This is a genomic window from Paraburkholderia sp. CNPSo 3274, from assembly GCF_024206475.1.
Taxonomy (GTDB): domain Bacteria; phylum Pseudomonadota; class Gammaproteobacteria; order Burkholderiales; family Burkholderiaceae; genus Paraburkholderia.
Map to the genome: position 1 here is coordinate 56152 of NZ_JAMBPR010000013.1, position 56783 is coordinate 112934.

A 56783-nucleotide genomic window follows, 5' to 3' on the forward strand; every position below is an offset into this window, starting at 1 on the left:
TGCTGCTGCAGGGCCTGCGCGCGTTGCAGGACGTCGTCGGCCTTGGCCGGGTCGGTGCTCATCGTGATGCCGTTATCGGACTGCGCATGCGCAGCGCCCGCCAGTGCGGAAAGTGAAATCAGGACTGCGAGGGACACTTTTTTCATCTCTACCTCCGAAGGAGCGGTTTATGGACCCAGTCCAAGCAGCATGGACATGTCATTCTAACGATCAAATACTCGCGCCAGATGACATCGTGTAAGACGTTCGCACGGGAGTTACATCTCGTTACATCTGGCGGCGCCTAACGGTCATACTAGAACCAGCCGATCATCCGATACACATAAAACTGGGCAACTCCAATCGATTCGTGGAGCGCCGTTTCGGCGGACTTGAGATTCGCTATGCGCGGGAGCAGGCCGCGCTCGACGCGGCGCACGTTGGAAACCGCGGGCAGCGGGTTCATATCGAAGCGCTGGAAATCGAGCATCGCGCGGCGCATCTGGTACGAGGACGTCACGAGCAGGAGCGTTTCCTCGTTCCCGGCCCTGACGATGGGCGCGACGTTGCGCGCGTTCTGATACGTCGTGAGGCTCTGGTTTTCGAGCACGAGGTCGGCGCTCGGCACACCGGCGCGCAGCAGGTAGGGCGCGTAGTTGTCGGCCTCGGCGCTCGTATGGTGTTGCGGGTTGCCGCCACTCACGATCACGCGGCAGGTGCCCCCCGCGCGTACGCACTGCGCGTGCAGTTCGGCGGCAAGGGCAATGCGTGCGTAGACGTCGCGCTCGGGGACTAGTTGGCCGTCGCGGGATTCGGTGCCGCCGCCCAGCATGATGATGGCGGTGCGCGCACCGAAGTGCGCTGGGCCGATTTTCGCCTGATCGTAGGGAGTGCGATATAACTCCGGTTGGGCGATATCGAGCAGCACCCCGGTGAGCCAGCCGGCCGCGAGCAACCAGAAGACCCCGGCCGCACAGGCTGCGACACGCCAGCGCGCGCTGCGCCACAGCAGGCCGAGCGCAATAAATAGCGCAAACAAAACGATTAGAATCAATTTGGATGAGGTAACGTATTGTTTTCGGGAAAATGTGCGTCCAACCGAGTTTTGCGCCGCGAGCGTGGCGTGGCGCGGCGTTGGCCGTGCGGGAAGCGGTGAAGCCGCTTTTACGGGGGCCCGGATAACCTGCAGTCCCTGCCGCTGCACAGCGCACGGATGGGGCGCGTGGGCCCGCCAGGGCACAGACTGCGCCGTTCTCAGGTCCGCATTGCGCCGCAGCCGGCTCGCGCGAGGCTCAATGATCGCAGGACTGCATTTTAAGAAAGAAGTGAGATGAGCACGTATTCCAACGAAGCAGTACTCGAAGCGCTACGGCGGGTGCAGTATCGGCAGGTTCCGTGGGCGCGTCGTCCTGAAGTGTTCCAGTATTTGCGCGATCTCGGCATGATGGACATTGTCCGTCAGCGCACGGTTGCGCCGGCGCCGGGTTTCCATGCGCCGGTCGATATCGCCGTGCTGACCGATCGCGGCCGCGCCGAATTCGCTCGGCTCGCACGCGACGAGCGCACGGTGCAGTGGAGCGCGCATCGCGTGGCCGACTACGTCGCGGAGCGCGTGCCCCAATCCGGCCTCGAAGCCAGCCAGTAGCACTTTGTCCTCTTTGTCGCGCTAAAAAAAAGCCCGCATCGAAAGATACGGGCTTACCGGAATTACTGCTGCCACGCTGTGCTTGATGGCGTAAGAGTAGACCGCACATGAAGCGCGGTGGTTCCCCGGGGCAGGGTATATGCTGAGCCGCGACGTGCCGGACGGTCTTGGCGCCCTCCGTCATCGCTGCTCTTTCATCGGTTCGGGCAGTCCCCTCGATGGTGTTTCGCTGGCTTACCGGCGCTGCGTCGGTTCCTGCCTCTGCGGCGCGCTGCGGCGGGCATTGTCCGCAATGTCGCCGCGCAAGTCGCCGCGCGGCACCGGCGGTTTGCCGGCGTTCGGGCCAGGCGCTACGGGCGGTAGGGCGTGCGTGCCTGTGCGCGACACCGACCATGTCGGTACGGATACATGCGGCGGCTGGGCCGCGGCACTGAACGACACGAACGAGGCCGTTGGCGCAAAGAGGGCGAGAGCGGACAGCGAAACCATGATGCCCCGAATGTGCAGGTTCATGGATTTCATGGTGGTTCCCAGTCAATCCGGTTTCTTGACGTTAATGGACATGCTTCTAAGCTAACGTCGGGCGCGAAAGCGCGCTGTAAATATTAGTAAAGAGATGTATCGCACGGTGCCGATCGCCGGGTTGCGGACGCGGCAATGTCGATGCAGCCTGCATCGGCTGGACGGGGCGGCGCTATTGGCGCAGGACCGGAAAACGGTCTGCAGCAGCCACGAGGTGCGGAAGGGGTGGAAGAAAAACACGCCGGGCGCACGAGGCGCCCGGCGGAAAAGCAATTGAAGCGTGGCTCAGGCCATCTTGACCGGCGCGCGCCACGATTCCGGGTTGGTCCAGAACGCGCCGCGCAGGCGATCACGGCTGGGCGGCGCAGGCGGCTTGGTCGCCGTGGCGCCGATACGGCCGCGCAGCGAAATTTCACGCCCATTCGTGCTCAGTCGCTTGACGATCTCCGCAAGCGTGCCATCTGCCTGCCACTCGTCGAAACGCCGGCGGCAAGTCGGCGGCGAGGGGTAGCGACCCGGCAGTTTGGACCAGCCTTCACCCGTCGAAAGCACCCAGAGCACCGCGTTGACCACAGCACGCGCTTCGACGCGAGGCCGTCCGCGCCGTTCGCTCCGTGCCGGTTCAGCACAGAACAACGCCTCGACCAGCGCCCATTCGTTGTCTCTCAAATCGTCGAACAGCATCATGTTTCACCTCAGCGAAGCTATCTCCGGTGCGCTGCCCCGCGCTGCGCACTCTTCATGTACTCCCGGCCGGATGCCGGAGTACCAGGCGGGCCCGGCTGGATCGTCCCGGACTGCATGCTTCCGGTACGTCCATCGAACCTGTGCGTGCCTTAATGCGAAAACCGTGCCAGCACGTACGTTCTCGTCTTGAAGCCGCGTGGCGCCAAGCCCGCGCGGGAGATTGCCAGGGGCGTATAAGACTCGAAAACACTTGTCGAGAAAATCGGGAGAATCACCAATCTTGTGCAGACAAGCCCGTCGGACGTGCGTTTGCGCCGTATTGCTGCATTGCGGCGAACAATGGGCAGTGAGGTTCAACTACCCGTAACGGTGGGTGTCCGGCATAGAATTGCATGAAAACGGCCAATTCATGAGGTGAGTGGATGAATGTGACGCTGCGGCAATTGCGGGTATTCATCGAGGTCGCCCGGCTGCAGAGTTTTAGCCGGGCAGGGGACGAAATCGGGCTCACGCAGTCGGCGGTGAGCCGCTGCGTGCGCGAGCTCGAAGCCGAGATTGGCGTGAAGCTGGTCGACCGGACCACGCGCGAGGTGCAGCTCACCGATGTCGGCGCGAACCTGATCGCGAGCATTCCGCGCCTGCTCAACGATCTCGACGACGCCTTGCGCGAGATTCGCGAGATCGGCGAGCAGCGGCGCGGCCGCGTCGTCGTCGCGGCCAGTCCGACGGTCGCGTGCCGCTTGATGCCTCAGGTCGTTGCCGCGTGCGGTCGACAGTTTCCCTACATTACGCTTGGATTGCGCGACGACGTGCAGAGCGACGTCGTCCGCAAGATCCGCTCGGGCGAGGTGGACTTCGGCGTCATCATCGGGCCCTTGGCCGCAGAGGATCTCGAAACGGAATGTCTGACCACGGACTCGTTCTGCGTGGTCGTGCGCGGCGATCACGCGCTCGCGCTGAGCCGGGAAGTCTCGTGGAAGGAGCTGGACGGCGAGCGTCTGGTGATGCTGGACTACGCCTCGGGCAGCCGCCCGCTCATCGACGCCGTGATGAGCGAGCAGGGCGTGCGCGCACGCGTGGTGCAGGAACTGGGCCATCCGGCCACGGTCTTCGGCCTCGTCGAGGCGGGCGTGGGCATTAGCGTGTTGCCCTGGCTCGCGCTGCCTGTACCGGCGGGCGCGCCCTTGCTTGCGCGGCCGCTCGTGCCGCGCGCGGAGCGCACCGTCGAGCTCGTGCGGCGGCGCGACCGCTCGCTTTCGCCGGCCGCCGAGGCGGTCTGGTCGCTGATCCGTCAACTTGCCGGCCAGCCTGAAGCGCAGCGCTGAAACCGCTGCGCAGACCCTTGCAGGCGTGGCCCTCGTTGCGCATGGCCGCGCGCTACACTTCACGTTTTCCCACATGCTGTGTTACCCGGAACCCCGATGAGCGATTTCGAACCGTCGTCCTCCGTCAGCCTGCCGCGCGAAGCGGTGCGTGCGTTGCGCTCGTCGCAGATCCGCGAAGTGGCGAACGCCGGGTTCGGCGTTCCCGACGTACTGCCGTTCTGGTTTGGCGAGTCCGACCGCGTGACGCCGCCGTTCATCCGCGAGGCGGCCGCCGAGGCGCTGGGGCGCGGCGACACGTTCTATACGCACAACCTCGGCATCGCGCCGCTGCGCGAGTCGCTCGCGCGCTACGTGAGCGAACTGCACGGCGCGACGTCGGTGGACAACCTGGCGGTCACGAGCGCCGGCGTCAACGCGCTGATGCTGGCGGCGCAGCTCGTCGTCGGCGCGGCCGACCGGGTGGTGGCGGTGACCCCGCTGTGGCCGAACCTCGTCGAAATCCCGAAGATCCTCGGCGCCACGGTCGAGACGGTCTCGCTCAGTTACGGCGAGCGCGGCTGGACGCTCGATCTCGACCGGCTGCTGGCGGCGCTCACGCCCGATACGCGCCTGCTCATGATCAACTCGCCGAACAATCCGACCGGCTGGGTGATGACGCGCGACCAGCAGCGCGCGGTGCTCGAGCATTGCCGGCGCCTCGGCATCTGGATCGTCGCCGACGAGGTCTACGAGCGCCTTTACTACGGCGATGCGAGCGAGCGGACCGCGCCCTCGTTCCTCGACATGGCGTCGCGCGAAGAGCGGCTGATCTGCGTCAATTCGTTTTCGAAGGCCTGGCTCATGACCGGCTGGCGGCTCGGCTGGATGGTCGTGCCGCGCACCTTGACCGACGATCTCAGCAAACTGGTTGAGTACAACACCTCGTGCGCGCCCTCGTTCGTGCAGCAGGCCGGCATTGCGGCAGTTGAGCACGGCGAGCCGTTCACGCGCGCGCTGGTGGCCGACCTGCGCGCCTCGCGCGACCACCTCGCCGCAGCGTTGGCGAAGCTGCCCGGCGTCGACGTGAAAGTGCCACACGGCGCGATGTACCTCTTTTTCCGGCTGGCAGGCGCGCAGAACAGCCTCGAGCTGTGCAAGGCGCTGGTACGCGACGCGGGCCTCGGGCTCGCGCCGGGCAGCGCGTTCGGACCGCAAGGGGAAGGCTTCGTGCGCTGGTGCTATGCATGCGATCCGGCGCGGCTCGACGTGGGCGTCGAGCGACTCGCGCGCTACCTGGAGACGGTGGGAGCGGTTTGAGCCAGCGCCGAGCGCACCGAGCGCGCGCGTTGGGCCGGCACGCGCCGCGCCATGCACCGGCGTGGCGCAAGCGGGCACAAAGCGATGACGGGGCCAGTTAAAATGCGCCTGCTCATGCGGAATGGCGTCTTTACGCACCCAGCGTTTTTGCGTAATATGGCGTTCAGTCAAGCGATTCCCAGCGGGAATTTCGCGGCTCCCTCCGGCTGGGTCTGGCTCTTTGCCTGAATTTCGGCCCCCCGGTGCGTGCTCCCATCAATATGACCGATCAGAATCGGGCGAGCGCGTCTCCAGTTCCATATCGTCTTTCGTCTGTCTGATCCGGTTCCTTGAACCTGATTTACCTTACTTAGGGTCTGACCTGGCTGCATGAATACCCAAGAGGCGAAAATCGTCCTCGAGACTGCATTGATCTGCACGCAGGAGCCGTTGAAGATCGGCGAACTGCGCAAACTGTTTGCCGACGACATTTCGGCCGACACGGTCCGCAACCTGCTCGAAGACCTGCGGCATGAATGGTCCGGGCGCGGCGTCGAGCTGGTGGGGCTCGCGTCGGGCTGGCGCTTTCAGAGCAAGCCGGCCATGCGGACGTACCTTGACCGATTGCACCCCGAAAAGCCGCCGCGCTATTCGCGTGCGGTCCTCGAAACGCTCGCGATCATCGCGTACCGGCAGCCGGTCACGCGCGGCGACATCGAGGAAATTCGGGGTGTCACGGTCAACACGCAGATCGTCAAACAGCTCGAGGACCGCAACTGGATCGAAGTAATCGGTCATCGTGACGTGCCGGGCCGCCCGGCGCTCTATGCAACTACACGGGAGTTTCTCGACGATCTCGGACTGAAGTCGCTCGACGAATTGCCGCCGCTCGACGATCCGTCGAGCCAGTTCGGCGAGCAACTGCTTGCCCAGCATGCGATCGAGTTTCCCGATAGCGCCGCGGCGCAGTTCGTCGCGGAAGGCCAACCGGAGGCTGCCACCGCTGTCGCAGGCGCGGAAGATGCGCTGGCGCCGGTAGCGGAGCGCGAAACGGAAGAAGTGCACGAGGTGGCAGGCGCAAACGTTGCATACGCAGCCGACGCCTCGGGCGAAGCGGTACATGAGGAAACAAGCCTCGCGCAGCACGGGCCAGCCCCGGACGCTCACGCGCAGGACGCCGCGCACGCAGCAGATGCGGCGGGCGAAGAAGAACACGAAGACCGCCGCGACGCGGCGCAGGACGACCCCGTCTCGACGACGGACGACGAAGCCGCACGACGCGGCATCTAAAGCAACAAGCATTTTTGACGCGCCCCGCAAGCGGGCGCGCAACCTGACATTTTGAGGTTGTTTTGACTGATATCCACGACACCGATTCGACCGACGCGTCCGAATCCGCGCGCCGCGCGTCCTCCGCGCGCGACGACGACACGCGTGCTTCGCAGGTCGAAGGCGAAGCACAGGGCGGCGAGGGCGACGAGCGTCCGCGCCGCGGCCTGCGCCGCGGGCCGCGCAGCCTGATCGCGCGCCGCCGCGCGGGCGCGAAGGCAAAGGCCGCCGAAGGCGCAGAGGGCACCGACGTGTCCGCAGCCCCCGCTGCCGCGCCGGAAGCAGCGCCTGAGCGCGCTCCCTCCGGGCGCGCACCGCGCAAGGACGCAGGCGCGAAGAAGCCGGGCCGCCGCCAGAACGCGGGCGCCGCCGCTCAGGGTGAGCGTCAAGGCGAACGTCAGGGCGAACGTCAGCAGGGCGCGGGCAAACGCCAGAAGGGTCAGGGCCAGGGCCGAGGCGAAGGCCAGCCGGCAGCCGCTGCGGGCGAGTCCACGCCGGACGACCTGTTCCTCTACGTGACTTCGCCGGCGTTCGACGCCGACAACGGCGCCGGCTCGGGCGTGCGCGCACCGATGCTGCGCGGCGGCCGTGCCCAGCAGCCCAAGCGCGTGCTGAGCCCGGACGACGACGCGCCTAAGCTGCACAAGGTGCTGGCGGATGCGGGCATGGGCTCGCGCCGCGACATGGAAGAGCTGATCATCGCCGGGCGTGTCTCGGTGAACGGCGAGCCCGCGCACATCGGTCAGCGCATTCTGCCGACCGACCAGGTCCGCATCAATGGCAAGCCTATCAAGCGCAAGCTGCAGAACAAGCCGCCGCGCGTGCTGATCTATCACAAGCCGACCGGCGAAATCGTGAGCCACGCCGATCCGGAAGGTCGCCCCTCGGTGTTCGACCGACTGCCGCCGATGAAAACGGCGAAGTGGCTGGCCGTCGGCCGTCTCGACTTCAACACTGAAGGTCTGCTGATGCTGACCACCTCGGGTGATCTGGCCAACCGTTTCATGCACCCGCGCTACAGCGTGGAGCGCGAATATGCCGTGCGCGTGGTGGGCGAGCTGAGCGAGGGTAATCGCCAGAAGCTGCTCAAGGGCGTCGAGCTCGAGGACGGCCCCGCGAGTTTCCTGCGCATCCGCGACGGCGGCGGCGAAGGCACGAACCACTGGTATCACGTCGCGCTGGCCGAAGGCCGTAACCGCGAAGTGCGCCGTATGTTCGAGGCGGCGGGCCTGATGGTGAGCCGCCTGATCCGCACGCGCCACGGTCCGATCGCGCTGCCCAAGGGCCTCAAGCGCGGCCGCTGGGAAGAGCTCGAAGACAACGAGGTGCGCGCGCTGATGGCAGCGGTCGGCCTGAAAGCGCCGAGCGAAGAGAAGGGCGGTCGTGGTGGCAAGGAGCAGGAGCGTCGCCAGCCCGATCCGATGCAGACGTCGATGGGCTTCATCAACCGCGAGCCGGTGCTGAGCTCGCACGGTACGATGGGTCAGCCGCGTCAGGGCCAGGGACGGCGTGGCGCGGCGGGCGGCTTCGGCGGCGGCGCGGGCGCCGGTCACGGCAATTTCGGCGCGGGCTCCGGCTTCGGCGGCCGTGGCAGCAACCGTGCAGGCGGTCGCGAGGTCGACGGCAACCGTGCGCCGGGTGCGCAGGGCAACCGTGCGCCGGGTGCGCAGGGCAACCGTGCGCCAGGTGCGCAGGGCAAGCGTGCGGGCGGCAATGCCGACGGGAATCGCCGCAGCGGTCCCGGCAACGGCGGCAATGGCAATCCCAATGGCAACCGCGCGGGCGGCAACAGCCGTGGCGGCCAGCGTGGCACGCCTCGCAACCGCACTCGCGGGCATTGACCCCGAGGCGCGCGACGCCCGGCCGCGCCATGCGGCGGGCGTCGCGGCCATGCAACGACGGCGATGCGCGTGGTTAGCGCGCAAAACACCGGAAAATCCCCCTTGCGAGCCCATAAATAACGGCAAAAGGCTGCTGGGGCTTGACCGGTGATTTGCGTTAATGTGCAAAAAAGGCTAGAATCACAAAGTCGCTGGGCGTGCGGCTGTTTTTCTGCGCTGTAATACGCGCCCCAGGTGCGACCACCTGGCTAAGTGAGAAGATGGGCGTTTCGCCCATTTTTTTTTGGTTCGCCCCAAATTGGATACCAACAGATGCCGACGTTTCACGTTCGGCATTGTCAATTTGGGGCCCTCCAATCATCCAGGTCGTTCGTCATCGTGGGGCAGGTAGGTGAGAAGCGCGCGCGCTCACCTGGCGCGCGGCCCGCGAATCCCTAGCGAAGCAAGAACTAGAGCGAAGGAAGTTGCTGGCCCGCAGCGCAGAACATCTGGAGTGGGCATTGTGCAACTGACGGAACTGATTGAAACCACGGTCACCGGGCTCGGTTACGAGCTGGTCGACCTCGAGCGCACCGGGCGCGGCATGCTGACCATCTTCATCGATCAGCCCGCGGGGATCGCGATCGAGGACTGCGAGAAGGTCACGCGTCAGCTGCAGCACGTTCTGACGGTCGAGAACATCGACTACGAGCGACTCGAGGTTTCGTCGCCCGGTCTCGACCGTCCGCTGAAAAAACTGGCGGACTTCGAACGCTTCGCAGGCTGCGAAGCGGTAATCACGTTGAAAAAGCCATTGGACGGACGGAAATCGTACCGGGGCATCGTGCATGCTCCCGAAGGCGAATCCATCGGTCTGGAATTCGAAGGGAAGGCGGGTCCTGCGATGCTCGATTTCACGCTCGCGGACATCGACAAAGCACGCCTTGTCCCCAAAGTTGACTTTAGGAGCCGCAAAGAATGAGTCGCGAAGTGTTGATGCTGGTGGATGCGCTGGCACGCGAGAAGAATGTCGACAAGGACGTGGTGTTCGCCGCCCTTGAAGCGGCGCTTGCGTCGGCCTCCAAGAAGCTCTTCGACGAGGATGCGGATATCCGCGTGCATATCGATCGCGAAAGCGGCGAACACGAAACGTTCCGCCGCTGGCGCGTCGTGCCGGACGAGGCGGGTTTGCAGGAGCCGGACCAGGAAATCCTGCTGTTCGAAGCGCGCGAGCAAGACCCTGAAGTGCAGATCGACGGCTTTGTCGAGCAGCCGGTGCCTTCGGTTGAGTTCGGCCGTATCGGCGCGCAGGCCGCCAAGCAGGTCATCCTGCAGAAGGTGCGCGACGCCGAGCGCGAGCAGATCCTGAACGACTTCCTCGAGCGCGGCGAAAGCATCATGACCGGTACGGTCAAGCGCATGGACAAGGGCAACTTCATCGTCGAATCCGGCCGTGTGGAAGCGCTGCTGCGTCGCGACCAGCTGATTCCGAAGGAAAACCTGCGCGTGGGCGACCGCGTGCGCGCCTGGATCGGCAAGGTCGACCGCACCGCGCGCGGCCCGCAGATCGAACTCTCGCGCACGGCGCCCGAGTTCCTGATGAAGCTGTTCGAGATGGAAGTGCCTGAAATCGAACAGGGCCTCCTCGAGATCAAGGCGGCGGCGCGTGATCCGGGCGTTCGCGCCAAGATCGGCGTGGTGGCTTATGACAAGCGCATCGATCCGATCGGCACCTGTGTGGGCATCCGCGGTTCGCGCGTGCAGGCCGTGCGCAACGAGCTCGGTGGCGAAAACGTCGACATCGTGCTATGGTCGGAGGATCCCGCCCAGTTCGTGATCGGCGCGCTCGCGCCGGCTGCCGTGCAGTCGATCGTCGTCGACGAGGAAAAGCACTCGATGGACGTTGTGGTCGACGAGAGCGAACTCGCGGTCGCGATCGGCCGTAGTGGCCAGAACGTGCGTCTCGCCAGCGAACTGACCGGCTGGCAAATCAATATCATGACGCCGGACGAATCCGCGCAAAAGCAGAATCAGGAGCGCACGGTGCTGCGCGACCTGTTCATGGCGCGTCTCGACGTGGATGAAGAAGTCGCCGACATCCTGATCGACGAAGGCTTCACGAGCCTCGAAGAGATCGCCTACGTGCCGCTCAACGAAATGCTGGAAATCGAGGCGTTCGACGAGGACACCGTGCACGAGCTGCGCAACCGTGCACGCGACGCGCTGCTCACACAGGCGATCGCGAACGAGGAGAAGGTGGAAAGCGCCGCCCTGGACCTGAAGAGCCTGGACGGTATCGACCCGGACCTGCTCGCGAAACTGGCGCAGCATGAAGTTCACACCCGCGACGAGCTCGCCGAGCTGGCCGTGGACGAGCTGGTCGAAATGACGGGAATGGAAGAGGACGCCGCCAAGGCGTTGATCATGAAGGCACGTGAGCACTGGTTCCAGTAACCCGCCATCGGGAAACTGCATCAGGGCGCGACGAGCAGGAAGCGACCATGACCCACTGAACTGAACGCGGCGGAGCCTTGCAGAACGCGAGGCACCTAAGGCCGCATGACCCGATGTCAACCGCAAGGAATCGGTCCTTGCATTAAGAGGAATGAATGGCGAGTAACAACGTAGCCCAATTTGCCGCGGAACTGAAAATGCCTGCCGGCGTGCTGCTCGAGCAGCTGCAGGCGGCGGGCGTCACGAAAGCGAGCGAGAGCGATGTTTTGTCGGAGACCGACAAGGCGCGTCTGCTCGATCACTTGCGCAAGTCTCACGGCTCGACTGATGCAGACAAGCGCAAGATCACGCTGACGAAACGGCATACGTCGGAGATCAAGCAGTCCGATTCGACGGGTAAGGCACGCACCATTCAGGTCGAGGTGCGCAAGAAGCGCACGTTCGTCCGCCGCGACGAGTCCGCCGGTGAGGCGGGGGCATCGAATCATGCAGCCGACGCAGCCGCTGCCGCCGAAGAGGCGGAGCTGCAGCGCCGCGAGGAAGAAGCGCGCCGCGAGGCAGAACTGCTCGAGCATCAGGCTCAGGAGCTCAAGGAGCGCCAGGAACTGCTCGCGCGTGAAGAGTCGGAGCGCCGTTCGCGCGAAGAGGCCGCCGAGGCCGAGCGCCGCCGGGCCGAAGAGGAAGCTGCAAAGAAAAAGGCATCGGCCGATGCCGCCGCTCGCGAGCTGGCCGCTCAGGCCGTGGCTGCGCAGCGCAATGCCGAAGCGGAAGCGAAAGAAGTGAAGCAAGCGCAGGATCAGCAGGAAGAACAGCGCGCCGCAGCCGAGCGCGCCGCGCAGCGCGAAGCGGCCCAGAAGGCCGAAGCCGCCGCACGCGAAGCCGCCGAAAAGGCACAGAAGGAACAGGACGAGATCGCTCGCCGCCGCGCGGCTGCCGAAGCCGAAGCGCGCGCGATCCGCGAAATGATGAACACGCCGCGCAAGGCGCAGGTGAAGGCGCCCGAGCCGCCCAAGCCCGTCGAGCCGGCCAAGCCCGCCGAAGCCAAGGGCACGCTGCACAAGCCGGCCCGTCCGGAAGGTGCTCCGGCCCGTCCGGCCGGTGCAGGCGCCGCGGCGAAGAAGCCGGCCACGACGGCCGCGCCTTCGACGAGCGCGCCGGGTGCCGGCGCGGGCGACCGCAACAAGAAGCCGGGCGCAGGCAAGGGCGGCTGGCAGGACGACGCGGCCAAGCGCCGCGGCATCAAGACGCGCGGCGACTCGTCGGGCGGCGTGGACCGCGGCTGGCGCGGTGGCCCGAAGGGCCGTGGCCGTCACCAGGACGCTTCGACGTTCCAGGCGCCGACCGAGCCGATCGTGCGTGAGGTGCACGTGCCGGAAACCATCACGGTGGCCGACCTCGCGCACAAGATGTCCGTGAAGGCATCGGAAGTCATCAAGGTGATGATGAAGATGGGCCAGATGGTCACCATCAACCAGATGCTCGACCAGGAAACGGCGATGATCATCGTCGAGGAACTCGGCCACCGTGCGGTTGCCGCGAAGCTCGACGATCCGGAAGCGCTGCTGGTCGAAGGTCAGGGCACGGCTACGGACGCCGAGCAACTGCCGCGTCCGCCGGTCGTCACGGTCATGGGTCACGTCGACCACGGCAAGACCTCGCTGCTCGACTACATCCGCCGCGCCAAGGTTGCCGCGGGCGAAGCGGGCGGCATTACGCAGCACATCGGCGCTTACCACGTCGAAACGCCGCGTGGCGTCATCACGTTCCTCGACACGCCGGGTCACGAGGCCTTTACGGCCATGCGTGCTCGCGGTGCGAAGGCAACCGACATCGTCATTCTGGTGGTCGCAGCCGACGACGGCGTGATGCCGCAAACGAAGGAAGCGATCTCGCACGCCAAGGCTGCGGGTGTGCCGCTCGTCGTGGCGATCAACAAGATCGACAAGCCGGACGCGAATCTCGAGCGCGTGAAGCAGGAACTCGTCGCAGAAGGCGTCGTGCCGGAAGAGTACGGCGGCGACTCGCCGTTCGTGCCAGTGTCGGCGAAAACCGGCGCGGGCATCGACGATCTGCTCGAAAACGTGCTGCTGCAGGCCGAAGTGCTGGAACTGACCGCACCGGTCACAGCGCCGGCCAAGGGTCTCGTGATCGAAGCGAAGCTCGACAAGGGTAAGGGTCCGGTTGCAACGATCCTCGTCCAGTCCGGCACGCTGAACCGTGGCGACGTCGTGCTCGCTGGCAGCGCCTACGGCCGCGTGCGCGCGATGCTCGACGAAACCGGCAAGCCCACGAAGGAAGCGGGCCCGTCGATTCCGGTCGAGATCCAGGGTCTTTCGGAAGTGCCGGGCGCGGGCGAAGAAGTCATCGTGCTGCCGGACGATCGCAAGGCGCGTGAAATCGCCATGTTCCGTCAAGGCAAGTTCCGCGACGTCAAGCTGGCGAAGCAGCAGGCCGCGAAGCTCGAAAACATGCTCGAGCAGATGGGCGAAGGCGAAGTGCAGAACCTGCCGCTCATCGTCAAGGCGGACGTGCAGGGTTCGCAGGAAGCGCTGGTGCAATCGCTGCTCAAACTGTCGACCAGCGAAGTGCGCGTGCAGATCGTGCACAGCGCGGTCGGTGCGATCAGCGAGTCGGACGTCAACCTGGCAACGGCTTCGAAGGCGGTCATCATCGGCTTCAATACGCGTGCAGATGCGCAGGCGCGTAAGGTTGCCGAGGCGAATGGCATCGACATCCGCTACTACAACATCATCTATGACGCAGTGGATGAGGTGAAGGCGGCGATGTCGGGCATGCTGGCGCCGGAGAAGCGCGAGACGGTCACGGGCATGGCCGAGGTGCGTCAGGTGATTCGCGTGCCGAAGGTCGGCCTGATTGCGGGTTGTATGGTCACGGACGGTTTCGTCAAGCGTTCGTCGTCGGTGCGCGTGATCCGCAACAACGTCGTCATCCATACCGGCGAACTCGACTCGCTCAAGCGCTTCAAGGACGACGTCAAGGAAGTCAAGCAAGGCTTCGAGTGCGGTATGTCGATCAAGAACTTCAGCGACATCGTCGAAGGCGATCAGTTCGAAGTGTTCGAGATCACCGAAGTCGCGCGTACGCTGTAATACAGCGGCGCCCGCGGGCAGACCTTCAGGTCGCCCGCTTGGCCGCGGGTTTGCCGCGGGTTTGCCGATAACGGGCGGGGCAGGCGCTGGCCAGCCCCGCCCGTTTTGTTTTTTGCGCGGCCGTGTGCGCCTTCATGGACGCAACGCCGCCTGAATGCCTCGCAGATAAAGAGGTGGAACCATCATGCCGAAAAAACGTACTTCCCCAAATCGCAATGTGCAGATCGCGGATCAGATCCAGCGCGATCTGTCTGAGCTGTTGCGCGAAGTGAAGGACCCGCGAATTGGGCTCGTGACGATCCAGAGCGTCGAACTCACGCCCGACTACGCGCACGCCAAGGTCTACTTCACGACCCTCACGGGCGACCCGAAGACCACGCAGGAAGCGCTCAATCACGCCGCAGGCCATCTGCACAACCAGCTCTTCAAGCGCCTGCACATTCACACGGTGCCGACGCTGCATTTCCACTATGACCAGTCGGTCGAGAAGGGTGTCGAGATGTCGCGCCTGATCGACGAGGCGAACTCGACGCGCGCGAAGGACGACTGACGCGGGCAATGACTGCATCATCGAAACAGAATCATGGCGGGCAGCGATCTGACGCGGCGCGACCAAAGGTCCCGCGCCGCCTGCTCGACGGCGTGCTGCTGCTCGACAAGCCCGTTGGCCTGTCCAGCAACGACGCGTTGATTCGCGCGAAGCGCTTATACCGTGTGAAGAAGGCCGGCCACACCGGCACGCTCGACCCGCTCGCGTCGGGTCTGCTGCCGCTGTGCTTTGGCGAGGCGACCAAGTTTTCGCAGGATCTGCTCGAAGCCGACAAGACCTATGAGGCGACCATGCGCCTCGGCATTCGCACGGCCACCGGCGACGCCGAAGGCGAGGCGATCGAAACGCGCGAGGTCACCTGCGACGAAGCCGCTGTGCACGAGGCGATGATGCGCTTCCTCGGCGACATCGTGCAGGTGCCGCCGATGTATTCGGCGCTCAAGCGCGACGGCAAGCCGCTCTACGAATATGCACGTGCGGGCCAGACGGTCGAGCGCGAAGGGCGCGAGGTGAAGATCCTTGCGCTGGAGATGATCGCCTGTGCGCTTCCCGAGGTTCCTGAGGTGACGTTTCGCGTGACCTGCAGCAAGGGCACGTACATCCGCACACTCGCCGAGGATATTGGCGAGGCGCTTGGCTGCGGCGCGCATCTCGTGATGCTGCGGCGTACGGGTGTGGGCGCGCTTACGCTCGAGCATGCGGTGACGCTTGACGCACTCACGGCCGCCGACGAGCCCGTGCGCGACACCTGGCTGCGACCCGTCGATGCGCTGCTCTCCACGTTCCCCGCCTTGACGCTCGATGCAGACGCTGCGCGCCGGTTCACGCATGGCCAGCGTCTGCCGCTCAACGAGCTGGTGCTCGATCGCGTGGCTTGCGAAGCGGCCGAGCGCGTGCGTGTGTATGCGGAAGATGGGCGATTGCTCGGCGTCGCGAAGGCCGCGAACGGCGTGCTTGCGCCGGAGCGGCTGGTGGTCAGCGGCGCAGCCTGAGCACACGCGTATCGCGCCCGGAGCGCACAAACAAAAACGGCACGCCGGTGAACAACCGGACGTGCCGTTTTGCTATGGACAGCCGCAAGCGCTAGCGCATCAACCTCAATGCGCAGCAGAAGCCGCTGCACCCGCGTCCGCACCGCCGGCACGCTCGGGCCGCGTGATCCAGATGAGTGCGATCAGCACGATGAAGATCATCGAGGAAATCCAGAACAGGTCGTTCACGCCGAGTTGCGCGGCCTGCTGCGAGAGCATCCGGTCGAAGAGCCCGTGCGCCTGGGAAGGATCGAGACCCGCGCCCTGGAACTGCTGCATCGACTGGTTGAAGACCGGGTTGGTCGGCGTGGCCACTTCGTTCAGGCGCGCGTGGTGAAACGTCGTGCGGTGATCCCACGCCGTCTCGAAGATCGAGGTGCCGATACCGCCGCACATGATCCGCACGAAGTTCGACAGGCCGGACGCCGCAGGGATACGGCTGCCCGGCAGCCCCGAAAGCGTGATGGACACGAGTGGAATGAACAGACCCGCCATGCCGATGCCCTGGATGAGCGTAGGCAGCGTAAGCGCCCACGTGTCGACGCCCGTCGTGTATTGCGAGCGCATCCAGAAGCATAGTGCGAACACGATGAAGGCTGTCGTCGCGATATAGCGCGGGTCGGTGCGCGGCAAGATCTTGCCCGTGATCGGCGAGAGCAGGATGGCAAAGAAGCCCACGGGCGCCATCACGAGGCCTGCGTCCGTTGCGGTGTAGCCCAGCGTGGTTTGCAGCCACAGCGGCAGCAGCACGAGATTGCCGAAGTACAGCCCGTAGCCCACCGAGAGCGCGATCGTACCGCCCGTGAAATTGCGCCGCGCGAACAGCGACAGATCGACAACCGGGTGAGTGGCGGTCAGCTCCCACACCACGAAGAACGCGAATGCGATCACGGCGGTGAGCGCGAGCACGACGACCGTGGTGGACGAGAACCAGTCGAGGTCCTTGCCCTTGTCGAGCATCACCTGCAGCGAGCCCACCCAGATGATGAGGAGCGCAAGGCCCACGCCGTCGATCGGCGCCTTCTTCACGACCGAATCGCGATTGCGGAAGATCGCCCACGTGGCGAGCGCTGCGATGATGCCAACGGGGATGTTCACGTAGAAGATCCACGGCCACGAGATATTGTCGGAGATCCAGCCGCCAAGAATCGGGCCGGCTACCGGCGCGATCAGTGTGGTCATCGACCACATCGAGAGCGCCATGGGCGCCTTCGCGCGCGGATAGCTCGCAAGCAGCAGCGTTTGCGAAAGCGGGATCATCGGGCCGGCCACGGCGCCTTGCAGCACGCGCGAGGCGAGCAGGATGGGCAGCGTGGGCGCGAGGCCGCACATCCACGACGAGATCACGAACAGGATGATCGACGCCATGAAGAGGCGCACCTGGCCGATGCGGTCAGTGAGCCAGCCCGTGAGCGGCACCGAAATCGCGTTGGCCACCGCGAACGAGGTGATGACCCACGTGCCCTGGTCCGACGACACGCCGAGGTCGCCCGAGATCGACGGGATCGACACGTTCGCGATCGAGGTGTCGAGCACGTTCATGAACACCGCGAGCGACACCGCGATAGTGCCGATCACGAGTTGCGCGCCCTGTAGCGGCGGATGCGCGACGGGTTGTTGTGCTGCTGCCATTGCGTCCTTTCTTGTTGACCTGTTCGAGGCAACACGAAGCAAAGCGGCGCGGGCTGAGGATCAGCCCGCGCCGGCGTTTGCGAGTGCTTTTATCAGGGCTTCGATCAGCCTTACGCGCCCGGCTTCGCCGCGTGAGCGGACGACACCTGCGCCCTGGCGGCTGCGTTGCCGGTCGCGCTGCTGGCGTTGTTAGCCGCCTTGTGCGCATTCGGACCGGCGTTTTCGGCGATGATGCGCGCGATTTCCGCGTCGGCTTCTGCGCCGTACTTGGCGAACACATCGGTCTCGTAGACGGTGTTCTGCGCATTGCCGAGCTGCGTGCCCGAATCGTTGCGGATGTTCACGTCCACCTGCATCGAGAGGCCGATACGCAGAGGGTGCTTCAGCAGGTCTTCCGGATCGAGCGAGATACGCACCGGCAGGCGCTGCACCACCTTGATCCAGTTACCCGTCGCGTTCTGCGCGGGCAGCAGCGAGAAGGCCGAGCCCGTGCCCGCCGAGAAGCCCACCACCTTGCCGTGATAGACGACCGACGAGCCATACACGTCGGCCGTCATCTCGACCGGCTGGCCGATGCGCATGTGCTTGAGCTGCACTTCCTTGAAGTTGGCGTCGATCCACAGCGAGTTCAGCGGCACCACCGACATGAGCGGATTGCCCGGCGAGACGCGCTGGCCCACCTGCACCGAGCGCTTGGCCACGTAGCCGGTAACCGGCGCGGGCAGCGTGTTGCGCGCATTCGCCAGATAGGCGTCGCGCACCTTGGCTGCGGCGGCCTCCACGTTCGGGTGATTGGCGATGGTCGTGTTCGCGGTCAGCGCGCGGTTCGCGGCGAGCTGCTGCTGTGCGGCTTCGAGCGCGGCTTCGGCGCTGCGCACGGCGTCGCGGGCGTGCGAGATCTCTTCCTGCGAGACGGCGCCCGTCTGCGCGACCTGCATGCGGCGGTGCAGGTCGTCTTGCGCACGCGAGAGGTCGGACTGACGCTGGGCGACTTGCGCTTCGTACTGGCTGTCGTCGGCGAAGAGGCCGCGCACCTGGCGCACCGTCTGCGCGAGTTGCGCTTCAGTTTGCTCGAGCGAGACGCGCGCGTCGGCCGGGTCGAGCAGTACGAGCGGGTCGCCGACATTCACGGTTTGCGTGTCGTCCGCTTTCAATGCGATGACCGTGCCGGTAACCTGCGGCGTGATCTGCACGACGTTGCCGTTCACGTAGGCATCGTCCGTGCTTTCGGTAAAGCGCGCGACGAGGAAGTAGTAGAGGCCGTAGGCAACGGCTGCAATCACGATCACGAGGACAAGCAGCGTCATCATGCGCTTGCGCTTGCCGCTGTTCGCGTTCGGCTGCGGATTGGCCGCCGGCTGCTGGGGGGTGCTCATGGAAGGATCTCCGGATGCTTGCGTGCTGTTCGTTCAGTTTTTGATGTTCGTGTGCTGCTCGGCGCTCAATTCGACGCAGGCGTAGCGTTGGCCGCGTTCGTCGCTGCCGCCGCGTTCTGCGGCGAGCGCGTACCGCGCCACGGGGCACCGTTCACGTCGCTCTGGCCCCGCGCTTCGCTGCCGACTTCGGCGGGCGGCGTGAGACCCGCGCCTTGCGCTTCAAAGCCGCCGCCAAGCGACTTGATGAGCGCCATCTGCTGGTCGCGGCGCTGCGCCTTCAGGTTCGACACCGTCTGCTCCGCGGCTAGGCGGTTCTGGTCGGCGTTGAGCACCTGAAGCTGCTCGGAGAGCCCCGCCTTGTAGCGGATCACCGCGAGCTGCCAGGCCTTGGTCGACGCGTCGAGCGCGCGATCGGCGTCCACGAGCTGCTTGTCCGCCGAGCGGATCGTCGATACGTTGGTCGCCACGTCCTGGAACGCGCCGATGAGCGTCTGGTTGTAGTTCGCCACGTCGAGCTCGAAGTCGGCGTAGCGGCCCTTCAACTGCGCACGCAACGCGCCCGCGTCGAAGAGCGGCAAATGCACGGCCGGCCCGATGTTCGCCTGGCGGCTCGTGAAGTTCAGGAATTTGCCCCAGCCGAACGCGTCGAAGCCGAAGCCGGCCGCGAGGTTCACGTCGGGATAGAACTCGGCCTTGGCTTCCTTTACGTCGTGCATCGCGGCTTCCACCTGCCAGCGCGCGGCGACGATGTCGGGGCGGCGCGCGAGCAGGTCGGCGGGCAGATTGTCAGGCAGGGCGACGTTGGCGACCGGGTTGAGCACCGGTTGCGCGATTTGCAGGCCACGGTCGGGGCCCTTGCCGAGCAGCGCGCCGAGCTGATAGCGCACGGATTCGATCTGGCCGTCGATCTGCGAGAGGTTCGCCTGGCTCGTCGCGATGTTGCCGTTCGCGGTCTGTTTCTCGACGTTGGTGTCGAGGCCCGCCACCACGCGGCCGTTCGTGATCGTGCCGATGGTCTTGCGGTTGTCGATCTCGTGCACGGCGATGTCGCGCAGCTCGTAGAGCTGGGCGAGCTGGTTGTACGTGCGCGCAACCGAAGAGGCGAGCGCGACGCGCGCCTGCTGCATGTCCGCCTCGGCGGCACGTTGTGCGGAAACGGCTTGCGCGAGGCGCTGGCGGTTCTTGCCCCAGAGGTCCAGATCCCACGAGGCGCTGGCGAGCACGTTGTTCTCGCTATACCACGTGCCGCCGTACGGGGGCGGAAAAAGGGCGTTGGCCGAGTACAGCTCGCGGGTCCATGAATAGCTCAGGTTGGCCTTCGGGAAGAGCGCCGAGCGCGAGGTTTCGATGTACGACGACGCCTTGGCAATGCGCGCCTGCGCTTGAGCGATGGTCGGGCTGCCTTCGAGCGCCTCATCGATCAGCTTCGGCAACTGCGGGTCGCCGAACTGGTTCGCCCAGTCGAGCGTGGGCCACTGGCCGCCTTGCGCCGGAATGCTCTGCGAGCTTTCGAACTGTTGCGGCTGATCGATGGTCTTGTCGCTCTTGATGCCGATATAGTTCGCGCAACCCGCAAGGGCGAGCGCCGCGACCGCGGCGGCGACCGCCGCCCGGCAGGACTGTGCCCGCACGGCCGGAGCTGGCGCAAACTCGGTTTGGGATTTCATTGCTCGTCTCGATGCGTGAGAGTGTGTGGTGATACTGGACGATGCAGTTATTTTCTTGTTCGGCGATTTCAAATTTGCTTGCCCCGTCATCAATTCTCGGGCGGATTTGGGTTCGAACTCTGGCTAGCTTCGCAGCTATTCGAAAGAATCCGCCTCAACATGCTCTTCAGGAAGCCGACTTCCTCAGGCGTAAATCCGGCAGAGACATGCTCCGTGACGCTGCGGAATATCGCCGGCATGCGCGCGGCGATGGCAAGGCCCTCGGGCGTGAGCGCGAGGCGTACCGCGCGGCGGTCTTCGGAACTGCGCACGCGCTTCAGGAGCCCGCGCTTCTCCAGCCGGTCGACCAGGCGTGTGACGGCGCTCGCGTCGATGCCGTACTCGCGGGCGAGTTCGGCCGCGAGCAGACATTTGCCGCTCGCTACCATGAAGAGGATGCTGGCCTGCTGGCTCGTTACGCCGAGTTCGGCAACGGCGCGCTGGGTGACCATGTTCGACATGGTCGATTTCACCCGCGAGATCAGGTAGCCGACGCTCTCGCCGAGATCGTAATCGCGGACTTCGGGCGGGGGCGTGGGAGTCGGATCCGTCATGATTCTGCTGCGAGTGCAATGGTTGACCAGGCAGGGATTATAGGGGCGGTTAGTTGACGCGGCAAGGTTTATTCTGCCTTTGCCGAGAAACCTTTGCAGGACAGGGGCTTAATCCGGCCCCGCGGGCATGGGACAATGCGGCATGAGCGGCGCGCCGGTGCGCCCATCGGATCTTGCCCGCGTTGCGCGATTGCGACGCCGGCCACCCCAATCCAGGGTGCTCCCCGATATGCGCAAGATCAATTCATCTGCGCGTGCTATAATTTCAGGTTCCCAAAAGTGCGTCATCGCAGCGATGCTGAATTGACCCGCCGGCAGTAGTCCGGGTGGATCGAAGCGGCGGCCGCGCGCCCTCGCCGGGCCTGCCAGCAGGGCATGCGCGGCGCACTCAACTGTACCCAGGTTCCTATGTCCCGCGCTCTTCGCAACATCGCCATCATTGCCCACGTCGACCACGGCAAGACCACGCTCGTCGACCAACTGCTGCGCCAGTCCGGCACCTTCCGCGACAACCAGCAGATCGCCGAACGCGTCATGGACTCGAACGACATCGAAAAAGAGCGCGGGATCACGATTCTCGCCAAGAACTGCGCGGTCGAGTACGAAGGCACCCACATCAACATCGTCGACACCCCGGGCCACGCCGACTTCGGCGGCGAAGTGGAGCGCGTGCTCTCGATGGTCGACTCGGTGCTGCTGCTCGTCGACGCCGTGGAAGGCCCGATGCCGCAAACGCGCTTCGTCACGAAGAAGGCGCTCGCGCTCGGCCTGAAGCCGATCGTCGTCGTCAACAAGATCGACCGTCCGGGCGCCCGTATCGACTGGGTGATCAACCAGACCTTCGACCTGTTCGACAAGCTCGGCGCGACCGAAGAGCAGCTCGACTTCCCGGTCGTGTACGCCTCGGGCCTGAACGGCTACGCGTCGCTCACCGACGACGCGCGCGAAGGCGACATGCGGCCCCTGTTCGAGGCGATCCTCGAACACGTGCCGGTGCGCGACGCCGACCCGGAAGGTCCGCTTCAGCTGCAGATCACGTCGCTCGACTACTCGACCTACGTCGGCCGTATCGGCGTGGGCCGTATCAAGCGCGGCCGCATCAAGCCGGGTCAGCCGGTGGCGCTGCGCTTCGGTCCGGACGGCGAGGTGATGAACCGCAAGATCAACCAGGTGCTGTCGTTCAGCGGCCTCGAGCGCGTGCAGGTCGAATCGGCTGAAGCCGGCGACATCGTGCTGATCAACGGCATCGAAGACATCGGCATTGGCGCGACGATCTGCGCGGTCGACACCCCCGAAGCACTGCCGATGATCACGGTGGACGAGCCGACGCTCACGATGAACTTCCTCGTGAACTCGTCGCCGCTCGCAGGCCGCGAAGGCAAGTTCGTGACGAGCCGCCAGATCCGCGACCGTCTCACGAAGGAGCTGAACCACAACGTCGCGCTGCGCGTGAAGGACACCGGCGACGAAACCACGTTTGAAGTGTCGGGCCGTGGCGAACTGCACCTCACGATCCTGATCGAAAACATGCGCCGCGAAGGCTACGAGCTGGCCGTGTCGCGTCCGCGCGTGGTGCTGCACGAAGTCGACGGCGTGAAGCAGGAGCCGTACGAAATGCTGACCGTGGACGTCGAAGACGGCCACCAGGGCGGCGTGATGGAAGAGCTGGGTCGCCGCAAGGGCGAAATGCTCGACATGGCGTCGGACAGCCGCGGCCGCACGCGTCTTGAGTACCGCATTCCGGCCCGCGGCCTGATCGGCTTCCAGGGCGAGTTCATGACGCTCACGCGCGGCACGGGTCTCATGAGCCACGTGTTCGACGCCTACGGCCCGATCAAGGAAGGCACGCTCGGCGAGCGCCGCAACGGCGTGCTGATCTCGCAGGACGACGGCGCCGCTGTCGCCTACGCGCTGTGGAAGCTGCAGGACCGCGGCCGCATGTTCGTGAAGCCGGGCGACGCGCTGTACGAAGGCATGATCATCGGTATCCACAGCCGCGACAACGACCTCGTCGTGAACCCGATCAAGGGCAAGCAGCTCACCAACGTGCGCGCCTCGGGCACCGACGAAGCCGTGCGCCTCGTGCCGCCGATCCAGATGTCGCTCGAATACGCAGTGGAATTCATCGACGACGACGAGCTCGTGGAAGTCACGCCGCAGTCGATCCGTCTGCGCAAGCGTCACCTGAAAGAGCACGAGCGTCGCCGCGCGAGCCGCGAAGGCGCTGCCGAGTAATTTGCAGTTTTATCGCTTTTTTCCGCACTGCAATGCATACAGACTCACAGAAAAGCCGCCGCTTGATGGGCGGCTTTTTTGCGTCTGGCGGAGATTGCATTGCGGTGCGGGAAGAGAGCGTTGCGAATGCCGCAAGGGCCCATATAAAAAGGGTTCCCGGGTGGTGTTCGGTCGCATTGCATCCTGTGGAGAGATGCGCATATGCGCTATACTCCGCGGATGCATGATTTAGGTCCTTCCAAGCAGACTTGATTCGCAATCCGCTAAACGGTCAGGCCGTGGCGCGGAAGGTTGAGTAACCCGCTATTTCTCGAGAAACTCGAAGAAAGGTGAGCGTAAATGTCGGAAACGATGAAGCAATTCCAGCTGAACTCCTATTTGTTCGGCGGCAATGCTCCGTATGTCGAAGAGCTATACGAAGCATATCTTGACAACCCTGCGTCCGTTCCGGACACCTGGCGTGAATACTTCGACGCACTGCAAAACGTGCCGTCGTCGAGTGGCACGGCCGACAACGACATCGCCCACGGGCCGATCGTCGAATCCTTCGCTCAACGCGCGAAGGCCAACGCATTTGTTCCGCGCGGTGCCGGCGAAGATCTCGCCACGGCGCGCAAGCAAGTCTACGTTCAGTCCCTGATTGGTGCTTATCGATTCCTCGGCTCGCAATGGGCCAATCTCGATCCGCTCAAGCGCCGCGAACGTCCGAACATTCCCGAACTCGAGCCTGCGTTCTACGACTTCACCGAAGCCGACATGGACCAGACGTTCAGCGCCACGAACCTCTATTTCGGGTTCGAGCGCGCGACGCTGCGCGAGATCGTCAAGGCGCTGCGCGATACGTACTGCGGTACGCTCGGCGCCGAGTACATGTACATCAGCGATCCTGAACAGAAGCGCTGGTGGAAGGAGCGTCTCGAGTCGATCCGCTCGACGCCGAACTTCTCGAACGACAAGAAGAAACACATCCTGCAGCGCCTGACGGCCTCCGAAGGTCTCGAGCGCTTCCTGCACACCAAGTACGTCGGCCAGAAGCGCTTCTCGCTCGAAGGCGGCGAGTCCTTCATCGCCGCGATGGACGAAACCGTCCGTCACGCAGGCGCGAAGGGCGTGCAGGAAATCGTCATCGGCATGGCTCACCGTGGCCGTCTGAACGTGCTGGTCAACACGCTGGGCAAGATGCCGGCTGACCTCTTCGCCGAATTCGAAGGCAAGCACGTCGACGACCTGCCGGCAGGCGACGTGAAGTACCACAAGGGCTTCTCGTCGGACGTCTCGACCGAAGGCGGTCCGGTTCACCTGTCGCTCGCGTTCAACCCGTCGCACCTCGAAATCGTCAACCCGGTGGTTGAAGGTTCGGCCAAGGCCCGTATGGACCGACGCGGCGACGCGGACGGCCTGCAGGTGCTGCCGGTGCAGATCCACGGCGACGCGGCCTTCGCAGGCCAGGGCGTCGTGATGGAAACGCTGAACCTCGCGCAAACGCGCGGTTACGGCACGCACGGCACGCTGCACATCGTCATCAACAACCAGATCGGTTTCACGACGTCCGACCCGCGCGATGCGCGTTCGACGCTCTACTGTACCGACGTGGTCAAGATGATCGAAGCGCCGGTGCTGCACGTGAATGGCGACGATCCGGAAGCGGTCGTGCTGGCTATCCAACTCGCGATCGATTTCCGTATGCAGTTCCACAAGGATGTCGTCGTCGACATCATCTGCTTCCGCAAGCTCGGCCACAACGAGCAGGACACCCCGGCTGTCACGCAGCCGCTGATGTACAAGACGATCGCGAAGCACCCGGGCACCCGTGCGCTGTACGCCGAGAAGCTCGTGCAGCAAGGTGTGATCACGGCTGAAGACGCAGACAACTACGTCAAGGCTTACCGCGCCGCGATGGACGAAGGCCACCACACGGTCGACCCCGTGCTCTCGAACTACAAGAGCAAGTACGCGGTGGACTGGGTTCCGTTCCTGAACCGCAAGTGGACCGACGCAGCAGATACGGCAGTGCCGCTCGCCGAACTCAAGCGTCTGGCTGAGCGCATCACCACGATCCCCGAGAACTTCAAGGTTCACCCGCTGGTCGAGCGCGTCATCAACGACCGCCGCGCGATGGGCAAGGGCGAAGCGAAGCTCGACTGGGGTATGGGCGAGCACCTCGCGTTCGCGTCGCTGGTCGCTTCGGGCTACGCAGTTCGCCTGACGGGCCAGGACTCGGGCCGCGGCACGTTCACGCACCGCCACGCCGTTCTGCACGACCAGAACCGCGAACGCTGGGACGACGGCACGTACGTGCCGCTGCAGAACATCGGCGAGAACCAGGCGCAGTTCACGGTGATCGACTCGGTGCTGTCGGAAGAGGCCGTGCTGGGCTTCGAATACGGCTATTCGACCGCCGAGCCGAACACGCTCGTCGCGTGGGAAGGCCAGTTCGGCGACTTCGTCAACGGTGCGCAGGTCGTAATCGACCAGTTCATCTCGTCGGGCGAAGTGAAGTGGGGCCGTGTTTCGGGTCTCACGATGCTGCTGCCGCACGGCTACGAAGGCCAGGGTCCGGAGCACTCGTCGGCACGTATCGAACGTTTCCTGCAGCTGTGCGCCGAGCACAACATGCAGGTCGTTCAGCCGACCACGCCGGCCCAGATCTTCCACGTGCTGCGCCGTCAGATGATCCGCCTGTTCCGCAAGCCGCTCATCATCTTCACGCCGAAGTCGCTGCTGCGTCACAAGGAAGCCGTCTCGGACCTGTCCGAACTCGCGAAGGGCACGTTCCAGCCGGTCATCGGCGAAGTGGACGAAAGCATCGACGCGAAGAAGGTCAAGCGTGTGGTCGCCTGCTCGGGCCGCGTGTACTTCGACCTCGTCGCGCATCGCCGTGAAGCCAAGGCGAACGACGTCGCGATCATCCGTATCGAACAGCTCTATCCGTTCGCACACAAGCAGTTCGAAGCGGAACTGAAGAAGTACGACAACGCGACCGAAGTGGTCTGGGTGCAGGACGAGCCGCAGAATCAAGGCCCGTGGTTCTACATCGAGCACCACCTGAAGGAAGGCATGAAGGAAGGCATGAAGCTCGCGTACAGCGGCCGTCCTGCTTCCGCCTCGCCGGCTGTTGGCTACTACGCGAAGCACTACGAGCAGCAGAAGGCGCTGATCGAAGGTGCATTCGGCCGCCTGAAGGGCGCGCAGGTCGCGAAGTAAGCACTAGAGCAACCGAACCGGGAAAGCCTCGCGCTTTCCCGCGCTCATGTGCGCGACCGGTTCGTCATACGGGGATGTCCCCGATAAAGTATTCAGGAAAATCACATGGCTATCGTAGAAGTGAAGGTCCCGCAGTTTTCGGAGTCGGTGTCGGAAGGCACGATGCTGCAGTGGAAGAAGAAGCCGGGCGAAGCTGTTGCCCAGGACGAAGTCGTCATCGAGATCGAAACCGATAAGGTCGTGCTCGAAGTGCCCGCGCCATCAGCCGGCGTGCTGGCCGAGATCCTGATCGGCGACGGCGCAACCGTCGAGAGCGAACAGGTGATCGCAAAGATCGACACGGAAGCCAAGGCCGGCGCCGCCGCTGCTCCCGCAGCCGCCGCCGCACCGGCTGCTGCTGCCCCGGCAGCCGCACCGGCCGCTGCCGCATCGACGGCAAGCAGCACCGTGGCCTCGCCCGCAGCGACCAAGCTGATGGCAGAGAAGGGTCTCGCAGGCGGCGACGTCGCCGGCACGGGCCGTGACGGCCGCATCACGAAGCAGGACGTGCTCGGTGCTGGCGCACCGAAGGCCGCTCCGGCAGCAGCACCGGCTGGCAAGCCTGCCGCCGCCAAGCCGTCGCTGCCGCAAGTCAGCGCACCGGCATCGGCTGCGAACTGGCTCACCGATCGTCCGGAACAGCGCGTGCCGATGTCGCGTCTGCGTGCGCGTATCGCAGAGCGTCTGCTCGAGTCGCAGCAAACCAACGCCATCCTCACGACGTTCAACGAAGTGAACATGGCGCCGGTCATGGACCTGCGCAACAAGTACAAGGACAAGTTCGAGAAGGAACACGGCGTGAAGCTCGGCTTCATGTCGTTCTTCGTGAAGGCCGCGGTGCACGCCCTCAAGAAGTTCCCGCTCGTCAACGCGTCGATCGACGGCAACGACATCGTCTACCACGGCTACTTCGACATCGGTATCGCGGTCGGCTCGCCGCGCGGTCTGGTGGTGCCCATCCTGCGCAACGCAGACCAGATGAGCCTCGCCGACATCGAGAAGAAGATCGCCGAATTCGGCCAGAAGGCCAAGGACGGCAAGCTCTCGATCGAAGAAATGACGGGTGGTACGTTCTCGATCTCGAATGGCGGTGTGTTCGGCTCGATGCTCTCGACCCCGATCATCAACCCGCCGCAGTCGGCGATCCTCGGCGTGCACGCCACGAAGGAACGCGCCGTGGTGGAGAACGGCCAGATCGTGATCCGCCCGATGAACTACCTCGCGATGTCGTATGACCACCGCATCATCGACGGCCGCGAAGCCGTCCTGTCGCTGGTCGCGATGAAGGACGCGCTGGAAGATCCGGCTCGTCTGCTGCTCGACCTGTAAAGATCGGCCTCATCAAGCATCAAGTCTCACACTGAGCGCCGTGCGCGCGGATTCCGGAAACCGGGCTCCGCGCGCCGCGCTCACGTCTCGAAAGGATGAACATGTCCAAAGAATTTGACGTCGTCGTGATCGGCGCCGGCCCCGGCGGCTATATCGCGGCGATCCGCGCCGCACAGCTCGGCAAGTCGGTTGCGTGTATCGAAAAGTGGAAGAACCCGGCCGGCACGCTGAAGCTCGGCGGCACCTGCCTGAACGTGGGCTGCATTCCGTCGAAGGCGCTGCTCGCCTCGTCGGAAGAGTTCGAGAACGCCGCGCATCATCTCGTTGACCACGGCATCAGCGTGGGCGACGTAAAGATCGACGTCGCGAAGATGATCGAGCGCAAGGAAGGCATCGTCGAGAAGATGACGAAGGGGATCGAGTTCCTGTTCCGCAAAAACAAGATCACGTGGCTCAAGGGTCACGGCAAGTTCACCGGCAAGAACGACGCCGGCGTGCAGATCGAAGTGAGCGGCGAAGGCGAAACCGAAGTCGTCACGGCGAAGAACGTGATCATCGCGACGGGCTCGAAGGCGCGCCATCTTCCGGGTATTCCGGTCGACAACAAGATCATCTCCGACAACGAAGGCGCGCTCACGTTCGACAGCGTGCCGAAGAAGCTGGCTGTGATCGGCGCAGGCGTGATCGGTCTGGAGCTGGGCTCGGTGTGGCGCCGTCTCGGTGCCGACGTCACGATCCTCGAAGCGCTGCCGGAATTCCTCGGTGCGACTGACCAGGCGCTCGCGAAGGAAGCGGCGAAGCTCTTCAAGAAGCAGGGTCTCGACATTCACGTTGGCGTGAAGGTCGGCGAAGTGAAGGCGACCGACAAGAACGTCACGATCAACTACACGGACAAGGACGGCAACGCGCAAGTGTTCGAAGCCGACCGCCTGATCGTGTCGGTTGGCCGCGTGCCGAATACCGACAACCTCGGTCTCGAAGCGATCGGCCTGAAGGCCAACGAGCGTGGCTTCATCGACGTGGACAACCACTGCGCAACGTCGGTGCCGAACGTGTACGCGATCGGCGACGTGGTGCGTGGCCCGATGCTCGCGCACAAGGCAGAAGACGAAGGCGTGCTGGTGGCCGAGATCATCGACGGCCAGAAGCCGCACATCGACTACAACTGCATTCCGTGGGTGATCTACACCGAGCCGGAAATCGCATGGGTCGGCAAGACGGAGCAGCAGCTCAAGGCAGAAGGCCGTGACATCAAGACGGGCCAGTTCCCGTTCATGGCGAACGGCCGCGCGCTTGGCATCAACAAGTCGGACGGCTTCGTGAAGATGATCGCCGACGCCAAGACCGACGAACTGCTCGGCGTGCACATCATCTCGGCCAACGCATCGGACCTGATCGCGGAAGCCGTGGTGGCGATGGAATTCAAGGCTGCCGCCGAAGACATCGGCCGCATCTGCCATCCGCACCCGTCGCTGTCCGAAGTCATGCGCGAAGCTGCACTCGCCACTGACAAGCGCGCTCTCAACATGTAAGCGCCAAGGGCAGGGCGGCCGAATTTTTTGGCCGCTCTGCTCCGCAATACCCAGCATCACGTACGGAGGCGGGTGGGCTTTTGCTCTCCCGCCTTTCCTCATTTGCGGCCCAGAAAATGAACGTCACCGAATACTACGAAAACGAACTGCAGAAGCGGGGATACCAGCCCGATACGGCGCAACGCGCCGCGATCGACCGGCTGCAGCGGTGCTACGACGAGTGGGCTGCATACAAGTCGCGGCGTTCGAACGCGCTCAAGAAGTTTCTCGTTCACCCTGACCTGCCGCGCGGCGTGTACATGTGGGGCGGTGTCGGGCGCGGCAAGAGCTTTCTGATGGACAGCTTCTATGCAGTCGTGCCGCTGCAACGCAAGACGCGTCTGCACTTTCACGAATTCATGCGCGAGGTGCACCGCGAACTCGAAGAGCTCAAGGGCCAGGCCGATCCGCTCGACGAACTCGCGCGCCGGATTGCGAGGCGTTATCGCCTGATCTGCTTCGACGAATTCCACGTCTCGGACATCGCCGACGCGATGATCCTCTATCGTCTGCTCGACCGCCTCTTCGAGAACGGCGTGCAGTTCGTGATGACGTCCAACTACGATCCCGATCTGCTCTATCCCGATGGCCTGCATCGCGACCGCATGCTGCCTGCGATCGAGTTGATCAAGAGTAAGCTCGACGTGCTCAACGTCGATGCGGGCGTCGACTATCGCCAGCGCACGCTTGCGCAGGTCGAGGTCTATCACACGCCGCTCGGCGCCGCCGCCGACAAGGCGTTGCGCCACTCGTTCGCGGAGCTCGCCGCCGTCCCCGACGAAAGCCCGCTGCTGCGCATCGAAAAGCGCGAACTGAAGGCGTTGCGCAAGGCCGACGGCGTGGTGTGGTTCGATTTCGCGACGCTGTGCGGCGGTCCGCGCTCGCAGAACGACTATCTGGAACTGGCGAGCCGCTTTCACGCCGTGATCCTGTCCGACGTGCCGCAGATGACGCCTCGTATGCAGTCCGAAGCGCGCCGCTTCACCTGGCTCATCGACGTGTTCTACGACCACAAGGTCAAGCTGCTGATGTCGGCCGCGGTGCCGCCCGAAGAACTCTACGTGGAAGGACCGATGGCCAACGAGTTCACGCGTACGGTGTCGCGTATCGTCGAAATGCAGTCGAAGGAATATCTCGAAACGCCGCGCCGCATTGTCGATACGTCGCTGACCTGATCGCACGGCGCCCACACCGCAACTGCGGGCGGTGGGCGCATCCGCGGCGACACACCGAAGCTGGTGCCACGCTGGTGGCAAGCCAGTCTCAAAATAGCGCGGCGGCACCTATTTCAAGATTCGGACTCGTCTGATATGGGCGGCCGGAGCGAGTGGATATCGTTTGTCAGTACACCTTCTGACAAAGGACCGTCCATGACCCCGCATCGCGATATTACCGACGAAGAATGGCAGCGCGTGATGGTGCTCCTGCCCGAACTGCGCCCGCGCACCGAGTTGCGCGGCCGGCCGCTCGCCAATACGCGCTCCGTGCTCAACGGCGTGGTGTGGGTCATGTATAGCGGTGCGACCTGGTCGGCCATGCCGCGCCGCTACCCTTCGTATCAAACCTGCCATCGCCGCTTCAAGACCTGGCACTACAACGGCGTGCTCAAGCGCGTGATGGGCGAGTTGTTCGGCGAAGACGGTGCGGCGTTGTGCGACACCATCGAAACGCGCATGCGCAAGCACATGAGCCGCGCAGAAAAAGCGGCGCGCAACATGCCGCGCAATTCGCCGTTCGTGCCGGCAGCGTCCGCGTCGTCGCAGCCTTTCAACTATCGCTCGGTGTATCGTCACCCGGCGTAATACCGGCGCTTACGAAGTCCGGCCGAAGCGGCTCATGCGTGCGCTTCGGCCGGTTTCGTCTCTCAGGTTCCCTTGCCGGTTTGCGCACCGGTCCTCAGGTCGATCCACTCACTCATCCACTCACTGCTGACGCACCCACGTCTGCGAGCGGCCAAGCAGCGAAATGCCCATATAGCCGCGCACGACGAGTTTCTGGCCGCCGTCTTCCGTATGCATCTTGCAGCGGTACACCTTGCCGTTCTCAGGGTCGAGAATGTGGCCGCCGTCGTACTCCTCACCGGTTTTCTTCATGCTGTCGATGATCGTCATGCCAAGGATCGGCTGATCCTTGCGTGAGTCGGTGCAGGCCGTGCAGCGCCGGTCGGGCTGGTCATTCGCGCTGAGTCCCTTGATGACCTTGCCGCTCAGGTCGCCGTTCGCGTCTGCACTGATCTGCACGAGCGCCTTCGGCTGGCCGGTGTGGTCGTCAATGGTCTGCCAGACGCCAACTGGCGTGTCGGTTTGAGCGTGCGCGGCGACGGCGCCGCACAGCAGTGCACTCGCAAGCGCGACATGGCGCGCCGCGCGTCCCATGACTCGGTTCATGTCTTCCTCCACTGATGTTGTTTGTCGTGTCGATGCTGACCGTGCGTCGGGCCGGGCACGCCGCAAGGTCAGGGCAGGATACTGGAAAGCACCGCGCGCGTTTGAGAGAAGGAACTCTAGTTTGAGCGGGCCTGCTCGCCGCGCTGGACCAAAACGGCTGGCAACGCAAGGGCACCGCGCAATTCCTGGGAATTTCTCGCTAAGTGTTGTGGGAATAGATACGTAATCGGTAAATTTTCTACGAGGGGCCCGAAACACGTGAAAGTGAGTAATAATTGTGCCGATTTGTAAAAATTAGAACTGTTCAAAGCAGGTACTACATGGACTACAAGTGGAGAGTTCGTCGCACCGCCTGGGCGGCGCTGGTATTAATCGGGGGAATCGGTACGGGCTGCGCACAGACGCCGCCTGACAATTCAGCAGCAAATGCAGCAGCAGCGGCGCCCGTAGCACAGACCACCGCCGCACCCGCAGTGCAGGACGAGCAGGCCGCAACCCCTGCGCTGCCTTTGGCAGCGAGCCAGCCGAGCGTACTTACGCCGGATGAAGCGAAGCAGAACGCCGCGGGTAACGTCGCCGAGCTGCAGCAGATGCTGCGAGGCTCGGAACTCGCCGAGCTGCGCACGACCTACAACGGCTCGTATGGCGCGAGCTTGCTGTTTTACGGCAAGGAAATGACGTACTACGTCACGCTGTTCCAGAACAAGACGTTCTGGCGCGTGATCAAGACGAGCGACGAGACGCGCGCTGAGGCAATCTACCGCGACTTCGCGATGAAGTCGGGGCAGCTCGCCGAAGTGGAAATCCGCCGCACGCGCCTCGAAGCGCAGAAGGCGTTCACGGACCGCATGATCGCGCTCACGCAGGACCATGCGAACCGGCTCCAGGCAGATCTGGCCATCGCGCGCGAGCAGCAGGCGCTTGTCGCGGACCAGCAGAAGCAGGGCCACGATCAGGCGAACGCTTTGCAGGCGCAGAAGACAGCCGCCCAGGCGCAACTGCGCACGGTTCAGCGTCAGGTGCGCGAACTGCAGCAACAAGTGGAAGGCGGTCTGCCGATCCGCTGATCGCCGGTACGCGGTGTGGCCAGGTCGCTTGCCCGGGGCCTCGCCGTGCGACGGGTTGTGCGACGGATCGTGCGGAACACGCAGATGCGGCACGCAAAAGGCGGAGCGTCATGGACGTTCCGCCTTTCTTCATGGTGCGATCGCTCAGGGCGCGCTCAGTGCTTGCCGTGGCGATGCGTGTCGCGGCCCTTGTGGGTTTCGTCTGCGGAATGGGGCTTCGGTTGAGAGCCGGTGGGCGAGGGGGCCACGGCGATCGGATCGCTCGCGGGGAAGGTCTCGTCGAGCGCTTCGTCGAGCGGGTCTTCCTGCGAGGGTTGCGGGGCTTTCGGCTTGGATGCGCTCATGGCGGTCTCCGTGGCGATATGCGTGACGCTCAGAATAACGCAAAGCCAAAATCGTGACCGCGAGCCACGACTGTCAGACCGCTTCGGAAGACAGTGGAACGAAACTGAACTCGACTGCACGCAACGCGCGCGCAAACGCACGGGCGCGCCTTGGCGCGCCCGTGTACTGAAGATCGGCGTGACTGGCGGAACGCGCAGCGAGTACGTCAGTCAGCAGCGGCTTAGCTGTTGCCCGAGCCTTCGCCGCCGTTGCTGCCGTTGCCGCCGTTGTTCACCGCGCCGTAGAGGCGGCGGCGGCGTGTGACGACGACTGGGCCGTCCTGGGAGCCACGGTCGTTGCCGGGGGCGCCCGATGCGCCGGACGGCGCCGACCAGTTCTCGCGCGGCTCGCGCGATTCACGCGGTTCTCGTTGTTCACGCGGGCCATGACCGCCGTGACTGCCGTGCGGGCCGCGGCTCGTATGCTCGCCGTGCGAGCTGCGAGCGCCGCCCGGGCGCGGACCCGGGCGGGTGCCTGTGTCGAGCTGGATGGTCGAAATGGCGCGCTTGTAGATGCCTTGCAGGCCGACGGGCGTGCGCAGCATCACCAGGTACTGATCGAACGACTCGATGCATCCGGTCAGGCGAATGCCGTTGACCAGATAGATTTCGACGCGCTTTCTTTCCTTACGCGCGGCGTTCATGAAGTCGTTTTGCGGGTGCGATTCTGCGGAAGGCATGGACTAGATTTGGCCAGGCGGCGCAATGCCGCAATCAGTTGAAAACGTTTGCTCGCCGCGATTCTACCTTGTGTCGGCGAAGCGCGCGTGCGGGGAAGTAAGCTTACTGCAGAACTATACCGGCTCGCGGCCGCAACCGCAGATTGACGAAAAATGCATCGCTGCGTCCCTTGTGGTCGGCTGCAGGGAGGCGGGCGCGTCCGGATGACAGGTTGCGATGTGCAGCGACAACGGTTTTCGGAAAGTGGCCTGCTTGCGATACGCCCGCGGGCTGTCACACCCGTGACCTTTCGACGCGCATGCGCTCACACACACAGCGTAGTCCATGACAGCGCGCCATGCTCGACCGATTCGAGGCCGGCTTGGGCCGGTTTGGGCCCGGTTTGAGCCTGGCTCGAGTCGGGTATCGTGCCGAATCCCACGCTTACACGATGTATTTCGATCCGCTTGCGACGATTCTCGCGGTGCCCGAGGGCTTCGTTCCGTGCGGCGGCGCACGAGAAAGGCGAAATCGCCGCTTGCGCGGAATAAGCGCACCGGCTGCAACGTTTAACGCGATATCGGCGATGAACTTCAATGGAGGGGATCATGAAGCGGTTTCGCATAGTTCTCGCATGTCTCGTTTGCGCGGCGCTTGCCGGCGTTGCGGGTGCAGGCCTCACGGCTTGCGGCGACATGAATTCGGGCGGGGCGTCGTCGACCAGTTCGGGCGGCTCGTCGGGCGGTGGCTACTGAGCGGCGTGCAGCGTGTTGCGTCATCCGTCGCCGGAGTTCGAAGCGCAGGTCGTGGCGCAGCTCGGGCCGATGCGCCGCTATGCGCGCGCCTTGACCGGCGACGCCGCCTGGGCTGACGACCTCGTGCAGGACGCCGCGGAGCGTGCGCTCTCGCGCTGGGCTTCGTTTCGCCCGCAGAGCAATTTGCGCGCGTGGCTGCTCACGATCCTGCGCCATCTGTACATCGATCAGCTACGCGGCCGGCGCGAGATTGCCGTCGACGACGAAGCTGCGCCGTGGCGCACGCTCGAAGCGCCGCACGGCGAGGTGGACGGTCTCGTGCTGCGCGATCTGCAGCGCGCGCTCTATGCGCTGCCGGCGGCGCAGCGCGAGGTGCTGCTGCTCGTGTGCGTGGAGGAGTTGAGCTACAGCGCGGCGTCGGCGGTGCTCGGGGTGCCAGCTGGCACGGTGATGTCGCGGCTCTCGCGGGCGCGCGAGCATCTGCGAGCGTTGCTCGACACGGGACCGGTGCAGGATCCGGGGCGCGATGCTGCGCAACGCACCGCGTCGCTGAGGGTGGTGGGGACGCTACGATGAACGACAACGATCTCGGCCACGAACGCGAAGGCGAAGGCGCGCCGCCTGGTTCCCCTGAGGAGGACCTTTCGGTGCTGGGCGCTTTTGTCGACGGCGAACTGCCGGCCGGCGAGCGCGAGGCGCTGCAGGCGCGCCTCGCGGACGATCCGCGCGCGTCGGCGCGTGTCGCGGCCTATCGCGCGCAGAAGGCCGCGCTGCAGGCGTTGTGCGAAGGCGCGCGCGTGCCGGGCGAGGGTGTACCGCCCGACGGCGCAGAAGCAGCAGGCACCGCGCCCGCCGTGCTCGTCCTGCGTCCGGGCGTGCCGTGGTGGTGGCGCGCGGGCATCGCGGCGGCGTGGGTGGCCGTGGGTGCGGGGCTCGCGGTGGCGGCCACGGCGCTCGTGCCGCGGCTCGCGCCTGGCTTCGCGCCGGAACTGGCGGCCGGCTTGGCGCCGGCGGCCGTGCGCAACGAAACGTCCGAAGCGTTCGCGCGCCGCGCCGACATCGCCTACGCGGTGTATTCGCCGGAGCAGCGGCATCCCGTGGAAGTGGGCGCGGCCGACGAGGCGCATCTCGTCGCGTGGCTCTCCAAGCGGCTCGGCAAGCCGCTCTCCGTGCCGTCGCTTGCCGAGTACGGCTATATGCTCGTGGGTGGACGTCTCTTGCCCGGCAACACGGGGCCGGCCGCGCAATTCATGTACGAGAACGATGCGGGCGAGCGCCTCACGCTCTACGTGGGCAGTTCGGCCACGGAGCGGGATCCCGTGCGCCTCTTGCGCGACGGCAACCGTCGCACGTTCTACTGGAGCACCGAACGCACGGGCTACGCGCTCTCCGGGCCGCAGACAGAACCGAAGCTGCGCGAGATCGCGCTAGATGTATGCGGCGCGCTGGGTGGCAAGCCCGGGCAGTGGTGATGAGCGCCGCCGGCAGAGCTAGCCGATGAGCGACGCCGCGCGCCATGTCGCGCCCATCTTGCCTCCCGGCATCGACGAGGCCCGTTTCGCGCGTGCGCTCGCCGCGTTCGAAGGGATCGTAGGCGCGCCGAACGTCTGCCGTGGCGGCGCATCGCTCGATCCGTATTCCGATCCATTCGTGCCACTTGCCGATGCGCATGCGTTCGCGCCTTCGGCGGCGATCCTCCCTGCGAGTGTCGATGAGATCCGCGCGATCCTCCGAGTCGCGAACGAAACGCGCGTGCCGCTGTGGACCGTTTCCACGGGACGCAACTTCGCTTACGGCGGCGCCGCGCCGCGTCTGGCGGGTTCGGTCGTGCTCGACCTGCAACGCCTGAACCGCATCCTCGAGGTGGACGAGCGCCTGGCATGGGCGCGCGTCGAGCCAGGCGTGAGCTACTTCGATTTGCACGCGCATCTGCGCGAGCAGCATCTGCGCCTGTGGGTCGATCCACCCGCGGCAGGCTGGGGCAGCGTGGTCGGCAACACGCTCGAGCGCGGCTTCGGCACGACCGCCTACGGTGACCACGCCGCGTCGCAGTGCGGCTTGGAGGTCGTGCTCGCCAACGGCGACGTGGTGCGCACCGGCATGGGCGCGATCGAAAACGGCACGGCGTGGCAACTCTACAGGCCGGGCTATGGGCCTTCGTTCGATGCGCTCTTTACGCAGTCGAACTACGGCGTCGTCACGAAGATGGGGCTCTGGCTGATGCCGGCGCCACAGGCATTCGTGATCGGCGAGATCCAGTTCGCGCGCGAGGACGATCTCGGCGTGCTCGTCGATACGCTGCGCGCGCTACAACTCGGCGGCACGATACGCCAGCACGCGGTGATCGAAGGTGCGATCCGGCGCGCCGCGAGCCTCGCGCCGCGCGCTCGCTGGTACGAAGGCGAGGGCGCGATGCCCGAGGCCGCCGTCGCCGCGATGCAGCGCGATCTGGGTGTAGGCCGCTGGAATCTGCACTATGCGCTCTATGGCGCGCCCGAGGTGATCGACGTGGAGCGGCGCATCGTCGAGCGTGCGTTTGCCGGCGTGCCTGGTGTGCGTTTCTCTGCCCGGCGCTACGCCGAAGGCGATGAACCGCAGGGCGGCGCTGACCGCAATCTCGCCGGCATTCCGGCGATGAGCGCGTTTCGTATGCTCGACTGGCGCGGCGGCGAGGGCGCGCACGTGGACTTCTCGCCGCTCTGTCCCGCCGACGGCCGCGACGCGCTGCGCCAGTACGCGCTCGTCAAGGCGCGCGCCACCGAGTACGGTTTCGATTACTACGGCGGTTTCACCGCGGCGGGGCGCTATCTGCATCATGTATTCGCAGCGATCTTCGCGCGTGAGCACCGAGACGATGCAGAGCGCGCGGGGGATCTGCTGCGCGCGCTGATGAGCGACGCGGGCGCGGCCGGCTATGGCGTCTACCGCTCGCATCTGCTCTACATGGATTACGCCGCGGCGCAGTACGCCTTCAACGACGGCGCGCTGTTGCGTCTCGCGCAAACCGTGAAAGACGCACTCGATCCGCAGGGCGTGCTCTCGCCGGGCAAGCAGGGCATCTGGCCAGAGGCGTGGCGTGCGGAGCGCGGCTATACGTGATCGGTTTAAGTAAGATTGCGTAGCGATTGGCAGGAAGGCGCATGGAGGAATATCGATGGACAGGCGGGCTTTTCTCTGCGATGCCGGTGCCGTGGTGCTAGGCGCTGCATGTCAGGCGCATCCGCTCAGGGTTGCGTTTGCCGAATGTGCGCCTCGTGCGAGCGTTGCATTGAATGCGCCAGCCGCGGCAGTGTTCGACCCGGCGCTCGCGCAGGGCCGCGTGCTCGAACGCGCAGCGGCGCGCGCGGGATGCATTGCATGGGCCATCGGCGATGGTTGTGCCGAGATGGCCGATAGCGACATCGGCACTCTGTGGCACACGCGGATCGCGCGGCGGCTCGAGCCAGGCGCGGCCTTGATTGGCGCGTTGCGTCCCTCTGACCGTTTCGTGCTCGCGCGGCTCGCAAGCGCGCGCGGGGTAACGTTGCGCGACTTCGCTTAGTTAAGCTTAGCGATAGTGCGTCGACGTCTCACGTCTGCGGCTTCTTCGCGGCTTTCGCGATTTCTTCGTCGCGCAGCTGGCGGCGCAGGATCTTGCCGACGGTCGATTGCGGCAGGGACTCGCGGAACTCCACGAGGCGCGGCACCTTGTAGCCCGTGAGCTGCTGGCGGCAGAACTGGATCAGTGCGTCTTCGGTCAGCGCGGGATCGCGCTTCACGATGAACACCTTCACGCGCTCGCGCTGCACCGGATCGGGCACGCCGATCGCCGCCACCTCGCGCACGCCGGGGTGCGTTGCCACCACGTCCTCGATCTCGTTCGGATACACGTTGAATCCCGACACGAGAATCATGTCCTTCTTGCGGTCGACGAGACGGATATAGCCGTGCGCATCCATCACGCCGATGTCGCCGGTCGTGAGCCAGCCATCGGCAAACACCTTTGCCGTTTCGTCCGGGCGGTTCCAGTAGCCCTTCATCACTTGCGGGCCCTTGACACAGAGCTCGCCGGCTTCGCCGATGCCGGCCCACGTGCCGTCGTCCTTGCGAAAGCGCACCTGCGTGGAAGGCGCGGGCAGCCCGATCGAGCCTTCCGGATGCGCGTGGCCCGGGTCCTCATGCGCGACGTCGACGGGATTCATCGAAACGATCGGTGAGCATTCGGTGAGACCGTAGCCTTCCACGACGGACTTGCCCGTCACAGCCCGGAAGCGGTCGGCGACGGCCTTCTGCATGGCCATGCCGCCCGCCATCGCGAGCTTGAGGCCCGAGAAGTCGCGATGGCGGAACTCCGCGTTATCGAGCAGCGCGCTATAGAGCGTGTTGACCGCGCTGATGCAACTGAACGTCTCGTGCCGCAGCACCTTCATCACGCGCTTCATGTCGCGCGGATTGGCGATCAGGATGTTGCGTCCGCCGAGTGCCAGGAAGATCAGCGCATTGATGGTGAGCGAATAGATGTGATAGAGCGGCAACGGCGTGAGCACCGTCTCGGCCCGGGCGTCGAGCTGGTTGCCAACCCAGGCCTTTGCCTGCTGCACATTCGCGAGCACGTTGCAGTGCGTGAGCATCGCGCCCTTCGCGACACCCGTGGTGCCGCCCGTGTACTGGAGGAACGCGAGATCATCGGCGTGGGTCGCGACCGGCGCGTGTGGGGCGCGCGCGCCTTGCGCGAGTGCATCGAGAAGGCTCACCGCCTGCGGCAGGTGGTAGCGCGGCACCATCTTCTTCACGTGGCGCAGCATGACGTTGACGAAGCGGCCCTTGAGGTTCAGTCCTTCGCCCAGCAAGTCGCCGAGCGCCGTCACGACGATGCGTCGCACCTGCGTGCCGGGCAGCGCCGCTTCGAGCGTGGCTGCGAAATTCTCGAACACGACGACGGTCTGCGCGCCGCTGTCCTGCAACTGATGCGCAAGCTCGCGCACGGTATAGAGCGGGTTGACGTTGACGACCACGGCGCCTGCCTTGAGCGCTCCGAAGAGGGCAACCGGATACTGCAAGGTGTTGGGCAGCATGATCGCGACGCGTTCGCCTGGCTGCACGCTCGCGCCTTGCAGCCAGGACGCGAACGCCGTGGCCTTGCGGGCGAGCGCGGCATAGGTCATCGGCGAGCCGGCGCTCACGTAGGCGACGCGCTCGCTAAAGCGTGCCGTGCAGTCGTCGAAGAAATGGGTGAGCGAGGCGTACTGGCTTGCGGGGATTTCGCGCGGTACGCCGGGAGGGTATGAGGCGTACCAGATGCCGTCGGTGTCGGGAGAGGTCGTCTGAGGTGCGGAAGCTGCCACGGGACTCGCCGGATCAGGCTGGGGCGTTTCGCTCATAGTGGATCTCCGGACGGTAGGGCAACCGAGTGCGAATGCGTGTGCGCTTTCATCATGCAACGCCGCGCGCCGTGCGGCCAGGAGGTCTTACCCGGTATGCGAGCGTGCGCACGATAGATAGCAAAAAGGCCGTGCGGGGGAACCCGGCACGGCCTCTCATTGTGTTGCTGCGGTGCGGCGTTACGGGGCCGCCGCGTGCGGAACGTCAGACGCCCGACACCTCTTTCGCCGTCTGCGTCATGTCGATGCCTCGACGTTCGCGGCTGAACGGGATCAGCACCGCGATCACCACAGCCACTGTGCCGGCGACGATCGCCATGGCCATCGAGTAGTTCTGGTTGTGCGTTTCGGCGAGCGACGCCTGCAGCGTGGCGTTCACCGAAGCGAACAGGTTACCGAGCTGATAGACGAGGCCCGGGAAGGTCGCACGCACTTCGTCAGGCGAAATTTCGTTGAGGTGAACCGGGATCACACCCCAGGCGCCTTGCACCGAAATCTGCATGAGGAACGCGCCGAGCGCGAGCAGTACGGGCCCTTGCGAGAATGCCCACAGCGGCAGCACGGGCAGCGCGATCAGCGCGGCGATGAAGATTGCCTTGCGGCGGCCGATCTTTTCGGAAATCTGACCGAAGAAGAGGCCGCCCACGATCGCGCCGATATTGAGCACGATGGTGATGATCGAGACCGTGTGCGGGTCGAAGTGATGTTGTTCGCGCAGGAAGGTCGGATACAGATCCTGCGTGCCGTGTGAGAAGAAGTTGAACGCGGTCATCAGCACGATCGCGTACAGGGAAAGCTTCCAGTTGTGCTTGAGCGTAGTGAGCAGCGTCGGACGCGCGCGCTTTTGCATCTCCTTGAAGGCCGGCGACTCGGGCACGTGCATACGCACATAAACCACCAGCAGCGCGGGCAGCACGCCGACGAAGAACATGCCACGCCAGCCAATGTACTGATACAGCACGCCGAACACGATCGAGGCGAGCAGAAAACCGCTCGGATAGCCCGCCTGCAGCAGGCCGGACACGATGCCGCGCGACTTGGGCGGAATGGTTTCCATCGTGAGCGCAGAGCCCACGCCCCATTCGCCGCCCATCGCGACGCCGAAGAGCGCGCGCAGGACGATGAAGGTCGCGAGGTTGGGCGAGAAGCCCGTGAGCAGTTCGAGTATCGAGTAGCACGCGATGTTGATCATCAGCGTGGGACGGCGGCCGTATTTGTCGGCGAGTCGGCCGAATATCAGCGCGCCGAGCGGGCGCATGGCCAGTGTTAGCGTAATGGCGAAAGCCACTGCCGGGATTTTGGTATTGAATTCGGTGGCGATGTCTTTCAGAACGAAAACCATTAGAAAGAAATCGAATGCATCGAGCGTCCATCCCAGGTACGCCGCGATCGTGACGTTCTTCTGTTCACGCGTCCAGCTCATGTTGATTGTTCTCCTGTGAAACTGGGGCAATGCCATGTCTCCTGTCGATCGCAATTGGCGCTTGTGCGCCTCGCGCGATCACATGCACGTGTCGGCATTGCCTTGTGTGGCTTGGTTGTGTGGCTTGGAGCGGCCCCCCCGCAACGGGCCACGCGCCAGCAGTGTACGCCCGGCATTAAACATTTGCATGCATCTTGACTGGAACCCGTAGTAATCCCTGGGGAATTCGGCTAGAGGCGAAAGCTATTTGTTTTATTCGTAATTTAAATGTAATTAAAGTGAAGGTCACTCAATGGCGAGTTAGTTAATCGATGTGCACGAACGAATGCAAACGAGCGGGCATTTGCCCGCTCGTTTGCATGGAAAAGCCGCGCCGCCGTTGAGCCGGTCGTCAGACCCGGCGATGCAGGCCGCTCTTAGAAGATGTTGCGAAAGCCGACGGCGACGCCGGTCTGGTTGTTGCGACCCGGGAAGTCGGCCGTTGCCGAGCCGTTGCCGCGCATGAAGTCGACCGTGCCGTACACTTCGGTGCGCTTGGACAACGAGTATTCGGCCAGCAGCACTGCCGAGTAGCGCACGCCGGTGCTGAGCGTCACGCCGTCTTCGTTCAGGCCGTTCTTTGCGTGGTCGTAGTAGTACGCTGCGGTCAGCAACAGCGGCGAGCTAACCTGCCACGTTGCGCCGGCATAGAGACCGTTGTCGATACGGTTGGTTTTCGTCACGGGCGTCGCGAAGTTGATCGCCGCGGGTGAGTTCGCGGCTGCCATGTACTGGTCCACCACGCCCGTATTGTCCTGGCCCCACAGCCAGCCGCCGTACAGGTGGACCGCACCGAGCGCATAGACTGCGCCGAGGTTGGCCACGCGGTACTTGTTGTTGTGGGCATCGCTATTCTGCTGGTAGCCCGCGAGCAGCGAAATCGGGCCGGCTGCGTAAGTGGCCGTGAAGCCGTACATGTTGCTCGCGCCGACGCTGCCCGCCACGCCCCCGAAACTGTACATGCCTTCGACTTCGAGGCCGCCGAACTTGCCGTCGTACTTGACCGAGTTGTTCTCACGCAGACCGTAGCCGAGTGCGCCCGGCAGCCAGCCGTCCTGGTCGAAGTTGCCAACGGTCAGCGGGTCGAAGGTGTTGCCCAGCTGATCGAACAGGGGCGTGTTCTGACGGCCCATCGTGACCGTGCCGTACTTGTCGCTGGATACCCCAACGTACGCCATCCGATTGAACAGCGTATTCGAGCTCGCCAGTTGGCCGTTCCAGAGGTTGAACCCGTTCTCGAGGCGGAACACGGCTGAGAGGCCGCCGCCCAGATCCTCGGTGCCCTTCAGGCCCCAGCGGCTGCCGGTGATCGGGCCTTGCGTCATCTGCAGCTCGTTGTCGTTGCTCGCGTTGGCGTTCGTGAGGTAGCGGATGCTGGTGTCGACGATGCCGTACAGCGTGACCGAGCTTTGCGCGAAGCTGTGCTGGCAGGCCAGTGCGAGGGCGAGGCCGCCGATGGCCGATGCGATCTGGGTGTGTCTCACGGTGAGATCCTTTTTCCTTTGCTGCGTGTTGTAAGTTCGTCGGACCGCCGGGGTGCCGGGGCCGTATTTCTTGTATGCCGAGCCAGTGGGTGCTGGCCGGGGGCCGATCATAGACGCTCGATAAAGAGCTGAAAACGCTGGCTGTCGCGCGATTGCAACGGTTGCGCGCGCAATTAACTCCCCACGTGTTTCCTTTTCAGACTACCCAGCCCGCATACGGCCAGCGGCAAAAGCACCAATGCCGTTTAATGAACGGTCGTGCTTTTCCCTGGTTGCGTGGCTGGCGGGCCTCGCTAGAATCGTTGGCATCTCATTGCGTTCCGCAATGCGGAACTTCGGCCGGTCGACAGACATCAAGGAGACGAAAGCATGCGGGTCAGGGAAATGTTCGAGCTGGGCGGTCAGGTCGCACTCATCACCGGCGGCTCGCGCGGGCTGGGTTTGCAGATGGCGCAGGCGCTCGGCGAGATGGGCTGCCACGTGGTGATCACGGCGCGCAAGGCCGATGAGCTGGCCCAGGCGCTGAGCCATCTAGAGGCACTCGGCATCAAGGCGACCACGATCGTGAGCGACCTGCAGCGCGCCGAGGCCGCGAAGCCGCTCGTGGACGAGACGCTGGCGGCCTGCGGTCAGATCGACATTCTCGTGAACAATGCGGGCGCCACGTGGGGTGCCCCCGCGGAGGATTATCCCGACGAGGCGTGGCACAAGGTCATGAACCTGAACGTGAACGCGCCGTTCTTCCTCGCGCGCGAAGTGGGCAAGCGCAGCATGATCCCTCGCCAGCGTGGCAAGATCATCAACGTGGCTTCCATCGCCGGCCTGAAAGGATCGCTTGGGCCCATGCAGACCATCGCGTACAACACCTCGAAGGCGGCTGCCATCAATTTCACGCGGGCGCTGGCTGCCGAATGGGGCAAGTACAACATCAATGTGAACGCGATCTGCCCGGGCTTCTTCCCCTCGAAGATGTCGGCCGGGCTGCTCGACAAGCTGGGGCAAGTGGTGATCGACCATACGCCGCTGCACCGGCTCGGCGACGACGACGATCTCAAGGGCGCCGTGGTGTTTCTCGCGAGTCAGGCGTCGCGCCATATGACGGGCCAGTATCTCGCCGTGGATGGCGGCGCAAGCATCGTCTGAGTACGTATGGTGCGTGGCGCCAGCGCTCAGCGAGCGGTTGGCGGCCGCGTTCTTCACAAGTCTTGCCTGACGGAGCCCGCCATGTCCACGTCCGCCCCGACGCTTTCCGCAGATTCGCCGTCATCGCCGCAGTTGGCTTCGCCACATTGGCCCGCGCATCTTTCGCCGCATCTGAGCATTCCGCAAACGAACCTCTTCTATAACGCAGAGGTCTCGGCGGCGCGCTATCCAGACAAGCCGTTCATCGTCTTCTACGACACGCCCGTTACGTTCGCGCAGTTCAAGGACGAGGCCGAGCGCGTAGCCGGCTATCTACAGCAGGAATGTGGCGTGAAGGCCGGCGACCGCGTGCTGCTCTACATGCAGAACAGTCCGCAGTGGGTCATCGCTTACTACGGCATCCTGCGCGCCAACGCCGTGGTCGTGCCGGTCAACCCAATGAACCTCACCGAGGAACTCGCGCATTACGTGGAAGACAGTGGCGCGACCACGGCTTTCGTCGCGCAGGATCTCTACCCGCGTATTGCGCCGCTCGTGCAGGAAAGCGAAGGCCTGCAGCATCTGCTCGTTGCGACGTATAGCGACTATCTGAAGTGCGAGCCGTTTTCGCCGCCGCCCGAATTCGTGAGCGCGCCGCGCTCCGTGAGCGGCCCGGGCGTTGCGCACTGGGCCGAGGTGCTCGAGGCGCGCTGCGTACCCGGTGTGCTAACCGCCGGCCCCGACGACCTCTGCGTGATGCCGTACACCTCGGGCACGACGGGCAAGCCCAAAGGCTGCATGCACACGCATCGCAGCGTGATGGCGACGGCCGTGGGCGGTTGCAACTGGTTCGGAAGTAATCAGGATGCCGTACAACTTTCGGTGCTGCCGCTCTTTCACGTAACAGGCATGCAGGGCGGCATGAACAGCCCGATCTACAACGGCTCGACCGTGGTGTTGCTGCCGCGCTGGGATCGCGACGCCGCGGCGCGTGCAATCGAGCATTACCGTATCAACGGCTGGCAGGCGATCTCGACGATGGTGGTGGACTTCATCTCGAACCCGCGCATTCACGAGTACGACTTGTCGAGCCTCGCCTGGATGCGCGGCGGCGGCGCGACGATGCCCGACGCGGTGGTGAAGAAGCTCAAGGATCTCACCGGGCTCGACTTCGTCGAGGGCTACGGCATGTCGGAAACCATGGCGGGCACCCATATCAATCCGCCGCAGCGTCCCAAGCCTCAATGTCTCGGCATTCCGGTATTCGACGTTGACTCGCGTGTGGTCGATCCGATCACACTGGATGAGGTGCCGCCAGGCGATTCGGGCGAACTGATCATGCATGCGCCGCAGGTGATGCAGGGCTACTGGCGCAACCCCAAGGCGACGAGCGAAGCGTTCATCGAACGCGACGGCAAGCGCTTCCTGCGCACGGGCGACCTCGTGCGGCGCGACGAAGAAGGCTATTACTTCATGACCGACCGCCTCAAACGCATGATCAACGCGTCGGGCTACAAGGTCTGGCCGGCCGAGGTCGAGGCGCTGATGTACCGGCACCCGGCGATCAACGAGGTGTGCATCATCGGTACACAGGACGCGCGCCGCGGCGAGACCGTGAAGGCCGTGGTCGTGCTCGATCCGAAGCAGGTCGGCAGCGTGAACGAAGACGACATCGTCGCGTGGGCGCACGACAACATGGCCGCGTACAAAGCGCCGCGCATCGTGCAGTTCGTCGACGCGCTGCCGAAGTCGGGCAGCGGCAAAATTCTGTGGCGCAAGCTGCAGGAAGAAGAGGCCGAGGCGCGCGGCAACGCATGAGCGCGTAGACCTGCGCAGTTCCCCTTCGTTTTGCTTCAATATCGAGCCCGTCTGGATAGCGCGCTGTGCGCGCCAATCCAGCCGGGCTCCGTCTTTATGCGGGCCGCACTTTCGTGCGTACGCCTCAGGCGCCTGCAAGCGCGGGTAAACCGCCTTCGCGCCAATCCTGCTCCATGGCGGCTGCCATGCCCCGTTCCTGTGAACCGCGTTGAGCGGGCGCGGTCAGCGGCCATTCCCCCGGCGCCTGCGCGTTCTTGCGAGCCAGGATCGCCTCGCACAGAAATTCCATGCTGTACGCCTTCAGCAGATGCGGGTGATTCGTTTCGATATAGGCAGCGACGCGCGCATGTTCACCGGCAATCGATGCGAGCGAGTTGAGCGTGCGCGCATCCCAGCGAAAACGCAGGCCCAGTTCGGCAAATGCGGTATTGAATGCACACAGTTGCGCTTCCAGATGACGATCGTGGCGGGTGTCCAGGTGGCTCATGGCTGTCTCCTCATGTCGAGTGGCGTGAAGCAAGAGTAGAAGCGCCAATGAATAAACGATAGTTAAAGTTTTTTTAGAAAAATATAAGTAAAAATGTATGGATAGAGGGTAAGCCCGCGAATCGAGCGAGACGCGGGCCCGGTACGCGTAAACCCCGCTTAGCCACGAGTGGATTGCTGATATATTGTATTGGAAATATGAAATTCCCCAGCAGCGCCGGCTAAACAGAACGTTGGAGACACACGACCGATGTCCGCCGAAAGAGAACTCGTCACCGGAATGCCCCCGGTCACCTTGACGCTGGAGCCGATCAACGCAAGCGCTTCGCTGCGCGATCAGGCTTACGCGAAGCTCAAGCAGGCCATTGCCGAAACCGACATCTACCGGTCGCGAGACGAGATCCGGCTAGACGAGAAGGACTTGACCGAGAAGCTCGGCGTGAGCCGAACGCCTGTTCGCGAAGCCATGACGCTGCTGGAACAGGAAGGCTTTCTGCGCACGGTGCCGCGACGCGGTGTTTACATCTTGCGCAAGACGCGCAAGGAGATCGTGGAGATGATCTATATGTGGGCCGCGCTCGAAAGCATCGCCGCGCGCCTCGCCACGCAGCGCGCCTCGGACGACGACATCGCAGGCCTGCGGCGCATGTTCGCGACCTTCGGCGATTCGACACCCTCGGACCATATCGAGGAGTACTCGGAAGCGAACATCATGTTTCACCAGTCACTGGTGGAGCTTTCGAAGTCGCCCATCATCGTCGACACCATCAAGAACATCTTCATGCATGTGCGCGCGATCCGGCGTATGACGATCGCGCAGAGCGATCGCGCGTCGCGCTCCATCGTGGAGCACATGCGCATTATCGAAGCGCTCGAGGCGCGCGACACTGGGCGCGTCGAGCAGCTCGTACGGCAGCACTCGATCGAACTCGCGCTGTTCGTGGAAGCCAACTGCGATTTCCTGGACTGAAGCGTTGGGCGCGCCGCGTCGAGCCGCCGGTTCATATCGGCTCGACGCATGGGTAAGCGGCATCGATGCGCAGATCGTCTGAATGAGCGCAGCGATGCTGAAAGAAAGGTATGGAGTCCGTAACAAGTTCGTCAGGACGTTTGGGCCGATTGAAGGGACTTGCTCATGGTGTGCCGCATCAAAGTTTGCCGCTTTGCGAGCGATCGCATGAGACGGCAACGGTACAGCGCGGCGCGACGCGGTGCAGCAAACGCGGCGTGGGTAAAAAAACGTCTTGACTAATATTGTGTGTGGAATATTGTATATCACGAATCACGCAACGCCCCGCCAAAGAGGAGACGTCATGGCAGAAGCAGGCATCAATGAGGCACAGCAGAACCCTGTGCCCGAAGCGCAGCAAACGACCGACGGTTTTCATCTCGTCATCGACGCGCTGAAACTCAACGATATCGACACGATCTTCGGTCTCGTCGGTATTCCAATTACCGATCTCGCCCGTCTCGCGCAGGCCGAGGGCATGCGCTTCATCGGCTTCCGGCATGAGCAGAACGCCGGCAACGCCGCGGCCGTGGCGGGCTACATGACGAAAAAGCCGGGCATCTGCCTGACTGTCTCCGCGCCGGGTTTCCTGAACGGCCTCACGGCACTGGCCAACGCGACCACGAACTGCTTCCCGATGATCCTCATCAGCGGTTCGAGCGAACGCGAGATCGTTGACCTGCAGCAAGGCGACTACGAAGAGATGGACCAGCTCAACGCCGCGAAGCCTTATGCCAAGGCTGCTTATCGCGTGCTGCACGCTGAGGACATCGGCGTTGGCGTGGCGCGCGCGATTCGCGCGGCCGTTTCGGGCCGCCCCGGTGGCGTGTATCTCGACCTGCCGGCCAAGCTGCTTGCGCAGACCGTCGACGCGGTGAAGGGCCAGCAGTCGCTCATCAAGGTAGTCGACGCGGCGCCACGCCAGATTCCCGCTCCGGATGCGGTGCAACGCGCTCTTGACGTGCTCAGGAATGCGAAGCGTCCGCTGATCCTGCTGGGCAAGGGCGCGGCCTACGCCCAGGCCGATGCGCAAATCCGCGAACTGGTCGAGAAGAGCGGCATTCCGTATCTGCCGATGTCGATGGCCAAGGGTCTCTTGCCCGACACGCACGAGCAGTCGGCATCAGCCGCGCGCTCGTTCGTGCTGGCCGAGTCGGACGCTGTGGTGCTGATCGGCGCGCGCTTGAACTGGCTGCTCTCGCATGGCAAGGGCAAGACTTGGGGCGCGGCCGCCGGACCGAAGCAGTTCGTGCAGATCGACATTGCGCCGACGGAAATCGATAGCAACGTCGCCATCGAAGCGCCTGTGATCGGCGACATCGGTTCATGCGTGGAAGCGCTCGTTGCAGGCCTCGGCAATGACTTCCCGAAGCCGCCGGCAGAGTGGCTCGATGCCGTGGCCGAACGCAAGAACAAGAACCTGGAAAAGATGGCCGCGACGCTCGCGAAGAACCCGTCGCCGATGAATTTCCACAGCGCGCTGCGCGCCATCCGCGACGTGCTCAAGACGCGCCCCGACATCAACGTGGTCAACGAAGGCGCGAACACGCTCGACTACGCGCGCAGCATCATCGACATGTACCAGCCGCGCAAGCGCTTCGACTCGGGCACGTGGGGGATCATGGGCATCGGCATGGGCTTCGCGATCGGCGCCGCCGTGACGAGCGGCACGCAGGTCGTGGCGATCGAGGGTGACAGCGCGTTCGGCTTCTCGGGCATGGAACTCGAGACGATCTGCCGCTACAACCTGCCGGTCTGCACCATCGTGTTCAACAACAACGGCGTGTATCGCGGTACGGACGTCAATCCGAGCGGCGGCTGCGACGTCGCGCCGACGGTGTTCGTGAAGAACGCGCGCTACGACAAGATGATCGAGGCCTTCGGCGGCATCGGCCATCAGGCGACTACGCCCGAAGAACTCACGAGCGCGCTGCTCGAAGCGATCGCATCGGGCAAGCCCACGTTGATCAACGCAGTCATCGACGAATCGGCCGGGACCGAAAGCGGCCGTCTCACGAATCTGAATCCGCAAAGCGCGGCCATGAAGAAATAAGCCCCCATAGATCAGGTAGACCAGGAGATACGAGAAATGAGCAAACCCCTTGACGGTATCAAGATCATCGACTTCACACACGTACAGGCCGGTCCCGCTTGCACGCAGATGCTCGCGTGGTTCGGTGCGGACGTGATCAAGGTGGAACGCCCGGGTGCTGGCGACGTGACGCGCTCGCAACTGCGCGACATTCCCGAAGTCGACGCGCTGTACTTCACCATGCTCAACAGCAACAAGCGCTCGCTCACGCTCGACACGAAGAAGCCCGAAGGCAAGGAAGTGCTGGAAAAGCTGATTCGCGAGTCGGACGTGATGGTCGAAAACTTCGGCCCCGGCGCGCTGGACCGCATGGGCTTCACGTGGGAGCGCATCAAGGAACTCAATCCGAAGATGATCGTCGCTTCGGTGAAGGGTTTTAGCGAAGGCCACCACTACGACGACCTCAAGGTCTATGAGAACGTCGCACAGTGCGCGGGCGGCGCGGCCTCGACCACGGGCTTCTGGGATGGTCCGCCCACGGTGAGCGCGGCGGCGCTCGGCGACAGCAACACGGGCATGCACCTCGCCATCGGCATTCTCACGGCGCTGATCGGCCGCGACAAAACCGGTAAAGGCCAGAAGGTGGCCGTGTCGATGCAGGACAGCGTGGTCAACCTGTGCCGCGTGAAGTTGCGCGACCAGCAGCGCCTGGACCGCCAGGGTTTCCTCGAGGAATACCCGCAGTATCCGCACGGCACGTTCAGCGACGTCGTGCCGCGCGGCGGCAACGCGGGCGGTGGCGGCCAGCCGGGCTGGGTGCTCAAGTGCAAGGGCTGGGAGACGGACCCGAACGCATACATCTACTTCACGGTGCAGGGCCACGCGTGGGAGCCGATCTGCCACGCTCTGGGCAAACCCGAATGGATCAACGACCCGAACTACGCGACGGCGCAGGCGCGTCAGCCGCATATCTTCGACATTTTCGCGACGATCGAAGCGTGGCTGGCCGACAAGACCAAGTTTGAAGCGGTCGACATCCTGCGCAAGTTCGACATTCCATGCGCACCGGTGCTCAGCATGAAGGAAATTGCCAATGACCCGTCGCTGCGCGCTAGCGGTACTATCGTCGAAGTGCCGCACAAGGAGCGCGGCGCGTACCTCACGGTGGGCAGCCCGATCAAGTTCTCGGACTTGAAGCCGGAGATCACGGGCTCGCCGCTGCTCGGCGAGCACACCGACCAGGTGCTGGCCGACCTCGGCTACACGCCGCAGCAGATCGCGGCGCTGCACGAGGTGCGCGCGGTTTGAGTTCCGCATCGAGTTCCACAAGCTGAACGCAGGAAGCGTGCGCGGCCAACGCTACGCCCGCGCAGCACCGCAATACCAGACCGGCAGGCAGGACGCCGCGCGGCACGTGCAATGCGTGCCGCGCGACGACGATAAACGACTCACCTCACATAGTCATCGCCATGCAATCCGCCATCGATTTCGAGCAGCTCGCAAACGCCATTGGAGACGCCATCGTCATCTTCGAGCAGCTCGCAAACGCCATTGGAGACGCCATCGTCATCTCCGACGCAGCCGGCGACATCACGTTCTGGAATCCGGCGGCCACGCGCATGTTCGGCTATACGCAAGAAGAAGCGCTCGGCGAGACGCTCGACCTGATCATTCCCGAGCGGCTGCGCGGCCGCCACTGGGAGGGCTATCACAAGACGATGGCGACCGGCCAGACGCGCTACGGCAACGACGTGCTGCGCGTGCCGGCCGTGGACAAGGCGGGCAAGGCGCTTTCCATTGCCTTCACCGTGGCGTTGCTGCACTCGCCGCAGGGCGAGCTCGACGGCATCGTCGCCGTGATCCGCGACGAAACGGCGCGCTTCCAGGAGGAGCGCGCGCTCAAGAAACGCATTACCGAACTCGAAGCACAGGCCCAGCAATCCTGAAACCTCCGGAGCTCTTCGATGCACACCGAAAGACTCGGACATTTCGAGGTCGAACTCTCGGCCCGTCAAATGATTCATAACGGCGGCTGGGCCGCGTTCGCCGCGATCCACGCGGTCGAGGCCGCTGCCGACGAACCGGCGGCCGCGGTATTGCCCCGTCAATGGGTGGTCGACGAAACCGTATTCGAAAGCGAGGCCGCCGCCATCGCCGGTGCGCGCGCGGCGGCGCTCGCTTTTCTCAAGAGCGGCAATTCGCCGAGCCTGGGCGTGTCATAGGGCAAAGCCCTCATCGAGCCGCGGCACACAAAGCATTCCAACATGGGGCCGGAGTAAGGCACTAAAGCGCCAACTCCGGCCGACACAGGAGACGTTTCATGAAGTCGTGGCCACGCTTTCGGCGCGCCAGATGCATTGGCGCGCCGCCGATTCCGTTCGTTCTCGCCGCAGCGCACGCTTGTGTCAAGCAGGGAGCGGCACCATGGCGATGACGATTGCGGTTCCCCGCGAGACACACGATGGCGAACGACGCGTTGCGGCGACGCCAGAAAGTGTGGCACAACTGATTAAACTCGGCTATGCGGTCGAAGTCGAAACGACGGCGGGCGTGAGTGCTTCCTACCCGGACGACGCCTACCGCGCGGCAGGCGCGCGCGTCGTGGACGATGCGCAAGCGCTCTTGAGCGGCGCGGATATCGTCGTCAAGGTGCGTCCGCCTTCGAGCGAAGAAGTGCAGCGCCTCAAGCCGGGCGCGACGCTGATCGGCTTCATCTGGCCTGCGCAAAACGCTGCGCTGCTCGAACGACTCGCGGCACGCGAGGTAACGGTGCTCGCGATGGACTGCGTGCCGCGCATCTCGCGCGCCCAGAAGCTCGACGCGTTGAGTTCGATGGCGAACATGGCCGGCTATCGCGCGGTCGTTGAGGCGGCCCAGCATTTTGGCCGAGTTTTCACGGGGCAGATCACGGCGGCCGGCAAGATGCCGCCCGCCAAGGTGCTCGTGATCGGCGCGGGCGTGGCCGGGCTTGCGGCGATCGGCGCCGCGCGCGGTCTTGGCGCCATCGTGCGCGCGTTCGATACGCGCCCCGAAGTCGGCCAGCAGGTCGAGAGCATGGGCGCGGAGTTCTTGAGCATCGACATCGAGGAGGAGGGCGGCGGCTCGGGCGGCTACGCCAAACAGATGAGCGAGAAGTTCATCGAAGCGGAGATGGCGCTTTTCGAGGCCCAGGCGCGCGAGGTCGACATCATCATCACGACGGCGCTGATTCCTGGCAAACCGGCGCCGCGCCTCATCGACGCGAAGACGGTGGCGTGCATGCGCGCGGGCAGCGTGATCGTCGACATGGCGGCCGAGCAGGGCGGCAACTGCGAACTCACTCGCCCGGGTGAAGTCGTGAATGCGAACGGCGTGACCGTGATCGGCTATACAGATCTGCCAAGCCGCATGGCGAACCAGTCGAGCCAGCTCTACGCGACCAACATCCGCCATCTGCTGACCGATCTCACGCCCGCGAAAGACGGCGAGCTCTTACTCGACACGGACGACGTCGTGCAGCGCGGCACCACTGTCATGCAGCGCGGCCAGATCTGCTGGCCGCCGCCGCCAGTGCAGGTCTCCGCAACGCCGCAAACGTCTGCACAGGCGAAGCCCGTTGCGCTCGCGCATGGCAATGCGAAAGAAGAAACCGTGCGGGCCGCGCGCCGCAATGGCGTCGGGTCGCTGGCGGCGCTCGTCGTTGTCGCGTTGCTGCTGCTCGCGCTCGGCGCGGTCGCGCCGCCTGCGTTCGTCGCGCACTTCACCGTGTTCGTGTTGGCCGTGTTCGTCGGCTATCAGGTGGTCTGGAACGTCACGCCCTCGTTGCATACGCCGCTCATGAGCGTGACGAATGCAATCAGCGGGATCATCGTGATCGGCGCGTTGCTGCATCCGGGCAACGCCAGCACGATCGTGACCGCGCTGGCGGGCATAGCGCTCGTCGTCGCGACCATCAACATCGCGGGCGGCTTTCTCGTCACCCAGCGCATGCTGAAGATGTTCCAACGGACCTGAGGAGACGTCATGCTCAACGGAATCGGCAACATGGCGTGGCTCGGCGCGGCGACGCTCTTCATCCTCAGCCTGCGCGGGCTGAGTCATCCCGCAAGTGCGCGGCGCGGCAACCTTTATGGCGTGAGCGGCATGGTGATTGCCGTGCTCGCCACGCTGCTCGTCACGGGCGGTGCGGGCCTGCAAATCGCGCTCATCGCCGCGCTGGTGGGCGGCGGGCTCGGCGCGATTCTCGCGCGCCGCGTGGAGATGACGCAGATGCCGCAACTCGTCGCGGTGCTGCACAGCTTCGTCGGCCTTGCGGCCACGCTCATCGCCTTTGCGAACTTTCTCTCGCCAAAGGCCCCGATGAGCGGCGTCGAGCGAGCGATTCACGACACCGAGATCTATGTCGGCGCCTTCATCGGCACGGTCACGTTCAGCGGTTCGATTGTCGCGTTCCTGAAGCTGCAGGGCACGGTGAGCGGCAAGCCGCTCGTGCTGCCCGCGCGACATCTGCTCAACGCGGTCGTGCTGGGCGCGTGCATCGTGCTCGGCTATCGCTTCGTCAGTGCTCCTGATGGTGGCGGCGCACTCTACGCGCTCATCGTGATGTGCGTGCTGGCGGCGGCGCTCGGCGTGCACCTCGTGATGGCGATCGGCGGCGCGGACATGCCCGTGGTGGTCTCGATGCTCAACAGCTATTCGGGCTGGGCTGCAGCGGCGACAGGCTTCATGCTCGACAACGATCTGCTCGTCACGACGGGGGCGCTGGTTGGATCGAGCGGCGCGATTCTTAGCTACATCATGTGCCGGGCGATGAATCGCAGCTTCGCTTCGGTGATCCTCGGCGGCTTCGGCGCGGTGAGCGCCACGGCGAGCGAGGCCCCGCAAGGCGAAGTCGTGGCGACCAGCGTGGACGAAGTGGGCTCGCTCTTGCGCGACGCGCAAGAGGTCGTGATCGTGCCGGGCTACGGCATGGCCGTCGCGCAGGCGCAAGGCACCATCAGCGAGATCACGCGGCGGCTGCGCGCGTTAGGCATTCGCGTGCGCTTCGGCATTCACCCCGTTGCGGGGCGCTTGCCTGGCCATATGAACGTGCTGCTCGCGGAAGCGAAAGTGCCCTACGACATCGTGCTCGAAATGGACGAAATCAACGAAGACTTCACGAGCACCGACGTCGTGCTCGTGATCGGCGCGAACGATATCGTCAATCCGGGCGCGCAGGAGGATGCGGGCAGCCCGATCGCCGGCATGCCGGTGCTGGAGGTGTGGAAGGCGCGCACTGTGGTCGTCTCCAAGCGCAGCATGGCGACGGGCTATGCGGGCGTGGACAATCCACTCTTCTATAAGGACAACACACGAATGCTGTTTGGTGATGCGAAGGGCAGCGTCGATGCGCTGCTGCGGCAACTCGAAGCGGCTTGACGTTTGAGGCAAGGCGCGGCGGACTCATGTCTGCCGTGCTGGCTGTAACGCGGGAAATCGCGCGCGCACCGGCGTCGAAGCGATGCGAGGAAAACCCGCGCGCAATCACAACGGACGGAGACAGACAACGTGGCATATACCGATCGTATCGATGGCGGCTACACGGCCTGGCGGCACAACCGCTGGGTGCAGCTCGTGGCGGGCATTCTCTGCATGGGGCTCGTGGCGAACCTGCAGTACGCGTGGACGCTTTTCGTCGTGCCGATGGACGCACGGCATCACTGGGGGCAGGCTGCAATCCAGCTCGCCTTCTCGATTTTCATCGTGACGGAAACCTGGCTCGTGCCCGTGGAAGGCTGGCTGGTAGACCGCTTCGGCCCGCGGCCCGTGGTCATGGGCGGAGCGTGCTGCGTGGCGCTCGGCTGGGTGCTGGACGCGTGGGCGCCCACGCTGCCGGTGCTCTACGTCGCGGCAGTCATTTCGGGCATCGGTGCGGGGTGCGTGTACGGCACGTGCGTCGGCACCGCGCTCAAATGGTTTCCCGACCGGCGCGGTCTCGCCGCCGGCATGACGGCGGCAGGCTTCGGCGCAGGTGCGGCGCTCACGGTCATTCCGATCTCGAACATGATCCAGCAGTCGGGCTATGAGCGCGCGTTCGTGTTCTTCGGACTCCTGCAGGGTGCCTGCATTATGGCGCTCGCGCTGGTGATGGTTCGGCCGAAGCCTCCCGCACGCACGGCAGGCATGAAGCGCATCGTGGCGACGAAGACCGACTATACGACGAGGCAAATGGTTCGCGCGCCCGTATTCTGGGTGATGTACGCGATGTTCGTATGCGTGGCGGCGGGCGGCATCATCGCGACGGCGCAGATCGGCCCGATCGCGAAAAGCTACGGCTTCGCCTCGATGCCGGTCACGCTCGTAGCGGCGACGCTGCCGCTGCTCACTATGACGCTCTCGATCAACAATCTGTGCAACGGCTTTACGCGGCCGCTGTGCGGGCTCATTTCGGATCGCATTGGCCGCGAGAATACGATGTTCATCACGTTTCTCGGCGAGGGGCTCGCGCTGTTAGGCTTGCGCGCGTTCGGCCACGACCCGTATCTCTTCATGCTGTTCTCGGGGCTCGTGTTCCTGTTCTACGGCGATATCTTTTCGAATTTTCCGGCAACCTGCGCCGATACGTTCGGAGCGAAATACGCAGCCGGCAACGCGGGCACGCTCTATACCGCGAAGGGGACCGCGGCGATGCTCGTGCCTGTCGCCACGCTGCTTGCGATCCACGGTGGCTGGAACATGGTGTTCGACATGGTCGCCTGCGTGGCGATGATGGCGGGCGTGAGCGCAAAGGTGATCTTGCAGCCCATGCGCCGGCGCTGGATCTTTCAGTCGGGTGAGGAGGCGAGGATTGCCGATTCGGCGTTCGTACCTTCGCCGCTGGGGTCGCATGAGTGAGCGCGTTTGATGGGCGCCCCTGAGCGTTACGGGCGGGCGGTGCGGTCCTGATCGCGGCGAGTGGTCGCGGGCCGTAACGCCCGCATCATCTGCGCGGCGCTCTGTAGTCTCGCGCGCACGCGTGAGCGCCGTACGCGCCGCGTATCGATGCGGGCCTGCTCGCGACGCGGGTCCGCTTCGGCGGCGCGCTCGTCTTCGAGCCCGAGATGGGCATAACGGCCCTCGCTGGCGCTCGTGTCGAGCCAGCGTTCGGGCAGGCGGGTTGCGAGCAGCCAGGTCGCGGCGGCGCCAAAGCTGACGGCGACGATCGCTGCGACGACAACGAATTCCATTCGCTCTTCCTCAATCGACTGGTCGTGGGTTAGCACGCACGCGCCGTGCCGTGTGCCTGTGGCGCGAAACGGCAACGCCCAGTACGCTCCCGCAAGGCGTCATGCAATGTATACCATGAAACATAACGGGTTGAGGGCGCAGGCGCAGAGAAACTAGCGGATACGGGCCGCAAAACAAAAAAGCCCGCTAATTTGCGGGCT

At 64.4% G+C, this 56783-nt stretch carries 48 protein-coding genes and 1 pseudogene (1 of these 49 running past the window's edge); 33 read left to right on the forward strand and 16 right to left on the reverse strand.

Annotation, left to right across the window (positions count from 1 at the left end; all coding sequences use genetic code 11):
* Both M3I54_RS11435 and M3I54_RS11440 read right to left on the reverse strand, forming a co-directional pair.
* Positions 1 to 146: the 5' portion of a hypothetical protein gene (locus M3I54_RS11435; RefSeq protein ID WP_254335873.1), read on the reverse strand. The gene continues 82 nt to the left of window position 1, outside the view; only the first 146 of its 228 coding nucleotides appear in the window; it begins with the start codon at positions 144 to 146; the stop codon falls past the left edge of the window.
* Between the two features lie 149 nt (positions 147 to 295).
* Positions 296 to 1033: a YdcF family protein gene (locus M3I54_RS11440; protein WP_375542128.1), complete on the reverse strand. Its 738-nt coding sequence runs from the start codon at positions 1031 to 1033 to the stop codon at positions 296 to 298.
* 276 nt (positions 1034 to 1309) lie between these two features.
* On the opposite strand from M3I54_RS11440, the gene M3I54_RS11445 reads away from it, so the two are divergent.
* A complete protein-coding gene (locus M3I54_RS11445; protein ID WP_254335875.1) occupies positions 1310 to 1624 on the forward strand; it encodes a hypothetical protein in 315 nt (104 codons plus the stop codon).
* 234 nt (positions 1625 to 1858) lie between these two features.
* Here the strand turns inward: M3I54_RS11445 and M3I54_RS11450 are convergent, their stop codons facing one another.
* Both M3I54_RS11450 and M3I54_RS11455 read right to left on the reverse strand, forming a co-directional pair.
* Positions 1859 to 2146, reverse strand: coding sequence for a hypothetical protein (locus M3I54_RS11450; protein ID WP_254335877.1), 288 nt, complete (start codon positions 2144 to 2146; stop codon positions 1859 to 1861).
* Positions 2147 to 2434: 288 nt separating this feature from the next.
* Positions 2435 to 2830 (reverse strand): annotated as a pseudogene (locus M3I54_RS11455) (transposase); the annotation flags it as partial.
* A gap of 425 nt (positions 2831 to 3255) precedes the next feature.
* On the opposite strand from M3I54_RS11455, the gene M3I54_RS11460 reads away from it, so the two are divergent.
* From M3I54_RS11460 to truB, 9 genes are all read left to right on the forward strand, one after another.
* Positions 3256 to 4158, forward strand: a complete 903-nt coding sequence (locus M3I54_RS11460) for a LysR family transcriptional regulator (RefSeq protein ID WP_254335878.1) — start codon at positions 3256 to 3258, stop codon at positions 4156 to 4158.
* 96 nt (positions 4159 to 4254) lie between these two features.
* Positions 4255 to 5454 carry a pyridoxal phosphate-dependent aminotransferase gene (locus tag M3I54_RS11465; protein WP_254335879.1) on the forward strand — a complete coding sequence of 400 codons (1200 nt, stop codon included), beginning with the start codon at positions 4255 to 4257 and terminating at the stop codon, positions 5452 to 5454.
* Between the two features lie 369 nt (positions 5455 to 5823).
* Positions 5824 to 6723: an SMC-Scp complex subunit ScpB gene (scpB, locus tag M3I54_RS11470; protein WP_254335880.1), complete on the forward strand. Its 900-nt coding sequence runs from the start codon at positions 5824 to 5826 to the stop codon at positions 6721 to 6723.
* Positions 6724 to 6785: 62 nt separating this feature from the next.
* Positions 6786 to 8603: a 23S rRNA pseudouridine(2605) synthase RluB gene (gene rluB, locus M3I54_RS11475; RefSeq protein WP_254335881.1), complete on the forward strand. Its 1818-nt coding sequence runs from the start codon at positions 6786 to 6788 to the stop codon at positions 8601 to 8603.
* Between the two features lie 502 nt (positions 8604 to 9105).
* Positions 9106 to 9564 carry a ribosome maturation factor RimP gene (gene rimP / locus M3I54_RS11480; RefSeq protein ID WP_254335882.1) on the forward strand — a complete coding sequence of 153 codons (459 nt, stop codon included), beginning with the start codon at positions 9106 to 9108 and terminating at the stop codon, positions 9562 to 9564.
* Positions 9561 to 11036: a transcription termination factor NusA gene (gene nusA, locus M3I54_RS11485; RefSeq protein WP_254335883.1), complete on the forward strand. Its 1476-nt coding sequence runs from the start codon at positions 9561 to 9563 to the stop codon at positions 11034 to 11036. The genes rimP and nusA overlap by 4 nt, the downstream gene beginning before the upstream one ends.
* Positions 11037 to 11191: 155 nt before the next feature.
* Complete coding sequence (gene infB / locus M3I54_RS11490; RefSeq protein ID WP_254335885.1) at positions 11192 to 14146, forward strand: translation initiation factor IF-2; 2955 nt, start codon at positions 11192 to 11194, stop codon at positions 14144 to 14146.
* Between the two features lie 184 nt (positions 14147 to 14330).
* Complete coding sequence (gene rbfA, locus M3I54_RS11495) at positions 14331 to 14696, forward strand: 30S ribosome-binding factor RbfA (RefSeq protein ID WP_254335888.1); 366 nt, start codon at positions 14331 to 14333, stop codon at positions 14694 to 14696.
* 8 nt (positions 14697 to 14704) lie between these two features.
* The gene (gene truB, locus M3I54_RS11500) at positions 14705 to 15688 is read left to right on the forward strand and encodes a tRNA pseudouridine(55) synthase TruB (protein ID WP_254335890.1); all 984 of its coding nucleotides are present in this window, start codon (positions 14705 to 14707) and stop codon (positions 15686 to 15688) included.
* A 105-nt stretch (positions 15689 to 15793) separates the two neighbouring features.
* Here the strand turns inward: truB and M3I54_RS11505 are convergent, their stop codons facing one another.
* The 4 genes from M3I54_RS11505 to M3I54_RS11520 form a co-directional block, all read right to left on the reverse strand.
* Entirely contained in the window at positions 15794 to 17359 is a 1566-nt protein-coding gene (locus tag M3I54_RS11505) for a DHA2 family efflux MFS transporter permease subunit (RefSeq protein WP_254335892.1), read from the reverse strand.
* 110 nt (positions 17360 to 17469) lie between these two features.
* Positions 17470 to 18735: an EmrA/EmrK family multidrug efflux transporter periplasmic adaptor subunit gene (locus M3I54_RS11510; protein ID WP_254335893.1), complete on the reverse strand. Its 1266-nt coding sequence runs from the start codon at positions 18733 to 18735 to the stop codon at positions 17470 to 17472.
* Between the two features lie 65 nt (positions 18736 to 18800).
* Positions 18801 to 20402, reverse strand: a complete 1602-nt coding sequence (locus M3I54_RS11515) for an efflux transporter outer membrane subunit (RefSeq protein ID WP_254335894.1) — start codon at positions 20400 to 20402, stop codon at positions 18801 to 18803.
* A gap of 89 nt (positions 20403 to 20491) precedes the next feature.
* Positions 20492 to 20995 (reverse strand): MarR family winged helix-turn-helix transcriptional regulator, encoded by a 504-nt coding sequence (locus M3I54_RS11520; RefSeq protein WP_254335895.1) that lies wholly within the window; start codon positions 20993 to 20995, stop codon positions 20492 to 20494.
* 408 nt (positions 20996 to 21403) lie between these two features.
* On the opposite strand from M3I54_RS11520, the gene typA reads away from it, so the two are divergent.
* The 6 genes from typA to M3I54_RS11550 all read left to right on the forward strand — a co-directional run bounded on the left by typA (position 21404) and on the right by M3I54_RS11550 (position 31175).
* A complete protein-coding gene (gene typA / locus M3I54_RS11525; protein ID WP_254335896.1) occupies positions 21404 to 23230 on the forward strand; it encodes a translational GTPase TypA in 1827 nt (608 codons plus the stop codon).
* Between the two features lie 339 nt (positions 23231 to 23569).
* Positions 23570 to 26434 carry a 2-oxoglutarate dehydrogenase E1 component gene (locus M3I54_RS11530; protein ID WP_254335897.1) on the forward strand — a complete coding sequence of 955 codons (2865 nt, stop codon included), beginning with the start codon at positions 23570 to 23572 and terminating at the stop codon, positions 26432 to 26434.
* A 105-nt stretch (positions 26435 to 26539) separates the two neighbouring features.
* Entirely contained in the window at positions 26540 to 27802 is a 1263-nt protein-coding gene (gene odhB, locus M3I54_RS11535) for a 2-oxoglutarate dehydrogenase complex dihydrolipoyllysine-residue succinyltransferase (protein ID WP_254335899.1), read from the forward strand.
* A 101-nt stretch (positions 27803 to 27903) separates the two neighbouring features.
* Positions 27904 to 29334 (forward strand): dihydrolipoyl dehydrogenase, encoded by a 1431-nt coding sequence (gene lpdA, locus M3I54_RS11540; protein ID WP_254335901.1) that lies wholly within the window; start codon positions 27904 to 27906, stop codon positions 29332 to 29334.
* A gap of 116 nt (positions 29335 to 29450) precedes the next feature.
* Complete coding sequence (gene zapE / locus M3I54_RS11545; RefSeq protein ID WP_254335902.1) at positions 29451 to 30548, forward strand: cell division protein ZapE; 1098 nt, start codon at positions 29451 to 29453, stop codon at positions 30546 to 30548.
* A gap of 195 nt (positions 30549 to 30743) precedes the next feature.
* A complete protein-coding gene (locus tag M3I54_RS11550; protein ID WP_254335903.1) occupies positions 30744 to 31175 on the forward strand; it encodes a transposase in 432 nt (143 codons plus the stop codon).
* Between the two features lie 120 nt (positions 31176 to 31295).
* Here M3I54_RS11550 and M3I54_RS11555 read toward each other — a convergent pair whose 3' ends face one another.
* Positions 31296 to 31760, reverse strand: coding sequence for a DUF2147 domain-containing protein (locus M3I54_RS11555; protein ID WP_254335904.1), 465 nt, complete (start codon positions 31758 to 31760; stop codon positions 31296 to 31298).
* Between the two features lie 131 nt (positions 31761 to 31891).
* On the opposite strand from M3I54_RS11555, the gene M3I54_RS11560 reads away from it, so the two are divergent.
* Entirely contained in the window at positions 31892 to 31963 is a 72-nt protein-coding gene (locus M3I54_RS11560) for a helix-turn-helix domain-containing protein (protein ID WP_375542131.1), read from the forward strand.
* A 117-nt stretch (positions 31964 to 32080) separates the two neighbouring features.
* On the forward strand, positions 32081 to 32827 hold the full coding sequence (locus tag M3I54_RS11565; RefSeq protein ID WP_254335905.1) for a DUF2968 domain-containing protein: 747 nt from the start codon (positions 32081 to 32083) through the stop codon (positions 32825 to 32827).
* Between the two features lie 155 nt (positions 32828 to 32982).
* On the opposite strand, the gene M3I54_RS11570 is transcribed toward M3I54_RS11565, so the two are convergent.
* Both M3I54_RS11570 and hfq read right to left on the reverse strand, forming a co-directional pair.
* Positions 32983 to 33171 carry a hypothetical protein gene (locus tag M3I54_RS11570; RefSeq protein WP_254335906.1) on the reverse strand — a complete coding sequence of 63 codons (189 nt, stop codon included), beginning with the start codon at positions 33169 to 33171 and terminating at the stop codon, positions 32983 to 32985.
* 221 nt (positions 33172 to 33392) lie between these two features.
* Positions 33393 to 33890, reverse strand: a complete 498-nt coding sequence (gene hfq, locus M3I54_RS11575; RefSeq protein WP_254335907.1) for an RNA chaperone Hfq — start codon at positions 33888 to 33890, stop codon at positions 33393 to 33395.
* Positions 33891 to 34478: 588 nt separating this feature from the next.
* On the opposite strand from hfq, the gene M3I54_RS11580 reads away from it, so the two are divergent.
* From M3I54_RS11580 to M3I54_RS11600, 5 genes are all read left to right on the forward strand, one after another.
* Positions 34479 to 34625 (forward strand): hypothetical protein, encoded by a 147-nt coding sequence (locus M3I54_RS11580; RefSeq protein WP_254335909.1) that lies wholly within the window; start codon positions 34479 to 34481, stop codon positions 34623 to 34625.
* A 12-nt stretch (positions 34626 to 34637) separates the two neighbouring features.
* Positions 34638 to 35201: a sigma-70 family RNA polymerase sigma factor gene (locus tag M3I54_RS11585; RefSeq protein ID WP_375542129.1), complete on the forward strand. Its 564-nt coding sequence runs from the start codon at positions 34638 to 34640 to the stop codon at positions 35199 to 35201.
* The gene (locus M3I54_RS11590) at positions 35198 to 36097 is read left to right on the forward strand and encodes an anti-sigma factor (RefSeq protein ID WP_254335911.1); all 900 of its coding nucleotides are present in this window, start codon (positions 35198 to 35200) and stop codon (positions 36095 to 36097) included. Before M3I54_RS11585 ends, M3I54_RS11590 begins: the two co-directional genes overlap by 4 nt.
* 25 nt (positions 36098 to 36122) lie before the next feature.
* Positions 36123 to 37724 (forward strand): FAD-binding oxidoreductase, encoded by a 1602-nt coding sequence (locus M3I54_RS11595; RefSeq protein ID WP_254335913.1) that lies wholly within the window; start codon positions 36123 to 36125, stop codon positions 37722 to 37724.
* 169 nt (positions 37725 to 37893) lie between these two features.
* Positions 37894 to 38166, forward strand: coding sequence for a hypothetical protein (locus tag M3I54_RS11600; RefSeq protein ID WP_254335915.1), 273 nt, complete (start codon positions 37894 to 37896; stop codon positions 38164 to 38166).
* 28 nt (positions 38167 to 38194) lie between these two features.
* Here M3I54_RS11600 and M3I54_RS11605 read toward each other — a convergent pair whose 3' ends face one another.
* From M3I54_RS11605 to M3I54_RS11615, 3 genes are all read right to left on the reverse strand, one after another.
* Positions 38195 to 39985 (reverse strand): AMP-binding protein, encoded by a 1791-nt coding sequence (locus tag M3I54_RS11605; protein WP_254335917.1) that lies wholly within the window; start codon positions 39983 to 39985, stop codon positions 38195 to 38197.
* A gap of 205 nt (positions 39986 to 40190) precedes the next feature.
* A complete protein-coding gene (locus tag M3I54_RS11610; RefSeq protein ID WP_254335919.1) occupies positions 40191 to 41408 on the reverse strand; it encodes an MFS transporter in 1218 nt (405 codons plus the stop codon).
* A 416-nt stretch (positions 41409 to 41824) separates the two neighbouring features.
* Complete coding sequence (locus M3I54_RS11615) at positions 41825 to 42931, reverse strand: porin (RefSeq protein ID WP_254335921.1); 1107 nt, start codon at positions 42929 to 42931, stop codon at positions 41825 to 41827.
* 369 nt (positions 42932 to 43300) lie between these two features.
* Here M3I54_RS11615 and M3I54_RS11620 point away from each other — a divergent pair, with 369 nt between their 5' ends.
* Entirely contained in the window at positions 43301 to 44074 is a 774-nt protein-coding gene (locus M3I54_RS11620) for an SDR family oxidoreductase (protein ID WP_254335923.1), read from the forward strand.
* An 81-nt stretch (positions 44075 to 44155) separates the two neighbouring features.
* Positions 44156 to 45871, forward strand: coding sequence for a long-chain fatty acid--CoA ligase (locus tag M3I54_RS11625; protein WP_254335925.1), 1716 nt, complete (start codon positions 44156 to 44158; stop codon positions 45869 to 45871).
* Between the two features lie 124 nt (positions 45872 to 45995).
* Here the strand turns inward: M3I54_RS11625 and M3I54_RS11630 are convergent, their stop codons facing one another.
* Positions 45996 to 46358 (reverse strand): hypothetical protein, encoded by a 363-nt coding sequence (locus tag M3I54_RS11630; RefSeq protein WP_254335927.1) that lies wholly within the window; start codon positions 46356 to 46358, stop codon positions 45996 to 45998.
* A gap of 249 nt (positions 46359 to 46607) precedes the next feature.
* Between M3I54_RS11630 and M3I54_RS11635 the strand changes: the two genes are divergently transcribed.
* The 8 genes from M3I54_RS11635 to oxlT all read left to right on the forward strand — a co-directional run bounded on the left by M3I54_RS11635 (position 46608) and on the right by oxlT (position 56250).
* A complete protein-coding gene (locus M3I54_RS11635) occupies positions 46608 to 47327 on the forward strand; it encodes a GntR family transcriptional regulator (protein ID WP_254335928.1) in 720 nt (239 codons plus the stop codon).
* Between the two features lie 343 nt (positions 47328 to 47670).
* Positions 47671 to 49419 (forward strand): oxalyl-CoA decarboxylase, encoded by a 1749-nt coding sequence (gene oxc / locus M3I54_RS11640; RefSeq protein WP_254335930.1) that lies wholly within the window; start codon positions 47671 to 47673, stop codon positions 49417 to 49419.
* 36 nt (positions 49420 to 49455) lie between these two features.
* A complete protein-coding gene (gene frc, locus M3I54_RS11645) occupies positions 49456 to 50706 on the forward strand; it encodes a formyl-CoA transferase (protein WP_254335932.1) in 1251 nt (416 codons plus the stop codon).
* A 161-nt stretch (positions 50707 to 50867) separates the two neighbouring features.
* Positions 50868 to 51344 (forward strand): PAS domain-containing protein, encoded by a 477-nt coding sequence (locus M3I54_RS11650; RefSeq protein ID WP_254335934.1) that lies wholly within the window; start codon positions 50868 to 50870, stop codon positions 51342 to 51344.
* Between the two features lie 18 nt (positions 51345 to 51362).
* Entirely contained in the window at positions 51363 to 51620 is a 258-nt protein-coding gene (locus M3I54_RS11655; RefSeq protein ID WP_254335935.1) for a hypothetical protein, read from the forward strand.
* A gap of 202 nt (positions 51621 to 51822) precedes the next feature.
* The gene (locus M3I54_RS11660) at positions 51823 to 53391 is read left to right on the forward strand and encodes a Re/Si-specific NAD(P)(+) transhydrogenase subunit alpha (protein ID WP_254335936.1); all 1569 of its coding nucleotides are present in this window, start codon (positions 51823 to 51825) and stop codon (positions 53389 to 53391) included.
* A 9-nt stretch (positions 53392 to 53400) separates the two neighbouring features.
* The gene (locus M3I54_RS11665) at positions 53401 to 54795 is read left to right on the forward strand and encodes an NAD(P)(+) transhydrogenase (Re/Si-specific) subunit beta (RefSeq protein ID WP_254335937.1); all 1395 of its coding nucleotides are present in this window, start codon (positions 53401 to 53403) and stop codon (positions 54793 to 54795) included.
* Between the two features lie 129 nt (positions 54796 to 54924).
* Positions 54925 to 56250, forward strand: a complete 1326-nt coding sequence (oxlT, locus tag M3I54_RS11670) for an oxalate/formate MFS antiporter (protein ID WP_254335938.1) — start codon at positions 54925 to 54927, stop codon at positions 56248 to 56250.
* 26 nt (positions 56251 to 56276) lie between these two features.
* Here oxlT and M3I54_RS11675 read toward each other — a convergent pair whose 3' ends face one another.
* On the reverse strand, positions 56277 to 56582 hold the full coding sequence (locus M3I54_RS11675; RefSeq protein WP_254335939.1) for a hypothetical protein: 306 nt from the start codon (positions 56580 to 56582) through the stop codon (positions 56277 to 56279).
* Between the last annotated feature and the right edge of the window lie 201 nt (positions 56583 to 56783).

What these genes read in the sequence shown, in the direction of transcription:
- M3I54_RS11555 (WP_254335904.1), bottom strand. Translation starts at nt 31,760, where the DNA reads ATGAACCGAGTCATGGGACGCGCGGCGCGCCATGTCGCGCTTGCGAGT.
- M3I54_RS11655 (WP_254335935.1), top strand. Translation starts at nt 51,363, where the DNA reads ATGCACACCGAAAGACTCGGACATTTCGAGGTCGAACTCTCGGCCCGT.
- frc (WP_254335932.1), top strand. Translation starts at nt 49,456, where the DNA reads ATGAGCAAACCCCTTGACGGTATCAAGATCATCGACTTCACACACGTA.
- M3I54_RS11550 (WP_254335903.1), top strand. Translation starts at nt 30,744, where the DNA reads ATGACCCCGCATCGCGATATTACCGACGAAGAATGGCAGCGCGTGATG.
- M3I54_RS11595 (WP_254335913.1), top strand. Translation starts at nt 36,123, where the DNA reads ATGAGCGACGCCGCGCGCCATGTCGCGCCCATCTTGCCTCCCGGCATC.
- nusA (WP_254335883.1), top strand. Translation starts at nt 9,561, where the DNA reads ATGAGTCGCGAAGTGTTGATGCTGGTGGATGCGCTGGCACGCGAGAAG.
- M3I54_RS11620 (WP_254335923.1), top strand. Translation starts at nt 43,301, where the DNA reads ATGCGGGTCAGGGAAATGTTCGAGCTGGGCGGTCAGGTCGCACTCATC.
- M3I54_RS11530 (WP_254335897.1), top strand. Translation starts at nt 23,570, where the DNA reads ATGTCGGAAACGATGAAGCAATTCCAGCTGAACTCCTATTTGTTCGGC.
- M3I54_RS11630 (WP_254335927.1), bottom strand. Translation starts at nt 46,358, where the DNA reads ATGAGCCACCTGGACACCCGCCACGATCGTCATCTGGAAGCGCAACTG.
- hfq (WP_254335907.1), bottom strand. Translation starts at nt 33,890, where the DNA reads ATGCCTTCCGCAGAATCGCACCCGCAAAACGACTTCATGAACGCCGCG.
- M3I54_RS11445 (WP_254335875.1), top strand. Translation starts at nt 1,310, where the DNA reads ATGAGCACGTATTCCAACGAAGCAGTACTCGAAGCGCTACGGCGGGTG.
- lpdA (WP_254335901.1), top strand. Translation starts at nt 27,904, where the DNA reads ATGTCCAAAGAATTTGACGTCGTCGTGATCGGCGCCGGCCCCGGCGGC.
- typA (WP_254335896.1), top strand. Translation starts at nt 21,404, where the DNA reads ATGTCCCGCGCTCTTCGCAACATCGCCATCATTGCCCACGTCGACCAC.
- odhB (WP_254335899.1), top strand. Translation starts at nt 26,540, where the DNA reads ATGGCTATCGTAGAAGTGAAGGTCCCGCAGTTTTCGGAGTCGGTGTCG.
- oxc (WP_254335930.1), top strand. Translation starts at nt 47,671, where the DNA reads ATGGCAGAAGCAGGCATCAATGAGGCACAGCAGAACCCTGTGCCCGAA.
- scpB (WP_254335880.1), top strand. Translation starts at nt 5,824, where the DNA reads ATGAATACCCAAGAGGCGAAAATCGTCCTCGAGACTGCATTGATCTGC.
- M3I54_RS11625 (WP_254335925.1), top strand. Translation starts at nt 44,156, where the DNA reads ATGTCCACGTCCGCCCCGACGCTTTCCGCAGATTCGCCGTCATCGCCG.
- M3I54_RS11605 (WP_254335917.1), bottom strand. Translation starts at nt 39,985, where the DNA reads ATGAGCGAAACGCCCCAGCCTGATCCGGCGAGTCCCGTGGCAGCTTCC.
- infB (WP_254335885.1), top strand. Translation starts at nt 11,192, where the DNA reads ATGGCGAGTAACAACGTAGCCCAATTTGCCGCGGAACTGAAAATGCCT.
- M3I54_RS11565 (WP_254335905.1), top strand. Translation starts at nt 32,081, where the DNA reads ATGGACTACAAGTGGAGAGTTCGTCGCACCGCCTGGGCGGCGCTGGTA.
- M3I54_RS11580 (WP_254335909.1), top strand. Translation starts at nt 34,479, where the DNA reads ATGAAGCGGTTTCGCATAGTTCTCGCATGTCTCGTTTGCGCGGCGCTT.
- M3I54_RS11505 (WP_254335892.1), bottom strand. Translation starts at nt 17,359, where the DNA reads ATGGCAGCAGCACAACAACCCGTCGCGCATCCGCCGCTACAGGGCGCG.
- truB (WP_254335890.1), top strand. Translation starts at nt 14,705, where the DNA reads ATGACTGCATCATCGAAACAGAATCATGGCGGGCAGCGATCTGACGCG.
- M3I54_RS11570 (WP_254335906.1), bottom strand. Translation starts at nt 33,171, where the DNA reads ATGAGCGCATCCAAGCCGAAAGCCCCGCAACCCTCGCAGGAAGACCCG.
- rbfA (WP_254335888.1), top strand. Translation starts at nt 14,331, where the DNA reads ATGCCGAAAAAACGTACTTCCCCAAATCGCAATGTGCAGATCGCGGAT.
- M3I54_RS11590 (WP_254335911.1), top strand. Translation starts at nt 35,198, where the DNA reads ATGAACGACAACGATCTCGGCCACGAACGCGAAGGCGAAGGCGCGCCG.
- M3I54_RS11675 (WP_254335939.1), bottom strand. Translation starts at nt 56,582, where the DNA reads ATGGAATTCGTTGTCGTCGCAGCGATCGTCGCCGTCAGCTTTGGCGCC.
- M3I54_RS11465 (WP_254335879.1), top strand. Translation starts at nt 4,255, where the DNA reads ATGAGCGATTTCGAACCGTCGTCCTCCGTCAGCCTGCCGCGCGAAGCG.
- zapE (WP_254335902.1), top strand. Translation starts at nt 29,451, where the DNA reads ATGAACGTCACCGAATACTACGAAAACGAACTGCAGAAGCGGGGATAC.
- M3I54_RS11515 (WP_254335894.1), bottom strand. Translation starts at nt 20,402, where the DNA reads ATGAAATCCCAAACCGAGTTTGCGCCAGCTCCGGCCGTGCGGGCACAG.
- M3I54_RS11665 (WP_254335937.1), top strand. Translation starts at nt 53,401, where the DNA reads ATGCTCAACGGAATCGGCAACATGGCGTGGCTCGGCGCGGCGACGCTC.
- M3I54_RS11635 (WP_254335928.1), top strand. Translation starts at nt 46,608, where the DNA reads ATGTCCGCCGAAAGAGAACTCGTCACCGGAATGCCCCCGGTCACCTTG.
- M3I54_RS11660 (WP_254335936.1), top strand. Translation starts at nt 51,823, where the DNA reads ATGGCGATGACGATTGCGGTTCCCCGCGAGACACACGATGGCGAACGA.
- M3I54_RS11510 (WP_254335893.1), bottom strand. Translation starts at nt 18,735, where the DNA reads ATGAGCACCCCCCAGCAGCCGGCGGCCAATCCGCAGCCGAACGCGAAC.
- M3I54_RS11520 (WP_254335895.1), bottom strand. Translation starts at nt 20,995, where the DNA reads ATGACGGATCCGACTCCCACGCCCCCGCCCGAAGTCCGCGATTACGAT.
- M3I54_RS11650 (WP_254335934.1), top strand. Translation starts at nt 50,868, where the DNA reads ATGCAATCCGCCATCGATTTCGAGCAGCTCGCAAACGCCATTGGAGAC.
- M3I54_RS11610 (WP_254335919.1), bottom strand. Translation starts at nt 41,408, where the DNA reads ATGAGCTGGACGCGTGAACAGAAGAACGTCACGATCGCGGCGTACCTG.
- M3I54_RS11460 (WP_254335878.1), top strand. Translation starts at nt 3,256, where the DNA reads ATGAATGTGACGCTGCGGCAATTGCGGGTATTCATCGAGGTCGCCCGG.
- M3I54_RS11450 (WP_254335877.1), bottom strand. Translation starts at nt 2,146, where the DNA reads ATGAAATCCATGAACCTGCACATTCGGGGCATCATGGTTTCGCTGTCC.